47 protein-coding genes (1 of these 47 running past the window's edge) are annotated in these 57,671 nt (G+C 72.9%); 23 read left to right on the top strand and 24 right to left on the bottom strand.

What is annotated here, in order from left to right; translation table 11 throughout:
• Window positions 1-606, bottom strand: the 5' portion of a protein-coding gene (locus tag AB0M39_RS06040; RefSeq protein ID WP_365360633.1) for an SDR family NAD(P)-dependent oxidoreductase. The gene continues 186 nt to the left of window position 1, outside the view; only the first 606 of its 792 coding nucleotides appear in the window; its start codon is at window positions 604-606; the stop codon falls past the left edge of the window.
• A 58-nt stretch (window positions 607-664) separates the two neighbouring features.
• Here AB0M39_RS06040 and AB0M39_RS06035 point away from each other — a divergent pair, with 58 nt between their 5' ends.
• From AB0M39_RS06035 to AB0M39_RS06000, 8 genes are all read left to right on the top strand, one after another.
• Window positions 665-2,101: an amidase gene (locus tag AB0M39_RS06035; protein WP_365360631.1), complete on the top strand. Its 1,437-nt coding sequence runs from the start codon at window positions 665-667 to the stop codon at window positions 2,099-2,101.
• Between the two features lie 5 nt (window positions 2,102-2,106).
• Window positions 2,107-2,694: a TetR family transcriptional regulator gene (locus AB0M39_RS06030; protein ID WP_365360629.1), complete on the top strand. Its 588-nt coding sequence runs from the start codon at window positions 2,107-2,109 to the stop codon at window positions 2,692-2,694.
• Window positions 2,695-2,708: 14 nt separating this feature from the next.
• Window positions 2,709-3,365 (top strand): M15 family metallopeptidase, encoded by a 657-nt coding sequence (locus AB0M39_RS06025; protein ID WP_365360627.1) that lies wholly within the window; start codon window positions 2,709-2,711, stop codon window positions 3,363-3,365.
• A gap of 230 nt (window positions 3,366-3,595) precedes the next feature.
• Window positions 3,596-4,426, top strand: coding sequence for an inositol monophosphatase family protein (locus AB0M39_RS06020; protein WP_365360625.1), 831 nt, complete (start codon window positions 3,596-3,598; stop codon window positions 4,424-4,426).
• A 175-nt stretch (window positions 4,427-4,601) separates the two neighbouring features.
• Window positions 4,602-6,017, top strand: coding sequence for an NAD(P)/FAD-dependent oxidoreductase (locus AB0M39_RS06015; RefSeq protein WP_365360623.1), 1,416 nt, complete (start codon window positions 4,602-4,604; stop codon window positions 6,015-6,017).
• 66 nt (window positions 6,018-6,083) lie between these two features.
• Complete coding sequence (locus tag AB0M39_RS06010; RefSeq protein ID WP_365360621.1) at window positions 6,084-6,614, top strand: O-acetyl-ADP-ribose deacetylase; 531 nt, start codon at window positions 6,084-6,086, stop codon at window positions 6,612-6,614.
• A 49-nt stretch (window positions 6,615-6,663) separates the two neighbouring features.
• Window positions 6,664-8,139, top strand: coding sequence for an AlkA N-terminal domain-containing protein (locus AB0M39_RS06005; protein ID WP_365360619.1), 1,476 nt, complete (start codon window positions 6,664-6,666; stop codon window positions 8,137-8,139).
• Between the two features lie 12 nt (window positions 8,140-8,151).
• On the top strand, window positions 8,152-8,703 hold the full coding sequence (locus AB0M39_RS06000; RefSeq protein WP_365360617.1) for a methylated-DNA--[protein]-cysteine S-methyltransferase: 552 nt from the start codon (window positions 8,152-8,154) through the stop codon (window positions 8,701-8,703).
• Between the two features lie 99 nt (window positions 8,704-8,802).
• Here the strand turns inward: AB0M39_RS06000 and AB0M39_RS05995 are convergent, their stop codons facing one another.
• The 7 genes from AB0M39_RS05995 to AB0M39_RS05965 form a co-directional block, all read right to left on the bottom strand.
• Window positions 8,803-9,522 carry a Sir2 family NAD-dependent protein deacetylase gene (locus AB0M39_RS05995; RefSeq protein ID WP_365360615.1) on the bottom strand — a complete coding sequence of 240 codons (720 nt, stop codon included), beginning with the start codon at window positions 9,520-9,522 and terminating at the stop codon, window positions 8,803-8,805.
• Window positions 9,523-9,616: 94 nt separating this feature from the next.
• Window positions 9,617-10,816 carry a hypothetical protein gene (locus AB0M39_RS05990; protein ID WP_365360613.1) on the bottom strand — a complete coding sequence of 400 codons (1,200 nt, stop codon included), beginning with the start codon at window positions 10,814-10,816 and terminating at the stop codon, window positions 9,617-9,619.
• Window positions 10,817-11,055: 239 nt separating this feature from the next.
• Entirely contained in the window at window positions 11,056-11,547 is a 492-nt protein-coding gene (locus AB0M39_RS05985) for an NUDIX hydrolase (protein ID WP_365360611.1), read from the bottom strand.
• Window positions 11,548-11,557: 10 nt separating this feature from the next.
• Complete coding sequence (locus tag AB0M39_RS05980; protein ID WP_365360609.1) at window positions 11,558-15,412, bottom strand: SAV_2336 N-terminal domain-related protein; 3,855 nt, start codon at window positions 15,410-15,412, stop codon at window positions 11,558-11,560.
• Window positions 15,413-15,417: 5 nt separating this feature from the next.
• The gene (locus AB0M39_RS05975; protein ID WP_365360607.1) at window positions 15,418-16,404 is read right to left on the bottom strand and encodes an AAA family ATPase; all 987 of its coding nucleotides are present in this window, start codon (window positions 16,402-16,404) and stop codon (window positions 15,418-15,420) included.
• On the bottom strand, window positions 16,401-18,608 hold the full coding sequence (locus AB0M39_RS05970) for a trypsin-like peptidase domain-containing protein (protein WP_365360605.1): 2,208 nt from the start codon (window positions 18,606-18,608) through the stop codon (window positions 16,401-16,403). Before AB0M39_RS05970 ends, AB0M39_RS05975 begins: the two co-directional genes overlap by 4 nt.
• A complete protein-coding gene (locus AB0M39_RS05965) occupies window positions 18,608-19,012 on the bottom strand; it encodes a CU044_2847 family protein (RefSeq protein WP_365360603.1) in 405 nt (134 codons plus the stop codon). Before AB0M39_RS05965 ends, AB0M39_RS05970 begins: the two co-directional genes overlap by 1 nt.
• A 239-nt stretch (window positions 19,013-19,251) precedes the next feature.
• Here AB0M39_RS05965 and AB0M39_RS05960 point away from each other — a divergent pair, with 239 nt between their 5' ends.
• Window positions 19,252-20,385 carry a glycerate kinase gene (locus AB0M39_RS05960; RefSeq protein WP_365360601.1) on the top strand — a complete coding sequence of 378 codons (1,134 nt, stop codon included), beginning with the start codon at window positions 19,252-19,254 and terminating at the stop codon, window positions 20,383-20,385.
• Window positions 20,386-20,956: 571 nt separating this feature from the next.
• Here AB0M39_RS05960 and AB0M39_RS05955 read toward each other — a convergent pair.
• The 10 genes from AB0M39_RS05955 to AB0M39_RS05910 form a co-directional block, all read right to left on the bottom strand.
• Window positions 20,957-22,786: an AMP-binding protein gene (locus AB0M39_RS05955; protein WP_365360599.1), complete on the bottom strand. Its 1,830-nt coding sequence runs from the start codon at window positions 22,784-22,786 to the stop codon at window positions 20,957-20,959.
• A 118-nt stretch (window positions 22,787-22,904) separates the two neighbouring features.
• A complete protein-coding gene (gene pssA / locus AB0M39_RS05950) occupies window positions 22,905-23,768 on the bottom strand; it encodes a CDP-diacylglycerol--serine O-phosphatidyltransferase (protein WP_365360597.1) in 864 nt (287 codons plus the stop codon).
• Window positions 23,761-24,417, bottom strand: coding sequence for a phosphatidylserine decarboxylase (locus AB0M39_RS05945; RefSeq protein ID WP_365360595.1), 657 nt, complete (start codon window positions 24,415-24,417; stop codon window positions 23,761-23,763). The genes pssA and AB0M39_RS05945 overlap by 8 nt, the downstream gene beginning before the upstream one ends.
• 168 nt (window positions 24,418-24,585) lie before the next feature.
• Window positions 24,586-25,791: an acyl-CoA dehydrogenase family protein gene (locus tag AB0M39_RS05940; protein ID WP_365360593.1), complete on the bottom strand. Its 1,206-nt coding sequence runs from the start codon at window positions 25,789-25,791 to the stop codon at window positions 24,586-24,588.
• A 2-nt stretch (window positions 25,792-25,793) separates the two neighbouring features.
• Entirely contained in the window at window positions 25,794-26,306 is a 513-nt protein-coding gene (locus AB0M39_RS05935) for a MaoC family dehydratase (protein WP_365360591.1), read from the bottom strand.
• A gap of 3 nt (window positions 26,307-26,309) precedes the next feature.
• Window positions 26,310-27,275 carry a CoA ester lyase gene (locus tag AB0M39_RS05930; RefSeq protein WP_365360589.1) on the bottom strand — a complete coding sequence of 322 codons (966 nt, stop codon included), beginning with the start codon at window positions 27,273-27,275 and terminating at the stop codon, window positions 26,310-26,312.
• On the bottom strand, window positions 27,272-29,284 hold the full coding sequence (locus AB0M39_RS05925) for a protein meaA (RefSeq protein ID WP_365360587.1): 2,013 nt from the start codon (window positions 29,282-29,284) through the stop codon (window positions 27,272-27,274). Before AB0M39_RS05925 ends, AB0M39_RS05930 begins: the two co-directional genes overlap by 4 nt.
• A 10-nt stretch (window positions 29,285-29,294) precedes the next feature.
• Complete coding sequence (gene ccrA, locus AB0M39_RS05920) at window positions 29,295-30,632, bottom strand: crotonyl-CoA carboxylase/reductase (RefSeq protein ID WP_365360585.1); 1,338 nt, start codon at window positions 30,630-30,632, stop codon at window positions 29,295-29,297.
• Between the two features lie 469 nt (window positions 30,633-31,101).
• A complete protein-coding gene (locus AB0M39_RS05915; protein ID WP_365360583.1) occupies window positions 31,102-31,950 on the bottom strand; it encodes a TetR family transcriptional regulator in 849 nt (282 codons plus the stop codon).
• 91 nt (window positions 31,951-32,041) lie between these two features.
• Window positions 32,042-33,823 carry a 3-hydroxyacyl-CoA dehydrogenase family protein gene (locus AB0M39_RS05910; RefSeq protein ID WP_365360581.1) on the bottom strand — a complete coding sequence of 594 codons (1,782 nt, stop codon included), beginning with the start codon at window positions 33,821-33,823 and terminating at the stop codon, window positions 32,042-32,044.
• Window positions 33,824-34,168: 345 nt separating this feature from the next.
• Between AB0M39_RS05910 and AB0M39_RS05905 the strand changes: the two genes are divergently transcribed.
• On the top strand, window positions 34,169-34,738 hold the full coding sequence (locus AB0M39_RS05905) for an adenylosuccinate lyase (protein ID WP_365360579.1): 570 nt from the start codon (window positions 34,169-34,171) through the stop codon (window positions 34,736-34,738).
• A 16-nt stretch (window positions 34,739-34,754) separates the two neighbouring features.
• On the opposite strand, the gene AB0M39_RS05900 is transcribed toward AB0M39_RS05905, so the two are convergent.
• A complete protein-coding gene (locus tag AB0M39_RS05900; protein WP_365360577.1) occupies window positions 34,755-35,795 on the bottom strand; it encodes an Rv2578c family radical SAM protein in 1,041 nt (346 codons plus the stop codon).
• A 137-nt stretch (window positions 35,796-35,932) separates the two neighbouring features.
• Between AB0M39_RS05900 and AB0M39_RS05895 the strand changes: the two genes are divergently transcribed.
• The 8 genes from AB0M39_RS05895 to AB0M39_RS05860 all read left to right on the top strand — a co-directional run bounded on the left by AB0M39_RS05895 (window position 35,933) and on the right by AB0M39_RS05860 (window position 47,745).
• Window positions 35,933-36,379: an SRPBCC family protein gene (locus AB0M39_RS05895; protein WP_365360575.1), complete on the top strand. Its 447-nt coding sequence runs from the start codon at window positions 35,933-35,935 to the stop codon at window positions 36,377-36,379.
• Window positions 36,380-36,664: 285 nt separating this feature from the next.
• A complete protein-coding gene (locus tag AB0M39_RS05890) occupies window positions 36,665-39,091 on the top strand; it encodes an MFS transporter (protein WP_365360573.1) in 2,427 nt (808 codons plus the stop codon).
• Window positions 39,092-39,213: 122 nt separating this feature from the next.
• A complete protein-coding gene (locus tag AB0M39_RS05885; RefSeq protein WP_365360571.1) occupies window positions 39,214-41,613 on the top strand; it encodes a SpoIIE family protein phosphatase in 2,400 nt (799 codons plus the stop codon).
• A gap of 188 nt (window positions 41,614-41,801) precedes the next feature.
• Window positions 41,802-42,527, top strand: coding sequence for a class I SAM-dependent methyltransferase (locus tag AB0M39_RS05880; RefSeq protein ID WP_365360569.1), 726 nt, complete (start codon window positions 41,802-41,804; stop codon window positions 42,525-42,527).
• Between the two features lie 75 nt (window positions 42,528-42,602).
• Window positions 42,603-43,436 carry a M55 family metallopeptidase gene (locus AB0M39_RS05875; RefSeq protein ID WP_365360567.1) on the top strand — a complete coding sequence of 278 codons (834 nt, stop codon included), beginning with the start codon at window positions 42,603-42,605 and terminating at the stop codon, window positions 43,434-43,436.
• Window positions 43,429-44,763 carry a M20/M25/M40 family metallo-hydrolase gene (locus tag AB0M39_RS05870; protein ID WP_365360565.1) on the top strand — a complete coding sequence of 445 codons (1,335 nt, stop codon included), beginning with the start codon at window positions 43,429-43,431 and terminating at the stop codon, window positions 44,761-44,763. The genes AB0M39_RS05875 and AB0M39_RS05870 overlap by 8 nt, the downstream gene beginning before the upstream one ends.
• A 13-nt stretch (window positions 44,764-44,776) precedes the next feature.
• Window positions 44,777-46,804, top strand: a complete 2,028-nt coding sequence (locus AB0M39_RS05865; RefSeq protein WP_365360563.1) for a prolyl oligopeptidase family serine peptidase — start codon at window positions 44,777-44,779, stop codon at window positions 46,802-46,804.
• Window positions 46,801-47,745, top strand: coding sequence for an LD-carboxypeptidase (locus AB0M39_RS05860; RefSeq protein ID WP_365360561.1), 945 nt, complete (start codon window positions 46,801-46,803; stop codon window positions 47,743-47,745). The genes AB0M39_RS05865 and AB0M39_RS05860 overlap by 4 nt, the downstream gene beginning before the upstream one ends.
• A 319-nt stretch (window positions 47,746-48,064) precedes the next feature.
• On the opposite strand, the gene AB0M39_RS05855 is transcribed toward AB0M39_RS05860, so the two are convergent.
• Both AB0M39_RS05855 and AB0M39_RS05850 read right to left on the bottom strand, forming a co-directional pair.
• The gene (locus AB0M39_RS05855; RefSeq protein ID WP_365360559.1) at window positions 48,065-49,132 is read right to left on the bottom strand and encodes an adenosine deaminase; all 1,068 of its coding nucleotides are present in this window, start codon (window positions 49,130-49,132) and stop codon (window positions 48,065-48,067) included.
• 99 nt (window positions 49,133-49,231) lie between these two features.
• Window positions 49,232-49,978: a GntR family transcriptional regulator gene (locus AB0M39_RS05850; RefSeq protein WP_365360557.1), complete on the bottom strand. Its 747-nt coding sequence runs from the start codon at window positions 49,976-49,978 to the stop codon at window positions 49,232-49,234.
• Window positions 49,979-50,314: 336 nt separating this feature from the next.
• On the opposite strand from AB0M39_RS05850, the gene AB0M39_RS05845 reads away from it, so the two are divergent.
• From AB0M39_RS05845 to AB0M39_RS05835, 3 genes are all read left to right on the top strand, one after another.
• Entirely contained in the window at window positions 50,315-51,790 is a 1,476-nt protein-coding gene (locus AB0M39_RS05845) for an MFS transporter (protein ID WP_365360555.1), read from the top strand.
• 239 nt (window positions 51,791-52,029) lie between these two features.
• Window positions 52,030-52,287, top strand: a complete 258-nt coding sequence (locus AB0M39_RS05840) for a LapA family protein (protein WP_365360553.1) — start codon at window positions 52,030-52,032, stop codon at window positions 52,285-52,287.
• Between the two features lie 22 nt (window positions 52,288-52,309).
• Window positions 52,310-52,861, top strand: a complete 552-nt coding sequence (locus AB0M39_RS05835; protein WP_365360551.1) for a GNAT family protein — start codon at window positions 52,310-52,312, stop codon at window positions 52,859-52,861.
• Window positions 52,862-53,005: 144 nt separating this feature from the next.
• On the opposite strand, the gene AB0M39_RS05830 is transcribed toward AB0M39_RS05835, so the two are convergent.
• Window positions 53,006-53,344 carry a DUF6204 family protein gene (locus AB0M39_RS05830; protein WP_365360549.1) on the bottom strand — a complete coding sequence of 113 codons (339 nt, stop codon included), beginning with the start codon at window positions 53,342-53,344 and terminating at the stop codon, window positions 53,006-53,008.
• 178 nt (window positions 53,345-53,522) lie between these two features.
• Between AB0M39_RS05830 and AB0M39_RS05825 the strand changes: the two genes are divergently transcribed.
• Window positions 53,523-55,532: a DUF5107 domain-containing protein gene (locus AB0M39_RS05825; protein WP_365360547.1), complete on the top strand. Its 2,010-nt coding sequence runs from the start codon at window positions 53,523-53,525 to the stop codon at window positions 55,530-55,532.
• A 65-nt stretch (window positions 55,533-55,597) separates the two neighbouring features.
• Here the strand turns inward: AB0M39_RS05825 and AB0M39_RS05820 are convergent, their stop codons facing one another.
• Window positions 55,598-55,951 carry a VOC family protein gene (locus tag AB0M39_RS05820; RefSeq protein ID WP_365360545.1) on the bottom strand — a complete coding sequence of 118 codons (354 nt, stop codon included), beginning with the start codon at window positions 55,949-55,951 and terminating at the stop codon, window positions 55,598-55,600.
• A gap of 90 nt (window positions 55,952-56,041) precedes the next feature.
• On the opposite strand from AB0M39_RS05820, the gene AB0M39_RS05815 reads away from it, so the two are divergent.
• On the top strand, window positions 56,042-56,569 hold the full coding sequence (locus AB0M39_RS05815) for a GNAT family N-acetyltransferase (protein WP_365360543.1): 528 nt from the start codon (window positions 56,042-56,044) through the stop codon (window positions 56,567-56,569).
• A 91-nt stretch (window positions 56,570-56,660) separates the two neighbouring features.
• Here the strand turns inward: AB0M39_RS05815 and AB0M39_RS05810 are convergent, their stop codons facing one another.
• Complete coding sequence (locus AB0M39_RS05810; RefSeq protein ID WP_365360541.1) at window positions 56,661-57,470, bottom strand: methyltransferase domain-containing protein; 810 nt, start codon at window positions 57,468-57,470, stop codon at window positions 56,661-56,663.
• Between the last annotated feature and the right edge of the window lie 201 nt (window positions 57,471-57,671).

The raw sequence follows: 57,671 nt of genomic DNA, 5'->3' as shown, positions 1-57,671 counted from the left end.
CTGGCGCGGGGAGACCGTGCGCATCCCGGGCGGCAGCGCCGCGCCCGTCGCGGCGAACATGCCCACATCGCGTACGAAGCCGGGCTGGACGATGGAGACGCCGACGCCCGTGCCGTGCAGATCCTGGCGCAGGCCCAGCGCGAAGCCGCGCAGTCCGAACTTGGTCGCGGAGTAGAGCGAGGCGGACTTGGTGGCCGCCTTGCCCGAGATCGAGCCGACGAAGGCGAGATGGCCGCGGCCGGCGTCGACCATGGCGGGCGAGAGCAGGCGGGCCAGCATGGCGGGGGCGCGGAGGTTCACCGCGAGAGCGCGGTCGAGCTGGTCGGGGGTGTACTCCAGCAGGTCGCCGCTGGAGGGCAGCGCGGCGTTGGCGATCAGTATGTCCGTGTCGGCCGCCTCGTCGGCGAGGCGGCGTACGTCGTCCGGGTCCGCGAGGTCGGCGACGATCGTGCGCGCGCCATAGCGGTCGGCGAGCGGCTTGACCGCCTCGGCACGGCGGCCGGTCAGCACCAACTCGGCTCCTCGCGCCGACAGTTCGGCGGCGAGAGCGCCGCCGATGCCTCCGGTGACTCCGGTGAGCAGAACGGTTGCTCCGGTGATGCGCATCTGGTTACCCTCCAGTAGTTCTGTTCGTTCGAACGAACAATAGGGAGGCGGGGCGGTCGTGTCCACAGTGGAATTCGGCGGACTGGCAGAGCACACACGTCTGTTGACGGAGGGGCTGGCCACATCCGAGGCGCTCGTGACGGGCGCCGTGGAGCGCATCGAGGCGAGCCAGAGCTCGATCAACGCCTTCCGATGGGTCCGCGGCGAAGCGGCGATCGAGGAGGCCAGGGACGCGGACCGGAGGCTGGCCGCGGGGGAGCGGCTGCCGCTGCTGGGCGTGCCCATAGCCGTCAAGGACGACACGGACGTCGCCGGCCTGCCCACCCTCTTCGGCTGCCGGGGCGAGATGCCGCCGGCCGTCGCGGACGGCGAGGCGGTGCGCCGCCTCCGCGCTGCCGGGGCCGTGATCGTCGGCAAGACCAACTCCTGCGAGCTCGGCCAGTGGCCGTTCACCGAGGGCCCCGCCTTCGGCGCCACCCGCAACCCCTGGTCCACGGACCACACCCCGGGCGGCTCCTCCGGCGGATCGGCGGCCGCCGTCGCCGCCGGGCTGGTGCCCGCCGCCCTCGGCTCCGACGGGGCCGGCTCGATCCGCATCCCCGCCGCTTGGACCCATCTCGTCGGCATCAAGCCGCAGCGCGGCCGGGTCTCCGTGCACCCCTACGCCGACGCCTTCCAAGGCCTCACCGTCAACGGGCCGCTCGCCCGCACCGTCGGCGACGCCGCGCTCCTGCTCGACGTCGTACAGGGCCTGCACGCCCAGGACCTGCACCGGCCGAAGCCGATCGACGCGTCGGCCGCCGCCCGCCGCGACCCCGGCCGGCTGCGCATCGCGCTCGCCTGGCGGCCCCCGCTCACCCTCACCCGCAGCACGCCCCACCCCGAGGTGCGCCGCGCCGTCACCGCGCTCGCCGAGGCCCTCGCCCGCCTCGGCCACCAGGTGGAGGAGGCCCGCCCGCGCTACGGGCTGATCGGCCTCGCCTTCGTGCCCCGCGCCACCGCGGGCATCGCCCAGGTCGCCGCCCTGCACCCCGACCCGGCGCTGCTGGACCCGCGTACCCGCGGCGCCATGCGCCATGGGCGGCAGCTCGGCGGCCGGATCGTGCGGGCCGCCCGCGCCCGGGAGGCCCGCCAGCACCGGAGGATCGGCGCGATCTTCGACACCGCCGGGTTCGACGTGGTGCTCACGCCCACCACCGCGGCCCCGCCGACCCGCATCGGCGCGTTCGACGGGCTGAGCGCCTGGCGCACCGACACAGCTATGGCCGCCGCCTGCCCCTACGCCTGGCCCTGGAACGTCCTCGGCTGGCCCGGCGTCAACGTCCCCGCGGGCATCACGGCCGACGGACTTCCCGTGGGGGCCCAGCTGCTGGGCCCGCAGGGCGCCGAGGAGCGGCTGATCTCGCTGGCCGCCCAACTCGAAGCGGACCAGCGCTGGCACGACCGGCGTCCGCCCGCCCCTGTCAGCCGGGGGAGCGTGCCGGTGGAACAATGACCGGCATGTCCAGTCCCGCCCGCTCGGCCCCCACCAGACAGCGCATCATCGCAGCCGTGCTGCACATCATCGGCAAGGACGGCGTGGCGGCGGTCACCAACCGGCGGATCGCCAAGGAGGCGGGAGTCTCGCTCGGCTCGGTCACCTACCACTTCGAGACCCAGCACGAGCTGCTCCGCGAGAGCCTGCTGCACTTCGTGCGCGAGGAGACCCGCCGCTTCACCGAGCTCGCCGACGAGTGCCAGAGCGAGTGCGTCGACATCGAGGGCGCGGCGGCCCTCGCCGGGCAGGTGGCGGGCGGCGCCTCCTTCGACAGCGAGCACATCGCCCCCTTCGAGCTGTACGTCGAGGCGGGGCGCGACCCGCGCCTGCGGGAGGCGGCGGCGGAGGCGTTCGCGGCGTACGACCGCCTCGCCGCGCAGATCCTCGCCGGACTCGGCGTCCCGGACGCCGAACGGCTCGCGGCCACCACCGTCGCCCTGGTCATGGGCCTCCAGCTGCGCCGCATGGCGACGGGCGGCCCGGCCGAGGACCTCGTCGACGCGCTGCTGCTGCTCGCGCGGGGAGCGGTCGGGCAGGACGCCGCCCGGTAGAGCAGCATGGAAGGGTGGTCATCGCGCGCAGGGCCGCCGCGCCCCTCCTGGCCCTGGCCCTGGTCCTCGCCGCCGCGCCCGTCCAGGCCCACGGCGCGCCGCCGCAGCTCCATGCGCGGGTCGGCGAGGTGCCGCAGGCCAAGCTCGGCGCGAGCCACCGGCCCGGGTGCCCGGTGCCGCCCGAGCGGCTGCGGCTGATCGAGATGAACCACTGGGGGTTCGACGGACGCGTCCACCGCGGCGAGCTGATCGTCCATCAGGACGCCGTCCGCCCCCTGCTGCACGTCTTCGGCGAGGCCTTCGAGGACCGCTACCCGATCCGGCGCATGCACGTCATGGCCCGCTACGACGGAGACGACGAGGCGGCCATGGCGCACGACAACACCTCCGCCTTCAACTGCCGGACGGTCACGGGCGACCCCGGCAGGGTGTCCCGGCACTCCTATGGGGACGCGGTCGACGTCAACCCGCTCGAGAACCCGTACGTCGACGGCTCGGGGACCGTCCACCCGCCGGCCGGCGCGCGGCACCTGGACCGCGACGATTCGGCGGCCAAGGGCATGATCCGGCCCGGGGACGCTCTGACGACCGCTATGGACGACGTCGGCTGGGAGTGGGGCGGCCGGTGGCAGCGGCCGGACTACCACCACTTCTCGGCCGACGGGAGCTGACCTGCCCGGGTGACGGGATCCGACCCGTTTACGGCCGACGGCCGCCGACCCGGTCTCGGCCGGAGCTGACCTGCACAGGTGACCGTCTGCGCGCGGCCGGTCGCCGTCGGTGACCGAGGCCCGCAGATCGCCGCACCGGCCCTCGCCGCGAACTCCAGGCGAACGCACGGTGACGCGGTGCGGCGCTGGGCGTACGGCGCGATGTCAGCGGGCCGTGCTTAGCTGGACGCATGATCGATGAATTCCCGAACGTCGGCCCCGGCTCTCTCGCCGAGGTCGAGGAGGCGGTTCGCAAGGCGGCCGCCGCCGAGATCACGCCCCGCTTCCGGCAGCTCGCCGCGCACGAGATCGACCAGAAGAGCGGGCCGCACGACCTGGTGACGATCGCCGACCAGCGCGCCGAGGAGCACCTCGTCGCGTCCCTGACCGCACTGCTGCCCGGGTCCGTGGTGGTCGGCGAGGAGGCGGTGCACGCCGACCCGTCCGTGTACGAGGCGCTGCACGGCGACGCGCCCGTGTGGATCGTCGACCCGGTCGACGGCACCCGGCAGTTCGTCCACGGCGACCCCGGGTTCTGCACCCTGGTCGCCCTCGCCCACCACGGCGAGCTGCTCGCCTCCTGGACGTACGCGCCGGAGCTCGACGAGATGGCCGTCGCCGTGCGAGGCGGCGGCGCGCGGCTCAACGGCGAGCCGATCACGTCGGGTTCGCCCGCGCCCGGGGCGGACCTGCGGATCGCCCACTCCCACCCCGACTACACGACCCCCGACCAGAAGCATGCGCTGCTCGGCCTGGACGCGCCGGGCGTGCAGGCCAGGCCCTGCGGCTCGGCGGGCCTGGAGTATCTGGCGGTCGCGCGCGGCGCTTTGGACGCGACCGCCTTCTCCTGGGAGCTGGCCTGGGACCACGCGGCGGGCATCCTGCTCGTCACCGAGGCGGGCGGCGCGCACACCACGCTCGCGGGCGAGCCGTTCCGTATAACCGGCGGCAACGCCCTTCCGTTCACGGCGGCGAGGGACGCGGCGACGGCGGCACGGGTGCACGGGCTGCTCTCGCGCTGAACGGGCCGCTCTCGCGCTGAGCGGCACGGACACGGGCACGGCGCCCGGCGTCCACCGCGGACCTCGCCGCGGCCGACCGCCCCTTAGACCGCCGGGTGGGCGGCCCCGGTCCCCGCCGACGCCGCCCGGGAATATCCTGGGGCCCTTGGCCATCGGCTGACAAAGGAGTCCGAAGGTGCCGTCGATGCTCGATGCCGTCGTCGTGGGGGCGGGACCCAATGGACTGACGGCCGCCGCCGAACTGGCCCGCCGCGGCTTCTCGGTGGCGGTGTACGAGGCTTTGGAGACGGTCGGCGGGGGAGCGAGGACGGAGGAGCTGACGCTCCCCGGCTTCCGCCACGACCCGTGCTCGGCGGTGCATCCGCTGGGCGTCGGCTCGCCCGCGTTCGCCCGGATGCCGCTCGCGCGGCACGGCCTCGAATGGCTCCACCCCGAACTGCCGCTCGCCCATCCGTTCCCCGACGGCGGGGCCGCCGTGCTCAGCCGGTCGGTCGGCGAGAGCGCCATGTCGCTGGGCGCCGCCGACGCGGGCGCCTACCGCAGGCTCGTCGCCCCCTACCTCGGTCACTGGGACAGCCTCGCCGCGGACTTTCTGCGCACGCCCTGGGACGGGCTGCCCCGCGATCCGTACCGTATGGCCCGGTTCGGGCTGACCGCGCTCCAGCCGGTGACCTGGCTCGCCCGCCGCTTCCAGGACGAGCGGGCGCGCGCCCTGCTCACGGGCCTGGCCGCCCACGCCATAGCTCCCACCAACGGGATCGCGACCAGCGGCATCGCCCTGGTCTTCGCGCTCGCCGCCCATGAGCGGGGCTGGCCGCTGCCGCGCGGCGGCTCGCAGGCGATCTCCGACGCCCTCGCCTCGTATCTGCGCGAGCAGGGCGGGACGATCCACACCGGGGCCGAGGTCAAACGGCTGGACGAGCTGCCGCCGGCTCGGGCGTACGTCTTCGACACCTCGCCGACCGCGCTCGCCAGGATCGCAGGCCTGGGCCGGGCCTACCAGGGCTATCAGTACGGCGCGTCCGCCTTCAAGATCGACTACGCCCTGTCGGGCCCGGTCCCCTGGACCGCCAAGGAGGCGCGCACCGCGGGGACGGTGCACATCGGCCCCACGGCCGGGGAGATCGAGGCCGCCCTGCGCGCCGCCGTCACCGGCCAGGACCCCAGCGTGCCGTTCCTGATCACCGCCCAGCCCACCCTCGTCGACCCGTCCCGCGCCCCGGAGGGCAAGCACATCCTGTGGGCGTACGGCCATGTGCCGGCCGGCTGGGAGGGCGACGCCACCGAGGCCGTCGAGCGGCAGCTGGAGCGCTTCGCCCCCGGCTTCCGCGACCTGGTCCTGGCCCGCGCCGTCGCCGGCCCGCCCCAGCTCGCCGCGCGCAACGCGAACTACGTCGGCGGGGACATCGCCTGCGGGGCGTTCACTGGGATCCAGACGCTGATCCGGCCCCGGCTCGCCCGCGTTCCGTACGCGACCGCGCACCCGTCGGTGTTCATCTGCTCCTCCGCGACCCCGCCGGGCCCCGGCGTGCACGGCATGTCGGGCCACCACGCGGCGAAGGCGGTGTGGCGCAGGCTCCGTGCTCGCTGAGGCCGGCCGAGCGAGGACGGGCCCATGGACCTCGCTGAGGCCGGCCGGGCGAGGGAGGATGGGCCCATGGACCAGCAGCCGGCCATCACCCTCGTCCACGGCGACATCACCCAGCAGCACGCGGACGCCATCGTCAACGCCGCCAACTCCTCGCTCCTCGGCGGCGGAGGCGTCGACGGCGCCATCCACCGGCGCGGCGGCCCCGAGATCCTCCAGGAGTGCCGCGCGCTGCGCGCCTCGCACTACGGCAAGGGGCTGCCCACCGGGCAGGCCGTGGCCACCACCGCCGGCCGCCTCGACGCGCAGTATGTGATCCACACCGTCGGGCCCGTCTGGTCGCGGACCGAGGACCGCTCCGAGCAGCTGGCCTCCTGCTACCGGCAGTCGCTGCGCGTGGCGGCCGAGTTGGGGGCGCGGACCGTCGCGTTCCCCGCCATCTCGACCGGCGTCTACGGCTGGCCCATGGACGACGGCGCGCGCATCGCCGTCCGCACGGTCAGGGAGGCCGCCGCGGCGCCCGTCGCCGAGGTGCGGTTCGTGCTCTTTGGCGAAGACGCCTACAGCGAATTCGAGAGAGCGCTGGCCAAGCAGGGTTGATGTCGTTTTCTCGCCAGCCCTGACCGCCTCCGTGCCCGATGCTGGACGTATGCACACCGATACCGAGCGCTGCGTCCGGGCCGTCCAGTCCAAGGACGCCCGATTCGACGGCTGGTTCTTCACCGCCGTGCTGACCACCCGGATCTACTGCCGGCCAAGCTGCCCGGTCGTGCCGCCGAAGGTCGAGAACATGACCTTCTACCCGAGCGCCGCCGCCTGCCAGCAGGCCGGATTCCGGGCCTGCAAACGCTGTCGGCCCGACACCAGCCCCGGCTCGCCCGAGTGGAACGCCCGCGCCGACGCCGTCGCCCGCGCCATGCGCCTCATCCGGGACGGGGTGGTCGACCGCGAAGGCGTCCCGGGGCTCGCCGCCCGGCTCGGCTACTCCACCCGCCAGATCGAGCGCCAGCTCCTCGCTGAACTCGGCGCCGGCCCCCTCGCGCTCGCCCGGGCCCAGCGCGCCCAGACCGCGCGGCTGCTCATCGAGACCACCGGGCTGCCGATGGCCGAGGTCGCGTTCGCGTCCGGGTTCTCCTCCGTCCGCACCTTCAACGACACCGTCCGCGAGGTCTTCGCGCTCGCCCCCGGCGAACTGCGCGCCCGAGCCGCCCGGGGCGCCGCCGCGACGCCGCCCACACCCGGAGTGATCGCGCTCAGACTCCCGTACCGCGCGCCGCTCAACCCCACAAACCTCTTCGGGCACCTCGCCGCCACCGCCGTCCCCGGCGTCGAGGAGTGGCGCGACGGCGCGTACCGGCGCACCCTCGCCCTGCCGTACGGGCACGGCGTCGTCGCCCTGGCCCCGCAGCCCGGCCACGTCGCCTGCCGGCTCTCCCTCACCGACCTCCGCGACCTCACCATCGCGATCAGCCGCTGCCGCTGGATGCTCGACCTCGACGCCGACCCGGAGGCCGTCGACGACCAGCTGCGCACCGATCCGCTGCTCGCCCCGATCGTCGACAAGGCGCCGGGCCGGCGGGTGCCGCGGACCGTGGACGCGGCGGAGTTCGCCGTCCGCGCGGTGCTCGGGCAGCAGGTGTCGACGGCGGCGGCCCGTACGCACGCGGCCCGGCTGGTCGCCGCGCACGGCGTCCCGGTGGACGACCCCGAGGGCGGACTCACCCACCTCTTCCCCGCGTCCGAGGCGCTCGCCTCGCTGGACCCCGAGACGCTGGCGCTGCCCCGCAGCCGCCGCACCACCCTCACCACGCTCGTCGGGGCCCTGGCGGACGGCTCGCTCCGGCTCGATGCGGGCAGCGACTGGGACCGGGCGCGCGCCCAGCTGACCGAGCTGCCGGGCTTCGGCCCCTGGACGGTCGAGCTGATCGCGATGCGCGCCCTCGGCGACCCCGACGCCTTCCTCCCCTCGGACCTCGGCATGCGGCGCGCGGCGGCCGAGCTCGGCCTGCCCGCCACGCCGGCCGCGCTGACCGCGCGCGCCGCGGCCTGGCGGCCCTGGCGGGCGTACGCCGTCCAGTACCTCTGGGCCACCGGCGATCACCCCGTCAACCTCCTCCCCGCGTAAGGACGTTCCGCCATGAGCACCGGAAACAAGCACGGAAACAAGCACGGAAACAGGCACGGAGACAGGCACGGAGACAGGCAGCACACGGTCGTCGACAGCCCCTACGGTCCGCTGACCCTCGTGGCCACGGACGGGCTGCTCAGCGGCCTCTATATGAGCGAGCAGCGCCACCGGCCGCCCGAGGAGACCTTCGGCGACCGCGACCCCGCGCCCTTCGGCGAGGCGATCCGCCAGCTGGAGGCGTACTTCGCCCGCGACCTCGAGGAGTTCGACCTGCCGCTGCGGCTGGAGGGGACGGACTTCCAGCGCAGCGTGTGGGAGCAGCTGCTGAGGATTCCCTACGGCCAGACGCGGACGTACGGCGAGCTGGCCGAGGTGCTGGGGAGCAAGTCGGCGTCACGGGCCGTCGGCCTCGCCAACGGAAAGAACCCGATCGGGATCATCGTCCCCTGCCATCGGGTGATCGGCTCGACGGGGAGCCTCGTGGGGTACGGCGGCGGGCTGGACCGCAAGCAGCGGCTGCTGGCGCATGAGCGCGGCGCGGCCGACGAGGCGCTGTTCTAGCCGGTGCGCTGTTCCAGGCGGTGTGTCGCTCCAGCCGGTGCGCCGCCGCCCCGGACGCCCGCGCGGCGCTCCGGACGTCCACGCGGCCGCTCCGGACGGTTAGGCGAGCTCCTTCAGCAGCTCCGGGAGCGCCGAGCCGATCGGCTCGCGTACGACCTGCTCCGCCTGCTCGTCGTACGGCGTCGGCTCGGCGTTCACGACGATCAGCCGTGCCCCGTGGTCCGCCGCGATGCCCGCCAGCGAGGCCGCCGGCTGGACCTGGAGGGTCGTGCCGACCGCGATGAAGACCTCGCTGGCCTTCGCGATGGCCATGGCCTGGCCCAGCACCTCCGGGTCGAGCCGCTCCCCGAACATCACCGTCGCCGACTTCAGGATTCCGCCGCAGACCAGGCACGCCGGGTCCGCCTCGCCCGCCTCGACGCGCTCCAGCGCCTCCCGCATCGAGGAGCGGGCGTGGCAGCGGGTGCAGGTCACCGCGCGTGCCGTGCCGTGCAGTTCGAGCACCTTGCGCTCGGGCATGCCGCCCAGCTGGTGGAGTCCGTCGACGTTCTGAGTGATCACCCGAACGGCCATCCCGGGCCGGCGGTCCAGCTCGGCGACGGCGCGGTGTGCGGCGTTCGGCTCCGCGCTCCAGGTCGCGCTGGTGCGCCGCATCTGCCAGGAGCGCCTGCGGATCTCCGGATCGGCCATGTAGTAGTCGTACGTGACGAGCTTCTCGGCCTCCGGGTCCTTGCGCCACAGGCCGTTCGGCCCGCGGTAGTCGGGGATGCCGGAGTCCGTGGACACGCCGGCCCCGCTGAGGATGGCCACGAGAGTCATACGGCGAGCCTACGCAGCGAGGCGCGCAGGCGGCGAGCCGATTTCCCCGGGTCCGTCTGATACGCCCGGGCCCGGCTCGCCGCCGCGCGGGAGGTCAGCGGGACTTCGCGAACGGCGTCGGCGTCTTGCCCGTCCAGCGGTGCATGACCGCCTTGCCCGTCTGCCTGGCGCCGCTCCCGGAGCCGGTCGTGCCCGCCTCGCCGAGGTAGAAGCGGCCGTCGTCGAGCGCGATCAGACCGTACTGTCCGGCCGACTGCCAGCCGTAGGTCCCCGACGGCTTGTGGTGCAGGCCCTTGGCCAGCAGCTTCAGCAGCAGCCCGCGCTCCGGCTTCGCCTGGCCGCCGATCGTGCCCAGGGCCGGGGCCTTCCTGCCGTCGACGACGAAGAGGGAGTAGTTGGGGAAGGTCTTCTTCTTGCCCTTGTACACGGCCATCAGCCAGTTGCCGCTGTGGCCGTCGTACTCCAGGTTCTGCACGCCGTAGGTGGTGTTGCCGGTGCGGACGAAGTACTTGCCGTCGGCCTTGTCGGGACCGCTGCGGTGCGGCGCCGACTCCTTCAGCGGGCGCTCGTACTTCTTCCATCCGCGCACGTCGTACTGGAGCAGGACCTGGTGGTCGTTGTCCTTGCGGGAGGTGTTGGAGTAGAGCCCGTAGGCGACCGTCAGCTTCTGGGGGCCGACCCTTCGCCCGAAGGCCGGGCCGAAGGCGACTCCGTCGATTCCGCTGCATCCATAGCGGTGGTCGGGGGTGTTCGCCGTGTCGCCGTCGAAGACGCCGTCGCCGTTCATGTCGGCGGTGTAGTCCCGCACCACTTCCTTGAGATGGACGGTGGAGACGACGCCCGCGGTCTGCGCGTCCATGTTCATCCGGGTGATGCGGTCCGCGTCGAAGACGGCTATGTAGTACGCCTTGGTGGTGCTGTACTCGAGCGAGCCATAGACGCGTCCGTCGGCGGAGTTGAAGTCCACGTCGCCGAGGTGACCGGTGAATCCGGTGACCGAGCCGACCGGCTTGCCCCGCAGATCCGTCTTCACCAGCATGTTGGTGAAGGAGTAGTACATATAGCCCTTGCGGCGGTCCAGGGCCATGCCCTGGAGGTGCCCGGACTTCCAGGCGCCGCCGCTGATCGAGGCGGGCAGTGCGCGGTTGACGGCGACAGGCGCTGGACGATTGACGTTGGGGGGAAGGTCGCGCGCCGGAAATGTGGGGTTCTGGGCCGCGGGTGCGGCTCCGCCGATTGCCACGACGGCCAGTGTGACGACGGCCGTCAGCAAGCCACGCATGTGCGTGTACATGATCCCTCCGGGTAGTCCTGGGGATCGGGATGCTTCCCGGCGGGCGTGCACGGCCCGGGGCCGCCCGGCCAACGACGTATGAACGCGGGCGGGCGGCAAGCCAGTTGCCGGAGGATCGTCGGACGAGCCGGGTGGACGGGGCGCAGCCGCAGCTCAGACGGGTGGAGAAGAGCAGACGAAGAGACCGGCGAGCGGCTCAGACCGGCGGAGGGGAGCAGACGGAGGGACCGGCGAGCGGCTCAGACCGGCGGCAGCCCGTTCTCCAGCTCGACAGGACCGGTCCCCGCCGCCAGCGCGTCGAGCGCCGCCAGCACCCGGCCCGCCAGCCCTACCGGCAGGAAGTCGGCGACCTCCTCGCGGGCCGCCAGCCGCCAGGAGTCCAACTCCTCCTCCTGCAAGCAGATCGCCTGGAGCTGCTCGTCGCTCAGCACCCCGCCGTCGTACACATACGCGGCGATCGGCGGACGCCCCTCGCCCGGCACCCAGTCGACGGCGAGCAGCGCGCCCAGCTCCACCTCCAGGCCGATCTCCTCGAGCGTCTCGCGGCGGGCCGCCTGGCGCGGGGTCTCCCCGCGGTCCGACTCGATCGTCCCGCCCGGCAGGGCCCAGCCCTCGCGGTAGTTGGGCTCGACGAGCAGCACGCGCCCCTCGGCGTCGCGGCAGAGCGCGGCGGCGCCGGCGAGGATGCGGGGGAGGGAGGCGATGTACGCGGTGTAGTCAGAAGTCGTCACGCCGGGCAGCCTAGGGGGCCGCCGGACCTCCGCCTTCGGCTTCCGGCCGACGTCGCTGGGACGAGGTACCCGAGAGATGGGCGCGGGCCCGGGCGGCGCTCTCGCGTGCGGCCAGCGTGTCCGGGTGATCGGGGCCCAGGGTCTTCGCGCGTTCGTGGGCGACCGTCTCGTACAGCGCCAGCGCCTCCTCCCAGTCGCCCATCCTGACCCGGATGTGCCCCATCTCGTGCCGCGTCACCAAGGTGTCCGGGTGCTGCGCGCCCAGCACCGCGATGCGGGCGGTGAGCACCTGCCGGGCCAGTTCGTACGCCGCGCGGTGGCGGCCGAGCGCGCCCAGCGTGAAGGCCGCGTTGTGCTGGCAGCGCAGCGTGTCCGGGTGGCGGGCGCCCTGGACCTGCTTGCGGCTCGCCAATACCCCGCTGTAGAGCGCGTACGCCTCCTGGTGCCGGCCGAGCACCCCGAGCGTGAAGGCGTGCTGCTGGCGGGCGTCCAGGGTGTCGGGGTGATACGGGCCGAGGGCCGCGGTCCTGGCCGAGTCGACGTACTCGAACTCCGCCAGCGCCTCCCGGTGGCGCCCGAGCCCGAGCATGGCGAAGCCCCGTTCGTACCGGGACATCATCGTGCCCGGGTGGTCGCGGCCCAGCAGCGCCACCCGCGCCGAGACGACGCCGCTGAGCACGCCGTACGCCTGCGACCACCCGCCGGCTCGCAGCAGCTGCACGCCGCGGCTGTGCTCGGCGTCCAGCTCGGCGAGCTGCTCGTCGAAGGTCCGCGGCGCGGCGCGGAACGGCACGGGGCGGGACAGCCCGTCGTGGAGCAGCCCCTGGCCCAGGCGCGGGCCGGTGAGCTCGATGCGGCAGGTGATCGCTCCGAGGCGGGTGGTGAGCGTGTGCTGGCCGGCGGGGTCGTCGGCGATGAGCAGATGGACGCCCTGATTCCGTACGACCGCCAGCGACTCGACGATCCCCAGCTCGGCGCTGGAGTAGCGGATGCGCTCGTATTCGTCCAGGACGATGACGAGCCGGGGCACCGGCTGCGCCCCGCCCCGCCCGCGCAGCCCCTGGCGCACGAGGTCGCGCAGCTCCGTCGCCGCGTCCGGCCGGGCGGCGAGGTCCTGGGCCCACAGCACCTGGGGCAGCGCGGCGAGCGTGGACAGCGCCTCCGAGTGGCCGTGCCAGGCGCAGACGAACGTGACGGAGTCCCTGGGGTTCGCCTCCGCCAGGCCCCGGACGGTCGAGGCGAGGAACCGGTGCCGGTCGTGGATGTCCGGGCCGACGAGCAGGGCGTGCGGGCCGTCGCCGCCGTACTCCCGTTCGTTGAGGTCCAGCCGCACCGGACGGCGGTCCTCGCCCACGCCGATCCCGGTGGACCGCAGGGCGGGGATGGACTGGTCGTGGGAGCGGGCGGCGAACGCGCGCACCAGCGCGGCCGCGCTGGGCCGGTGCGCGGGATCGGGGGCGAGGCAGCGCACGAGCTCGGCGACGAGGGACCCGGGCTCGTGGCGCTGGACGGAGTCGGCGTGCAGCGGGTCCACGTCCCAGTCCCCGAGCGAAGCGCCCAGCAGGATCCTCCCGAGGGCGTACACGTCGGTGGCCTCGGTGGGCCCGGCGCCGGGCTGGACGAGCTCGGGCGCGCGGAACTCCGGGCGCGGGCGCAGCAATCCGCCGTGGGGCGCGCCCACACCGTCCAGGGAGGCGGCCATCCAGCCGGCGATCTGGACCTCCCGCCCTTCGACGAGGACCGAGTTGGGGAGCAGCCTGCCGTGGACGACGCCCTTGCGGTGGGCCCGCTCGATCCCGTTCGCGATCTGCCTCCCCAGGGACACGAACTCCATCCCCTGCAACGGGCCGCGGCGGTCCACCACGGTGCGCAGGTTCGGCGCCGGACCCTCGCCGCGCTCGTCCCGGGCGTACGACGTGGCGATCCAGCAGGGCTCGGCCGAGGCGTCGTGCCCGAGCAGCCGCGGCGCGTACACCCCGTCCATCCGCGCCAGCGCCTCCGCCTCGGTCCGCACCATCGTCGCGGCCTGCTCGTACTCCAGCTCCGGGACCCGGATCACGGCGGTCCACGGGTGCTGCGCGGAGAAGCCCAGATAGAGCGTCAACTGCGGCCAGCCGTGCAGATGCCGGGCGTACAGCCGGAACGGGCCGACCGTCCGCGGATCGTCCGAAGACATCGGCCGCCACTCCGAGGCAGGCAACCTGCCAATCGGCTGCAGCGGCTTGTCGGGCGGCTCGGCGGGCGGCGGCGCGGCGATCCGCGGAACCCCCAGCCGGCGCAGCAGCCGCTCGTCCATCCACCCGAAGGGCGCGGCGTCGGCCGGCAGCCGGTCCGGACCCGAGGGGCGGGGCAGCCAGGCGGGGAAGTCGACCGGGCTGTCGGCGAGTTCGGCGAGCCGTTCGGTCACCGCGCGGGTGGTGCGCACGAGGTCGTCCGCGGGCAGCGTGTTCAGCAGAATGCGCCGGGTGTCCTCCGCGAAGTCGAACCCCCGGTGCTGCGGCAGCAGATCCTCCCCGTCCGTACGGCGCATCAGCCCGCCCAGGAACACCTCCGCCAGATGGCCCGTGTCGACCTCCGGGCCCAGCGCGTCCTGCACCAGCCGCATGGCCGGCACGGAGACCGGGGCGACGGCCGCGAGATGGGCCGCGAGCCGGTACGCCTGAGGGGACGCGGCGCCCCGGAAGCGCAGCAGGCCGTCCCCGCCGGGCGCGCGCGTGGCCGCGTACGGGCGGGCGGCCCTGCGGGACGCGAGCAGCGGCAGCACCGCCGAGGCGCCCGGGGAGCCGACCAGCTGGGCCCAGGCGCCCAGCGACTCGGGCGTCGGCGCGAGCACCGGCACCGCGACCCGGTCGTACGGGGCGAGGCCGGGCGGCAGCACCGGGTCGGCGACCTGCCAGGTGCTGTTGGGCGCGCCGCGTCTGCGGGTGGTCACCTCCCACTCCTCGGCGCGGATGCCGGAGCCGGCCCACAGCCGCTCGGGCAGCGCGTGCAGCACCGCCGTCGGACCGACCCGCGCCGCCCGCTCCAGCGCCTTGCGCATCCGGCCGTCCCGCCAGGCCGCGCCGACGCCGTCGCTGAGGACGAGCAGCAGGGTGTGGCCCGCCGGGTCGGTGACGGCGGACGCGGGCAGCGGCGAGCTGTCCGGCTCGTACGGGCGACGGCCCAGCAGCGGCGCCTGGTCGGTGCGGCTGTCCAGCCCGTACACCCGTACGTCGCGGAAGGCGCCGCTGCGCTCCATCAGCAGCCGGGTCTCGGTCGCCAGGCGCTGCCAGAGCAGCATCGACACCCCGTCGTCGACGAGCAGCACGAGGTCGAGCCAGCGCGCCCGGCCGGGGCGCAGCACCGGGTCCGGCAGTCCCGTCTCGGCCATCGCCGTTACCGTGGCGGGCTCGTCCAGCTCCCACTCCCTGAGGTCCGGGCGCAGCTGCTTGAGCGGGCGCAGCGCCCGGCCGAGGCGCAGCTCGACGGAGCCGAGGGCCTTCGCCTCGGGGGCGCGCACGGGGGCGGCCGGGCGGTCGCCTTGGCGGGGCGCCCGACGGCCGGCACGAGGCGCGGCGTGCAGAGCGGCGCCGCCCGCCGCGACAGATCCGGCGCCCGTCGCGACCACATCGCGGCCCGCCGCGACAGGTCCGGGGCCCGTCGCGACCGGTCCCGGGCCAGCGGCGACAGGTCCGGGGCCCGCCGCGACCGCCTCGCCGGGCGCGGGCAGGTCCGACGGCTCCGGCGCCCCGGGGCCCGCCGCGCGGGCCAGCGCCGACGACGCCCCCGACGGCAGCCGGCGGGCCAGCCAGAGCGCGTCGAGCAGCTCCTCGGGGGACAGCTCGGCTCCGCCGGCCGCCAGGATCCGCCGCAGCTCGCTCAGCACCCGCGCTACACCGTCCCCCCGAGCCGGTGCAGCACGGCGTCGAGCAGTCCGTCGGCGTCCAGGTCGACCCCGCCGCGGCGCAGGAACACCGCGTTCAGCAGCTGGTCGGTGGCGAGCTCCCCGCGCGCCCGGCGCGCCAGGAACGCCCGCAGCAGGTCGTCGTGGTCCGCGAGGCCCTCCGCGCCCAGGTGGGCGTGGACGATGGCCAGCAGCCTGTCCTCGTCGGGCTCCGGCAGCGCGAGCCGTACGCAGCGGCGCAGGAACGCGGGCGGGAAGTCCCGCTCGCCGTTGCTGGTGATGATCACGACGGGGAACTCCCTGCACCGCACCCGGCCCCTGGCCACCCAGGTCCAGGTGTCCGGGTCGGCCGTCATCACCCGCACCGACGCCTGGTCCTCGGGGAGCCTGGCGAGCTCCGGGATCTCGAACTCGCCCTCCTCGAAGACGTTGAGCAGGTCGTTGGGAAGGTCGACGTCGCCCTTGTCGAGCTCGTCGACGAGCAGCACCCGCGGCCGCGAGCCCGGCACCAGCGCCGTGCCGAGCGGTCCGAGCCGTACATACGAGCCGATGCCCAGCTCTCCATCGCCCTCGCCCAGGTCGCGACGGAGGTTCGACTCGCGCAGGCGGCCGATCGCGTCGTAGCGGTAGAGCGCGTCCTGGAGCGCGGCCCGGCTGTTGACCGGCCATTCCAGCACCCGGCCCAGCCGCAGCTCGTGCGCGACGGCATGGGCGAGCGAGGACTTCCCGGTGCCCGGCTGGCCCGTCACCAGAAGGGGGCGGCGCAGATGCAGCGCCGCGTTGACGACGTCCGCCTCGGCGCGGCCGATCAGATACGGCGGCGGCGCGCTTCGGCCCGCGCCGGTCGGGCCGTCGAAGCGGCGCCACGGCGGGGCCGCGGGGAACTCCACCGCACGGGCCTGCCCGTCGCCGCGGAACAGCCGCCAGTCCTCAAGGCCCTGGCCCCTCGCGTCGGCGCCCGGTGCTCGGTTCATCGGATGTCCGCTCCTTCCGCGGGTTCCAGGAGCCCCTCCTCGGGGTCCCGGAGTTCGAGCCCGCCGGGCAGCGGCAGCTCGGTGTTCTCCCACACCAGCGACGGCCGGGCGGACGAGGGGGCGCCCGCGCGGTACTGCCGGGCGCGGAAGTGGTGGATCCGTTCCGGCAGCTGGTGCAGCGGCCCGGCCGGCGCGACGTCGTCGAGCCGGCCGGCGTGCTCGTGGCCTTCCGCGTCCCGGTCCCACAGCACCACCGGGACGCCCATGGCGAGGCAGAGCTGGAGCAGCTGCTCGCGCGGCGAGCGCGGGCCGTGCAGCACGACCTGGGCGGTGTCCCGGTGGCTGGTCTCCAGCAGGGCGTACAGCTGCTCCTGCGACGCGCAGCTCTCGTCGACGACCAGCGGGCCGGCGCCCCGGCCCTCCCAGCGGCGGCGCAGCTCGGCCTCGCGGCGCGGGACGCGGGCGCTCACCTCGGGGCAGCGCAGCGCGATGCGGAACTTCACCCCCAGCGGGACCCGGGGCAGGAACTCCACCGAGCTGGCCGCCTCCCACTCGTCGAAGGGCAGCTCGATCCCGTCCCGCCCCACCACGATGTCCACGTGCGCGACGCCCTGTCCGCCGTCGTCCCGCGAGGTCTCCGCCGCCGCCCGGATCAGCTTGGCGATGTCGGCGGCCGTGCGGGGCCGGTCCGGGGAGACGAGCAGGGCGGCCTCGCCGTCCTGGCGCACCTCCCACAGCGTGCAGTCGAACGCGTCGGGCCGACCGGAGATCTCGGCGACCAGCCGTACGACGGGGGAGGGGCGGTACCGCGCCCAGGCCGCGGCGTCCGCGCGCCGCTGCTGGAGCGCGGCCGGATGGCTGCCAAGGCGTGCGGCGACCCGCCCCGACCAGGACTGGAGGGCCTCGCGCACCGGCGGGGCGGAGACGGCCGCCGCGTACTCGACCAGCGTGAGCAGCGCGGGAACGGGCGGGACGCCGTCGGGGAGGTCCGCCGGATCGCGGTGCGCCTCCAGCTCCGTGACCGCCGTCTCCACGTCGCCCGGGGCCAGCCGCGGGCCGCTGAGCGAGCGCGGCGGGGCGAGATAGCGCAGCGCCTCGCGCGCGACCCGCGGCAGCAGCGCGGGGTCGGCGGCCGCGACCGGAGTCAGCTCCCGTACGAGGAACCGGTGTTCGTCGAGCGAGAGCAGGCGCGCCGTGCCGGTCAGCCGGCCCAGCGACAGCAGCCGGTCGAGGCCCGCGCGGCCGTGGGCGTCCGTCAGGGCGGGGGCCAGCGACTCGGCGAGGGTGGCGAGCGCCCGCTCCTCCGAGGCGAGCAGCTGCGCCAACTCCTCGACGGACGGGGCGGATTCCCCCGAGGGCGGCTCGTACCCGAGACGGGCGGCGAGCGTACGGGCGTGCTGGGCGCGCCGGACCGGGTCGCCGAGCAGCGACCACAGCTCGGCGGAGTACCCGGCGGCCGGGGCCACGTCGCCCTGGGCGGCCGAAGGGTACGCGTAGGCGCTCGGACAGGCGGCCTCGTGCACGGCGCACTGGGCGACCACGTCGGCCGCGCCCGCGCGGTCCAGCTCGTCCCGGATCGCCTGCCAGGGCACCGCCCAGCTGCGCCGTACGGTCGTCTGGGAGGTCATCGGCCCGTCCCCGGGCATCACATGCGCCACCACCAGGCCCACGACCGTGGCGTCCTCCGTCGACCAGAGCGGGCCGCCGCTGAAGCCGGGGCCGATCGCGGCCCCGGACAGCTCTCCGTCGAGGTAGCCGAACTGACCGTCCTGGAGCTTGACCCTCGTGTCGGCGAAGGCGATGGGCGCCCCGCCGCCGTGCCAGGCGCGCAGCGACTGGCCCTCGGCCATGTCCCGCCAGACGACGGGCCGCAGCCACGCGGGCGCGGGCTCGTCGAGCCTGAGCACGGCGAGGTCGCCGTGCCAGACCATGGCGGGTCCGCGCTGCGGCGGCACCCACACGGAGAGCCGGGCGGTGAGGCTCTGGCGCGCGTCGGCGGCGCCGTGGAAGGCGAGGTGCAGGGCGCAGTCGGCGGGCTTGGCGGGGTCGTACAGACTCCTGCCCAGCGCGTCGTTGACGACGTGCGCGCAGGTCATGACGGTGCGCGGGGACAGGAGCGCGGCGCTGCCCGCGGCGGTCGGCGCGCCCTGGTGCAGTACCGAGACGCGGGGCGCGGCCGCGGCCGGCCTTCTGAACCAGCTCATCAGGGCCCAGGCGGGGCGGAGGGCGTCCGCGCGGTCTGCCAGGTGGCCGAAATGCTCATGGTGGCCTTGCCGTTGGCCCCGACGATGCCCAGCTTCAGGTCCTGCCCGATCTCCACGCCGAACGCGACCGTGATCTCCTGCGGCGGGTTCTGGGACGCCGACACCGCGCCGTGCACCTCGTCGAGCAGCGGACCGAGCGGGCGCAGGGCGCTGCGCAGCGCGTCGGCGGCGAGCGTCGCGGCCCGCCCGGAGCCGCTCGCGACGGGCGCGGCCGAGCCGAAGCCCTCCGGCATATCGGGCGCGCCGTCCGGCTGCGGCGGCACGACGAGCGGCTCTCCGGCGCCGGACAGCTCCAGCCGCACCTGCGAACCGTCGGACAACGCGAGCTCCATGTACGAGGGCATCTGGCCATTGTGCCGATCAAGGGCGGGCGCCGGCAGCGCTTTGCGCTCACTGCGTGTGGAGCGGGGGTCGACTCTCAGCCAGTCGAAAGGGGTGCGCCCGGGGTCGTCATGATCGATTCAGGGGTGAGTCTGTCCGCCGATGATGCGGAATGTCGGGGCATCGTGGGGTGGCACGCCCTCTGAGGGGGCGGATAGGGTCGGGGCGGCGCGACTGCCTGTTCGAAAGCAAGGGATAGCAAGTGACGGACGGAGCAGTGAATCAGCCCGCGCGCGTGCTCGTCGCGGCTGACAAGTTCAAGGGCTCGCTCACGGCCGTACAGGTCGCGGAGCGGGTGAGTGCCGGGCTCCGGCGGGTCGTGCCGGATCTGGCGGTCGAGACGCTGCCGGTCGCGGACGGCGGCGACGGCACGGTGGCCGCCGCGGTGGCGGCCGGCTTCGAACGCCGCGAGGTCCGGGTGACCGGTCCGCTCGGCGAGCCCGTGACCGCGGCGTACGCCCTGCGCGAGGGCGCCGCGGTGGTGGAGATGGCGGAGGCCTCGGGCCTTCAGCACCTCCCCGAGGGCGTCTTCGCGCCGCTCGCCGCGACGACGTACGGATCCGGCGAGCTGCTGCGCGCCGCTCTGGACGCGGGCGCGCGGACCATCGTGTTCGGCGTCGGCGGCAGCGCGACCACGGACGGCGGGGCGGGCATGCTCGCCGCGCTCGGCGCGCGCTTCCTGGACGCCGGCGGAGAGCCCGTGGGCCCGGGCGGCGGCGGCCTGCGCGATCTCGCGACGGCCGACCTCTCCGGCGTCGACCCCCGCTTCAAGGACGTCGAGCTGGTCCTGGCGAGCGACGTGGACAATCCGCTGACCGGGCCGAAGGGCGCGGCAGCGGTGTACGGCCCGCAGAAGGGCGCGACCCCCGAGGACGTGGAGACCCTGGACGCGGCGCTCGCGCACTACGCGTCCGTCCTCGGCCCCGAGCAGGCGGAGCAGCCCGGCGCGGGCGCGGCCGGCGGCATCGGCTACGGCGCGCTGGTCGCCCTCGGGGCGAGCTTCCGCCCGGGTATCGAGGTCATGCTCGACGTGCTGGGCTTCGCCTCCGCGCTGGAGCGGGCGACCTTGGTGATCACGGGCGAGGGCTCCCTGGACGAGCAGACGCTGCACGGCAAGGCCCCGGCGGGCGTCGCGGCGGCGGCCCGCGCGGCGGACATCGAGGTGGTCGCGGTCTGCGGCCGTCTGTCCCTGCCTCCGCAGGCGCTGGGCCGGGCGGGCATCCGTCGGGCGTACGCCTTGACGGAGCTCGAGCCGGACCCGGCGAAGTGCATGGCCGAGGCGGGACCGCTCCTGGAGCGGGCGGCGGAGGCGATCGCGAGGGACTTCCTGCGCTGAGCCGAGCGGGGACGGGGAGCGCTTCGCCTCCACTCCTCGGCGCGGGTGCGAGCGGCGCTGGCGGGCCCTGGCCTCGCCGCGCCCTGTGGGGCGCTGGGCCGGGCGGGCATCCGTCGGGCGTACGCCTTGACGGAGCTCGAGCCGGACCCGGCAAGGTGCATGGCCGAGGCCGGGCCGCTCTTGGAGCGGGCGGCGGAGGCGATCGCGAGGGACTTCCTGCGCTGAGCTGAGCGGGGGCGGGGAGCGCTTCGCCCCCACTCCTCGGCGCGGGCGCGAGCGGCGCTGGCCTTCCGGGCGCGGCGCGGGTGCCGGGCCCGGGCTGTGCCTCCGCATGCGACTCCTCGGCGCAGGCGCAGGCCTCCCCGCGCCCTGTTGGGCCCAGGCGCCGGGCGGGACCGTGCCTCCGCGAGCGCCGACGAACGGGTGGTCAGGGCGCCGGCGCAGGTCCGCACGCCCTGCTCCCCGCCCGGGCGACGGCCGCGCCCCTCTCCCTCCGCGCGCTCGTCGCGCCCGGTGGGCGATGCGGGCGGACGGCCGGCGTACCGCGGGCACCCGGGCGCGTCCGCCCGGCTCACTCCGTCCGGGACCCGCTGCGCGCCGCCCAGAGCGCGACGACGCCCGCCGCGACCATCAGCGTGACGTTGAACGCGGAGCCGAGCGCCGCCTGCCGCGGCCAGTCCTGCTGGGCCGCCAGCCGGTAGAGGTTGTCCCGCGGCCACCACGAGACGAGCAGCCAGACAAGGGACAGATGCGCCGCCGCGGCCAGCCCCCGGGGCCCGCCGCCCCGCCGCGCCATCAGCCGCCGTCCGCCGAACAGGAACCCCGCGCCCGCGGCGAAGGCCAGCGACTCGCAGAGGTACAGCCCGCGGAAGAACCACGTCCACGGGTCGGGCACGAGCGAGAGGTCCGTCGACCCCGGCCAGATGACGTCGGTGAGGAAGAACGACATGATCGCCGCCGGAACGCTCACCACCAGAGCGGTCACCGCCCCCTCCTCGGCCGGCGCGAGCGCGCCGCCCCTCCCGCCGCCCGCCGGGCGCCTCGCCGTGCGCGCGGGCGGCCGTACCAGCGCCGTGCGGTCCACCTTCCCCGCGCTGTTGCGCGGCAGCGCCCCGACCGCCACCACCGTGCGCGGAATGTCCGCGTCCGGCACGGTCCCGGCGAGATGGCTCCGTACGGTCTCCGCCCCCGGCGCGTCGCCCGCCGCCGGCACCACATAGGCGATCAGCCGCCCGCCGCCCTCGCCGACGACGGACTCGCGGACCTTGGGGTGGGCGGCCAGCGCCGCCTCCACCGGGTAGGTGTCCACGGTCCGGCCGTCCACCGTGACCCGGTGCGCGATCCGGCCCCGGAACTCCAGCGGCCCCTCCCCGTCCCGCCGCCCGAGGTCCCCGGTGGGCACGGCGTCCCCGCCGCCGGGCGGGGTCAGCCAGATCTGGCCCTCGTGTATCTGGGCGGCGCAGCCGGGAAACGGCTGTCCGAGGTACGCGTGCCGCTCCGCGTCCTCGACCGGCGCCGCCAGCTGGCCCGTCTCGAACCAGGTCCCGCAGCCCGCGACCTCGGCGGGGCCGTACACATTGATCAGCCGCGCCCCGGGGGCCAGCAGCCGCTCCAGCCGCAGCTGCTCGTCCAGCGTCAGCCGCTCCCCGCCGACCGCCAGGAGCCGCAGGCCGGGCAGCTCGCCGCGGCCGTCCAGCAGCTCCGCCGCGGTCAGCGGGTCGGTGTCGGCCACGGTGAACGTCTCGCGCCGGGTCAGCACCAGCGTCGCGCCCGCGCCCAGCGTCCGGATCCAGCCCGCCGTGAACTCCACGCTGTCCGGCGAGGCGGTCAGCAGCACCCGGTCCTCGGGCACGAGCCGGTAGACCTCGGCCCAGGCGTCGTACGCGGCGGTCAGCCGGTGGTGCGGGGTGCTCACGGCCCGGCGGGCGCCCGTCGTCCCCGCGGTGAACAGCACGGCGGCCCGCGCGCTCGCGCGGGCCCCGGGTGCGGGCAGCGGGTCGGCGGAGCGGGCGCGGACGGCCTCGGCGTCGGTGTCCAGGACGATGAAGGGCTGGCTCCTGCCGTCGTCGACGAGCGCCAGATGCGTCTGGTGGGTGAGGACGGCGCGGGCGTCGCCGAGGGCGTGCGGTGTGGGCTGCCCGGGCGCGACGACGGCGTACGCCCCGCCCGCCTTCAGGGCCGCCAGCGCGGCGATCAGCACATCGGGCGTCCGCAGGGTGCGTACGGCGACCAGGGCGCCGGACGGCAGCCGGACGGTCTCGGTCAGGTGCCGGGCCAGCCGGTTGGCCCGGGCGTCCAGCTGGGCGTAGCTCAGCCGGTCGCGGTCGGTGATCACGGCGGTGCGGTCCGGCGACAGCCGCACCCGGTCCTCGAACAGGCGGTGGAGCGTTCCCCCTGACATGGCCGTCGATCATTCCAGAAGAGCGCACCCATGACGAGAGGGCCCAGATGCGCAACGCACCCGGGCCCTCACTCGCTGTATTCGATTGTCCGGCCGTCCGGTCGTCCTCGGCCGGCGCCTACGGATGTTGCGCGGCACGCGCCTCGCGGTTCTCGCGGCGGTTGTCCCGGAAGGTGTTCACCCGGCGAGCCGTGGCGAACAGCGGGATCGTCGCCGCCATCACGATCTGCAGTGCGCAGCCGGTCTGGAGCAGCAGCTGCCCGCCCGGCGCGTCGAACGCCCAGGCCGCCAGCATGCCCATCGCGCCCACGATCCAGCTGAGCATCGCCACCGCGAGGATGCCCCGCGGCTTGGGGTACTCGACCCGGCTCACCATCAGCCAGGCGACGCCGATGATCGCGAGCAGCGTCGGGATGAACGGCAGCTCGAGCAGCACGACGGAGACCACCGTCAGCGCGCCGAAGGGGCTCGGCATGCCCTGGAACATGCCGTCCTTCAGCGTCACGCAGGAGAATCTCGCCAGCCGCAGCACCACCGCCAGCAGCACCACGATCGCGGCCACCGCCGAGACCTTCTGCTGCGCGCCGGGCGTGACCATGCCGTACACCAGTACGAAGTAGGCCGGGGCCAGACCGAAGCTGATCAGGTCCGAGAGGTTGTCGAGCTCGGCGCCCATCGGGGAGGAGCGCAGCTTGCGCGCCACGATGCCGTCGAACAGGTCGAAGATCGCCGCGGCCAGCATCAGGATCACGGCGGTGGCGGCGCTGTTGCGCGCCATGCCGGTCTCGGTGCTGCCCGTGAGGTGCGGGATGAGGATTCCGGTGGTGGTGAAGTACACCGCCATGAATCCGCACGTGGCGTTGCCGAGCGTGAGGGTGTCCGCTATCGACAGCCTCAGTGACAGCGGCATGTCCTCCGCGTCGTCGTCCTGGGCCTCGTCTTCCGCGGCCCAGCCGGCCGCCTGAGTATCAGGATCAATCACGGTCAATGCGAGTCACCCCCGCAGTCGTGGTCTGACCGACCTCGACCGCGACTTCGACACCCTCCGGAAGGTAGATGTCGACACGCGATCCGAAGCGGATCAGACCGATGCGCTCGCCCTGCTCGACCTTGGTGCCCTGCGGGATGTACGGCACGATGCGTCGCGCCACGGCGCCCGCGATCTGCACCATCTCGATGTCGCCGAGCTCGGTGTCGAAGTGCCAGACAACGCGCTCGTTGTTCTCGCTCTCCTTGTTGAACGCAGGAACGAAGCCGCCGGGCACGTGCTCGACCGAGGTCACCGTGCCGGCCAGCGGCGCGCGGTTGACGTGGACGTTCAACGGGCTCATGAAGATCGCGACGCGGGTGCGTCCGTCCTTCCACGGCATGATGCTCTGCACCACTCCGTCGGCGGGCGAGATGACCCGGCCCTGTGCGATCTCACGCTCGGGGTCGCGGAAGAACCACAGCATGCCCGCCGCGAGCGCGGTGGTGGGCACGGCGATGGCCGCGGCGCGCCGGGAGCGGCGCGAACGGGCCAGGCTGATCGCTGCGGTGGCGACGGTCGGCAGAAGCCACGGCGATGCTCCGCGAGCAAGGCGTCCCTTGGGGAAGCCGTCGCGTGGTGCAGAGGTTTGGCTGTGGGGCATGGATGACCTTCGTAGCGGATGATGCCGCGCGGGCAACGGGGACGGCGGCTTTCAAGCGATGTTATCGGTTGCCGGGCGCAACTGGGAAAGCAAGCAGCCGAGTCGGAGGCCGGAAGACGATGACAGGGTGTGATCTTCTTCGCGGCCTTACCGGCCCAAAAGCGACAATCATCCCTGGAATCGGTACTCCTCGAGCAGCCGACGACCAATGATCATTTTCTGGATCTCGGCGGTACCTTCACCGATCAGCAGCATCGGAGCCTCGCGGTAGAGGCGCTCGATCTCGTACTCCTTGGAGAAGCCGTAACCGCCGTGGATACGGAAGGCGTCCTCGACGACTTCCTTGCAGTATTCGGAGGCGAGGTACTTCGCCATCCCTGCCTCCAGGTCGTTTCGTTCCCCGGAGTCCTTTTTGCGTGCTGCGTTCACCATCATCGCATGCGCGGCCTCGACCTTGGTAGCCATCTCGGCCAGCTTGAACTGAATCGCCTGGTGCTGGGCGATGGCCTTGCCGAAAGTGTGCCGCTGCTGGGCATAGGAGACGCCCAGCTCGAAGGCACGCTGCGCGACTCCGCAGCCACGGGCCGCCACATTGACGCGGCCGACCTCGACGCCGTCCATCATTTGGTAAAACCCTCGGCCGGTGACCCCGCCGAGTACCCGATTGGCCGGAATGCGCAGTCCGTCCATGATGAGTTCGGTCGTGTCGACGCCCTTGTAGCCCATCTTGTCGATCTTCCCCGGAATGGTGAGACCCGGGCGGACCTCCCCGAAGCCGGGCTCCTTCTCGACGAGGAAGGTCGTCATCGACTTGTGCGGGGCCGTGCCCTCAGGGTGTCCTTCGTCACTTCGGCACAGAACGGCGACCAGATTGGACGTTCCGCCGTTCGTCAGCCACATCTTCTGGCCGTTGAGGACGTACTCGTCGCCGTCCTTGACGCCCTTGGACGTGATGGCCGACACATCCGAGCCGAGCGCCGGCTCGGACATCGAGAACGCGCCGCGCACCTCGCCCAGCGCCATCCGGGGCAGGAAAGTGTCCTTCTGCTCCTGCGTGCCGTGCTGCTTGAGCATGTACGCCACGATGAAGTGCGTGTTGATGATGCCCGAGACGGACATCCAGCCACGCGCGATCTCCTCGACGCACAGCGCGTAGGTGAGCAGCGACTCGCCCAGACCGCCGTACTCCTCGGGAATCATCAGGCCGAACAGGCCGAGTTCCTTCAGACCTTCGACGATCTGCGTCGGGTACTCGTCGCGGTGCTCCAGCTCGGTCGCGACAGGAATGATCTCTTTGTCGACGAATTCCCTGACCGTGGCCAGGATTTCCTGCTGGACGTCGGTCAGACCATGGGTCTGGGCGAGTCGGCTCATGGCTACTTCTCCTGCGTCTTCGGCTCCGGGCGGCCGGGCTGCTCGCCGCCGCGCTCCTTGATGTACGTCTCGGTCGGGACCATCACCTTGCGCCGGAACACGCAGACGACGGTGCCGTCCTGCTTGTAGCCCTTGGTCTCGACATAGACGATCCCGCGGTCGCTCTTCGACTTCGAGGGGGTCTTGTCCAGAACCGTCGTCTCGCCGTAGATGGTGTCGCCGTGGAAGGTCGGCGCCACGTGCTTGAGCGACTCGACCTCCAGATTGGCGATGGCCTTGCCGGACACGTCCGGGACGGACATGCCGAGGAGCAGCGAGTAGACGTAGTTGCCCACGACGACGTTCTTCCCGAAATCCGTCGTCTTCTCCGCATAGTTCGTGTCCATGTGGAGGGGGTGGTGATTCATCGTGAGCAGACAGAAGAGGTGGTCGTCGTACTCCGTGACCGTCTTTCCGGGCCAGTGCTTGTAGACGTCCCCGACGGTGAACTCTTCGTAGGTGCGGCCGAACTGCATGGTCTACGCCTCCGGGGCTTCGAACGTGGAGGTACGGGCCATCCCGGCGGCCCGTCCCTTGCCCGAGATGACCAGCGCCATCTTGCGGCTGGCCTCGTCGATCATCTCGTCGCCGAGCATCGCCGAGCCCTTCTTGCCGCCGGCCTCGGACGTGTAGTAGTCGTACGCGTCCAGGATCAGCTCGGCGTGGTCGAAGTCCTCCTGGGACGGCGAGAAGATCTCGTTGGACGCCTCGACCTGGCCCGGGTGGAGCACCCACTTGCCGTCGAAGCCGAGGGCCGCGGCGCGCTGCGCGACCGCCTTGTAGCCGTCGATGTTGCGGATCTGCAGGTAGGGGCCGTCGATCGCCTGGAGGTTGTTGGCGCGGGCCGCCATCAGGATCTTCATCAGGATGTAGTGGTACGCGTCGGCCGGGTAGCCGGGCGGCTGCTCGCCCACGACGAGGGACTTCATGTTGATGGAGGCCATGAAGTCGGCCGGGCCGAAGATGATGGTCTCCACCCGCGGGGAGGCCTGCGCGATCTCGTTGACGTTGTTGAGACCCTGCGCGTTCTCGATCTGCGCCTCGATGCCGATCTTGCCGACCTCGAAGCCCATCGTCTTCTCGATCTGGGTGAGCAGCAGATCGAGCGCGACGACCTGCTGCGCGTTCTGCACCTTGGGCAGCATGATGCAGTCGAGGTTGGGGCCGGCGCCCTCGACGACCGTGACGACGTCGCGGTAGGTCCACTCCGTGGTCCAGTCGTTGACCCGCACGACCCGCGTCTTGCCGGTCCAGTCGCCCTCGTTGAGGAACTTCACGATGGTGTGCCGGGCCTCGGGCTTGGCGAGCGGCGCGCAGGCGTCCTCCAGGTCGAGGAAGACCTGGTCGGCGGGGAGGCCCTGAGCCTTCTCCAGGAACCGCGGGTTGCTGCCGGGGACCGCGAGACAGGAGCGGCGCGGACGCAGACGGTTGACGGGGGTTGTCATGCGGGGACCTCCAGAGGGTCGAGCTTGTTCGCTTTCCGGATCTCGTCGACGATACGGCCGATGATCTCCGTGATGCCGAAGTCCTTCGGGGTGAATACCGCGGCCACGCCGGCCGCGCGCAGCGCCTCGCCGTCGGCGTTCGGGATGATCCCGCCGACGATCACCGGTATGTCGGCCGCGCCGGCCTCGCGCAGCCTCTCCAGCACATCGGGCACCAGCTCGGCGTGCGAGCCGGACAGGATCGACAGGCCCACGCAGTGCACGTCCTCCGCCAGCGCGGCGGACACGATCTGCTCGGGCGTGAGCCTGATGCCCTGGTAGACCACCTCGAAGCCGGCGTCCCGGGCGCGCACGGCGATCTGCTCCGCGCCGTTGGAGTGGCCGTCCAGGCCGGGCTTGCCGACCAGCAGGCGCAGTCGGCCCGCGCCCAGCTCGTCCGCGGTGCGGGACACCTTCTCCCGTACGGCGGCGAGCGGAGTGCCCGCCTCGGCGGTCACGGCGACGGGAGCGCTGGAGACGCCCGTCGGCGCGCGGAACTCGCCGAACACGTCCCGCAGGGCCCAGGACCACTCGCCGGTGGTGACGCCCGCACGGGCGCACTCGACGGTGGCGGCCATCATGTTCGAGGTCCCGGCCGCGGCCTTCTTCAGCGCGGAGAGGGCCTCGGTCGCCCGGGCCTCGTCGCGGTTGTCGCGCCACTCGTGGAGCTTTGCGACCACCCGCGCCTCGTTCGCCGGGTCGACTGTCATGATCGCCGTGTCGAGGTCCGCGGTGAGCGGGTTGGGCTCGGTGGTCTCGAAGATGTTGACGCCGATGATCTTCTCGTCGCCCGCCTCGATCCTGGCCCGCCGCTCGGCGTGCGAGGAGACCAGCTGGGACTTGAGATAGCCGGACTCGACGGCCGCCATCGCGCCGCCCATCTCCTGGATCCGGGCGATCTCGGCGAGGCACTCGGCGACCAGGGACTCCACCTTGGCCTCGATGACGTGCGAGCCGGCGAAGATGTCCTCGTACTCCAGCAGGTCCGACTCGTGCGCCAGCACCTGCTGGATGCGCAGCGACCACTGCTGGTCCCAGGGCCGGGGCAGCCCCAGCGCCTCGTTCCAGGCGGGCAGCTGCACGGCGCGCGCGCGGGCGTCCTTGGAGAGCGTGACGGCCAGCATCTCCAGGACGATCCGCTGGACGTTGTTCTCCGGCTGCGCCTCGGTCAGGCCGAGCGAGTTGACCTGGACGCCGTAGCGGAAGCGGCGCTGCTTGTCGTTCTCGATGCCGTACCGCTCACGTGTGACCTGGTCCCAGATGCGGCCGAAGGCGCGCATCTTGCACATCTCCTCGATGAAGCGCACGCCCGCGTTCACGAAGAAGGAGATCCGGGCGACGACGTCGCCGAACTTCTCCGGCGGCACCTGGCCCGAGTCCCGGACCGCGTCGAGCACGGCGATCGCCGTGGACATCGCGTACGAGATCTCCTGGACCGGCGTGGCGCCCGCCTCCTGCAGGTGGTAGCTGCAGATGTTGATCGGGTTCCACTTGGGGATGTTGGCCACCGTGTAGGTGATCATGTCGGTGGTCAGGCGCAGGGAGGGACCCGGCGGGAAGACGTGCGTCCCGCGCGACAGGTACTCCTTCACGATGTCGTTCTGCGTCGTGCCCTGGAGTTTGGCGGGGTCCGCGCCCTGCTCCTCCGCGACCACCTGATAGAGCGCCAGCAGCCACATCGCGGTGGCGTTGATGGTCATCGAGGTGTTCATCTGCTCCAGGGGGATGTCCTGGAACAGCCGGCGCATGTCGCCGAGGTGCGAGACCGGGACCCCGACCCGGCCCACCTCGCCGCGGGCGAGGATGTGGTCGGGGTCGTAGCCGGTCTGCGTCGGCAGGTCGAACGCGACCGACAGGCCGGTCTGGCCCTTGGCGAGATTGCGCCGGTACAGCTCGTTGGACGCCTCGGCGGTGGAGTGCCCGGCGTACGTCCGCATCAGCCACGGACGATCCTTCTGACGCTCTGTCATCTAACGGACCTCAGACGTTCCGGAAGCGGTTGATGGCGTCGAGGTGCTTGGCGCGCATCTCCTCGTCGCGCACGCCCAGTCCCTCGCTCGGGGCGAGGGCGAGGACGCCGACCTTGCCCTGGTGGAGGTTGCGGTGCACGTCGTACGCGGCCTGGCCGGTCTCGTCGAGCGAGTAGACCTTCGACAGGGTGGGGTGGATCTTGCCCTTGGCGATCAGACGGTTGGCCTCCCACGCCTCGCGGTAGTTCGCGAAGTGCGAGCCGATGATCCGCTTCAGCGACATCCACAGGTAGCGGTTGTCGTACTCGTGCATGTAGCCCGAGGTGGAGGCGCAGGTGGTGATGGTGCCGCCCTTGCGGGTGACGTAGACGCTGGCGCCGAAGGTCTCGCGGCCGGGGTGCTCGAAGACGATGTCGATGTCCTCGCCGCCGGTGAACTCGCGGATGCGCTTGCCGAAGCGCTTCCACTCCTTCGGGTCCTGGGTCCGCTCGTCCTTCCAGAACTTGTAGCCCTCGGCGCTGCGGTCGATGATCGCCTCGGCGCCCATCGCACGGCAGATGTCCGCCTTCTGCTCGCTGGAGACGACGCAGATCGGGTTGGCGCCGCCGGCCAGCGCGAACTGGGTGGCGTACGAGCCGAGCCCGCCGCTCGCGCCCCAGATCAGCACGTTGTCGCCCTGCTTCATGCCGGCGCCGTTGCGGGAGACCAGCTGGCGGTAGGCGGTGGAGTTGACCAGTCCGGGGGCCGCGGCCTCCTCCCAGCTGAGGTGCTTCGGCTTCGGCATCAGCTGGTTGGACTTGACGAGCGCGATCTCGGCGAGCCCGCCGAAGTTGGTCTCGAAGCCCCAGATGCGCTGCTCGGGGTCGAGCATCGTGTCGTTGTGGCCGTCGGAGGACTCCAGCTCGACCGAGAGGCAGTGCGCGACGACCTCGTCGCCGGGCGTCCAGGCGTTGACGCCGGGGCCGGTGCGCAGGACGACGCCCGCCAGGTCGGAGCCGATGACGTGGTACGGCAGGTCGTGGCGCTTGCTGAGCTCCGAGAGGCGTCCGTAGCGCTCCAGGAAGCTGAAGGTGGACACCGGCTCGAAGATCGAGGTCCAGACGGAGTTGTAGTTCACCGAGCTGGCCATGACGGCGACCAGGGCCTCGCCCGGGCCGAGCTCGGGGACCGGCACGTCCTCGACGTGGATGGACTTGCGCGGGTCCTTCTCGCGGGTCTCGAGGCCCGCGAACATGTCCACCTCGTCCTTGTGCACGGTGACCGCGCGGTAGGACTCGGGGATGGTCAGTGCGGCGAAGTCGGCGGGGGTGCTTTCCGTCGACTGAATCGCGTCCAGGATTTCCTTCACGGGGTGCCTCCGGCCAAGCGCGTTGGGAACGCTGAGGGGATAGTCGGGGGTTGCTGCTGCTGTGGAGGTGTGCCGTCGGTTCGGCGGGGTGGTGCTCGGCAGCGCTGGTAGCGCGAGAGGTTGCCTGTGACGCAGGCGCCCGGGCGCACAAACCGATGGTTTGCGGGGACAGCCGGCGTACGAATGGTCTCTGCACGCCGGCCGCCCGGACACCTTCAACGTATGGCACCCCGTGCCAGGCCGCAAGACACTGCGTGCCAACAATTTCTCTCAGTTGTCATCTGGCGGGCACGCATGAGCAACAACGGCCGCCTCGGGAGAGGCGGCCGTTGCCGAGGGTGTTCGGTTGTGTGCGGGAGGTGTTCTGTGCGCGGGGTGCTGGGCGCCCGTGTCGTGGGATGCGCGGGCGCCGGGGGCGTCGAGGCGCGCCCCGGCCGGCTGAGCCCTGGGCCTCCGGGCCGGCTGGGCCCTACGCCTCCTTCAGCGCCTGCTCGATCGTCCGCATGACCTCGCTGAGCGGCGCGTCCGTGCGCGCCACCGCGACCAGCACCTCGCCGTGCGTCCTCACCGAGGCGACGGCCTCGTCGTCGGACTCCGAGGCCGAAGAGGCCGTCGTCGTCACGGACTTGGAGCGCCCCGCGCCGATGCCCGAGCCGAAGGTGTCCCGCACGATCGCGAACGCGTGGTCCAGCTGCGTCTCCACGTCGCCCTGGCCGCCCGCCCTCAGCCAGCGGCGCAGCACGTGGTTGTGCGCGGTGACGACCGCGGACGCCGCGACCTCCGCCAGCAGCGGGTCGTCGTTGCCGTCGTGGTGGTCGCGCTCGTCGAAGTGGCCCAGCAGATAGCGCGTGAACAGCCGCTCGTAACGGGCCACCGAGGCGATCTCGCGCTCCCGCAGCGTCGGCACCTCGCGGGTGAGGCGGTAGCGCTCGACGGAGACGGCCGGGGAGGCCGCGTACATCCGCATGACCTCCTTGATGCCCCGGCACACGGTGTCCAGCGGGTGCTCGTGCGCGGGAGCGGCGTTGAGCACCGCCTCCGCCCGTACGAGCGTGTCGTCGTGGTCCGGGAAGATCGCCTCTTCCTTGGAGCGGAAGTGGCGGAAGAAGGTCCGCCGGGCGACCCCGGCCGCCGCCGCGATCTCGTCGACGGTCGTCGCCTCGTACCCCTTGGTCGCGAACAGCTCCATGGCCGCGGCCGCCAGCTCGCGGCGCATCTTGAGACGCTGCGCGGCCGCGCGGCTGCCCGCGGCGCTCTCCGGAGCGTCCGGAGCGGGCTTGGTACGGGAAGGACGACTGGGATCAGAGGGCTGGGGCATGAGCTGAACGTACTGCATTCGTGCAGGAGAGTGCGCCTGCGGGGCCGGGCTGCCCGAAGGTCCGAGCAGCCCGCCCCAGCCGGCGTCGCGATCAGCGCCGGGCATATTCGCGGAAGCCACGCCCCGTCTTGCGGCCGAGGCAGCCCGCGGCCACCAGGTGCTCGAGCAGCGGCGCGGGCGCCAGGCCCGGGTCGCGGAACTCGCGGTGGAGGACCTTCTCGATGGCGAGCGAGACGTCGAGCCCGACCACGTCGAGGAGTTCGAAGGGCCCCATGGGGTAGCCGCCGCCGAGCTTCATCGCCGCGTCGATGTCGTCGAGGGAGGCGTAGTGCTCCTCGACCATCTTGATCGCGTTGTTGAGGTACGGGAAGAGCAGCGCGTTCACGATGAAGCCGGCGCGGTCGCCGCAGTCCACCGGGTGCTTCTTGATCTTCTTGGTGACCTCGCGGACGGTGGCGTGGACGTCGTCGGAGGTGAGGACCGTGCGGACGACCTCGACCAGCTTCATCGCCGGCGCCGGGTTGAAGAAGTGCATCCCGATGACGTCCTGCGGGCGCGAGGTGGCGCGGGCGCAGGCCACGACCGGCAGCGAGGAGGTCGTGGTGGCGAGCACCGCGCCCTGCTTGCAGATCTTGTCGAGCGTGGCGAAGAGCTGCTGCTTGATCTCCAGGTCCTCGGCGACCGCCTCGACGGCGAGGTCGACCTCGGCGAAGGAGTCGAGCGTGCCGGCCGGGGCGACCCTGGCCAGCGTCTCGTCCCTGGCCTCGGCCGTCATCCGGCCCTTGTCGACGGAGCGGGCGAGGGACTTGGCGATGCGGGCCTTGGCCGTCTCGGCCTTCTCCAGGCTGCGGGCGGCGAGCACGACGTCGTAGCCGGCCTTGGCGAAGACCTCGGCGATGCCGCTCGCCATGGTGCCGGAGCCCGCCACGCCGACCGAGCGGACCTCGCGGCCGGCGGCCTGCTCGGCCGCCTGCTGCGGCGTCAGCGCGTCGGCGACCGTCTCCGCGGTGCCGGCGGCGGCGTACGAGTAGAAGCCGCGACCCGTCTTGCGGCCGGTCAGGCCCGCCTCGCTGAGCTGCTTGAGGATGGGGGCGGGCGCGTGCAGACGGTCGTGGGAGGCGGAGTACATCGCGTCCAGGACGGTCCGGGCGGTGTCGATGCCGATCAGGTCGAGCAGCTCGAGCGGGCCCATCGGCAGCCCGCAGCCGAGCTTCATCGCGGCGTCGATGTCCTCGCGGGAGGCGTACTTCGCCTCGTACATCGCGGCGGCCTGGTTCAGGTAGCCGAAGAGCAGCCCGTCGGCGACGAAGCCGGGGCGGTCGCCGACCCTGACGGGCTCCTTGCCCAGCTCGCGGGCGAGCGCGGTGACGGTCTCGACGGCCAGCGGCGAGGTGAGCACCGAGGAGACGACCTCCACGAGCTTCATCGCCGGCGCCGGGTTGAAGAAGTGCAGGCCGAGCACGCGCTCGGGGTGCTGGGACTCGGCGGCCAGCCGGGTCACCGACAGGGCGTTGGTGCCGGTGGCCAGGATCGCGTCGTGGCGCACGACGGCGTCCAGCTCGCGGAAGACCTGCTGCTTGATCTCGTACGTCTCCGGAACGACCTCGATCACCAGGTCGGCGTCGGCGGCGGCCTGGAGATCGGAGAAGGTGCGGAAGCGGGCGAGGGTGTTCCGGCGCTCCTCCTCGGTGATCCGCTCGCGCTCCACGGCGCGGGCGGTGGAGGCCTCGAGGGCGGCGACGGCCTGGCGAGCGGCCGCGTCGCTGACGTCGATGCCGATGACCTCGCGGCCGGCGCGGGCGAGGACCTCGGCGATGCCGGTGCCCATCGTGCCGAGGCCGACGACGGCAATGGTGTGGAGAGGGGTGTCCATCGGGGGACTCCAGGGATGAGTGACGACTGATGAGGAGCGCGCGCGAAGAGGGGAACGCCGCTGAGGGCCGACGAGGGCCGAGAAAGGCCCAGGAAGGCCAAAGGGCGTGAGGCGCACGGCGTTTGCGTGTCGTGGTGCTGAGCCGACCGACTCTGTCCCGGAGCCGTGTCGTACGTCGTGCAGAAGTGCCGAACCGACAAGCACTCGCGGCGGCTGCGTCACCAGGCCACCGTGAGCTGTGCGGGGGTTACCCGCTCACTTGAGATTAACTCGCGAGTAACGAGCGCGCCAGACCCCGGCCGATGTGATCTGGATCGCCGGGCCGTCACGGATACGCTGGTACCCATGGACGAAGAGTTACGAGCCCTCGCGCGGCGGCTGAGGGGCGAGTCGGGCGGGTCGGCCGCGTACGAGCGGCTGCTGGTCACCCAGGACCAGGAGGAGCTCGCCGGCGTCCTCACCGAGCACGAACGGCCTCTGTGGGCGAGAGAGATGGCGGCCTTCCGGCTCGGCTGCGCCGGCGACCGGCGGGCCTTCGAGGCGCTCGTGCTGCTCCTGAACCACCGCGACCCTGACCGCTGCGTCTCCGCGGCGCACGCTCTGGCGCTGCTGGACGACCCCCGCACCCCGCGCGCGGCGGCGGCGCTGGCCACCAACGAGCTGCGGGTCGCCTATGCGCTGACGCCTGTACGGCTGCTCACCCGCCTGCGCGCGCCCGAGTCCGTGCCGGCCCTGATCACGCTCCTGCGCCGCCGGCTGACCGCGCCCGGGGACCCGTACTGGCGGGTGGCCCTGGCCTGCGTCGAGGGGCTGGGCGCCCTGGGCGACGAGCGGGCGGCCGACGTCCTGCGCGGGGCGAGCGCCCACCCCCGCCTCACGGCGGCGGCCGAGGCGGCACTGGCCAGACTGGGGTGAGCGGCGGCCGACGCCGTCAGAGCAGGGTGAGCTGCGTCGGCTCGGGCTCGGGCGCGTGCTCTGTCGGCCGCGCGATCCGTCGAGGCATGCCGTCCCCCGTCGGCCCTATCCCGAACTCCGTGGCCAGCTCGTGGACATGGCGGGTGATCCGCCGCTGGTACCACGTGGGCGCGTACGCCCCCTGCGCGTACAGCCGCTCGTAGCGCCGCACCAGATGCGGATGGCGCTGCGCCAGCCAGGCCATGAACCACTCGCGCGCCCCCGGCCGCAGATGGAGCACGAGCGGCGTCACCGAGGTCGCCCCGGACGCCGCGACGGCCCGGACCGTGGCGCGCAGCTGCTCCGGCCGGTCGCCGAGGAACGGGATCACCGGGGCCATCAGCACGCCGCAGCCGATGCCCCTCTCGCTCAGGGCGCGCACGACGTCCAGACGGCGCTCGGGCGAGGGCGTGCCGGGCTCGACCGTGCGCCACAGCTCGCGGTCGGTGAAGCCGACGGAGACGGAGATCCCGACCTCGGTCGCCTCCGCCGCCTGCCGCAGCAGATCCAGATCGCGCAGGATCAGCGTGCCCTTGGTGAGGATGGAGAAGGGGTTCGCGCGGTCGCGCAGGGCCGCGATGATCCCCGGCATCAGCTGGTAGCGCCCCTCCGCACGCTGGTAGCAGTCGACGTTCGTGCCCATCGCGATATGCGCGCCCTGCCACTGGCGGGAGGCGAGCTGCCGCCGCAGCAGCTCCGGTGCGTTGATCTTCACCACGATCTGGGAGTCGAATCCGAGCCCGGTGTCGAGGTCGAGATAGCTATGGGTCTTGCGGGCGAAGCAGTAGACGCACGCGTGCGTGCAGCCCCGGTAGGGATTGACCGTCCACTCGAACGGCATCCGCGAGGCGCCCGGCACCCGGTTCAGGATCGAGCGCGCCCGCACCTCGTGGAAGGTGATGCCGCGGAACTCGGGGGTGTCGAAGGTCCTGGTGGTCACGGCGGACATGCCGAAGAGCGCGGCGTCCCCGGCCGTCCCGGCCGTTGTCGGGGCGTCGACCAGATTGTCCCAGCGCATGAGCGGCCTCCTCGGTAGCACTGGCCACAGAATAGAACAGATGTTCCCTTGATCGCTGCGGCCCCGATTTTGGCGGCCGGGGCCGAGGTGGTTGGCTAGCGCCGACCCCCGAAGAAGCGACTGCTGGAGGAACGCGAATGGCGCAGGTCGAGGCCACCACGGAACGGATCATCTCGGCGGACCCGGCGACGGTGTTCGACGCCCTGGCCGACTACGAGAACGTCCGCTCGAAGATCCTGCCCGTGCACTTCAGCGAGTACGAGGTCCGTGAGGGCGGCGACGGCGAGGGCACCCTCGTGCACTGGAAGCTCCAGGCGACCAGCAAGCGGATCCGCGACTGCCTCCTCGAGGTGACCGAGCCGAGCGACGGCCGACTGGTCGAGAAGGACCGCAACTCCTCCATGGTCACCACGTGGACCGTCACCCCGGCCGGCGACGGCGCCTCGAGGGCCGTCGTCTCCACCGTCTGGAACGGCGCGGGCGGCATCGGCGGCTTCTTCGAGAGGACCTTCGCCCCCAAGGGCCTCGGGCGCATCTACGACGCCGTGCTCGCCAACCTCGCCGCCGAGGTGGAGAAGAAGTAGCCCACGCGGGCGCCGCGAGGGCGCTCACGGGCATTTCTCCCCGCCGGCTCAACTCCCGGTCACGCTCACCGTTTCGAGTGGATTTCCCCGCGGCGCCGTGATGCGCCCAGCGCGCCACGGGTCGCGGGAAATCCCTGATGAGCGCCCGACGCGCGCCCCCGAAAGGCCAGTTGGCGCTCTTGCGCGCCGCTGTTCCGGCCCACGTCCGGCTTGCTCCCCCTTGGCGCGTAATGCGAAGAATTACCCCGCGCAGGCGTGATGAGGGGTGACGAGGGGAGCAGTGACGTGGGCGGCATCACTCTGGTGAAGAACGCGCAGTCCGCACCGGCCGCGGACGGCGAGCCGCCCGACCCCTCGGCCACCGCGCACCTCGTACAGCTCAGCCCGCGCCGCGTACGCCTCGTCTTCGCCGCCCTGACGCTCGCGCTGCTGCTCGCCGTGCTGGCGCAGACGGCCGTCGCGACCGTGCTGCCCGCGATCGCGGGCGACCTGCCAGGCGCCGGCCGCACGCCGTGGGCGGTCACCGCCTATCTGCTCGCCGTCGCCGTCGGACTGCCCCTGTACGGCAAGCTCGGCGATCTCCTCGGCCGCAAGGGCGTCTTCCAGTTCGCGCTCGCCGTCTTCGTCGTCGGCTCGGCCCTGGCCGGCTGGTCGCGCACCATGGAGCAGCTCATCGCCTTCCGCGCCGCCCAGGGCGCCGGGGCGGGCGGACTGCTCGTCGGCGCCCAGGCGATCGTCGCCGACCTCGTCCCGGCCCGGCGGCGCGCCCGCTTCATGGGGCTTCTCGGCGCGGCCCTCGGCCTCGCCTGCGTCGCCGGACCGCAGCTCGGCGCACTCCTCGCCGACCGCGCCTCCTGGCGCTGGTGCTTCCACCTCGCCGCGGCCCTCGGCCTGTTGGCCCTGGTCGTGGTCGGCGCGGCGCTGAAGCTGCCCAGGCCCGCCGCCCGCGCCAGGATCGACGTCCTGGGCGCGCTCCTGCTCGCCGCGGCCTCTGCCTGCCTGGTGCTGCTGACCAGTTGGGGCGGCACAGAGCACGCCTGGAACTCGCGCGTCGTCCTGGGGCTGGCCGCCGGCGCGGCCGGAACCCTCCTGCTCTTCCTGGTCGTCGAGAGCCTCGCCCCCCAACCGATCGTCCCGCTGCGGCTGCTGCGCGACCGGAACTTCACCGTCACCGCTCTCCTCGGCGTCGTGACCGGCGTCGCCCTCTTCGCCGCGGCCGCCCCGCTGCCGGCCTTCCTGCAGACGGCCGCCGGCGCCGACGCCGCGGAGACCGGGCTGCTGACGCTCCCGCTGACGGGCTCGATCGCCGTCGCCTCCGTCCTCTGCGGCTGCCTGATCAGCCGCACCGGCCGCTACACGGTCTATCCCATCCTCGGCTGCGCCCTCTGCGCGGCGGGCATGGTGCTGCTCTCCCGGCTGGACGCCGACACGCCCCGGCTGGAGCACAGCATCGGCCAGGCCGTGCTCGGCGTCGGCATCGGGCTGCTCCTGCCCGTGCTGACCACCGCCGTGCGGATTGCCGCCCCCGCCGCCGACCTCGGCGTCGCCGCCGGCGCGGACGCCTGCGTCCGCCTGCTCGGCGCCGGCGTCGGCGCCGCCGTCTTCGGCACGGTCCTCGCCGACCGGCTCGGCAGCGCGCTCGCCGACCGCCTCCCGGCCGGCGCGGACCTGCCCGGCCCGGGAACCCTCACGCCGCTCACCGTGCACACGCTGCCGCCCGCGCTGCGCGACGGCCACGTCCAGGCGTACGCGGACGCGATGCCGCGGATCTTCCTCTGTCTCGTGCCGGTGCTCGCGCTCGGCCTCCTCGTCGCCTTCTTCCTCAAGGAGAATCCGCTGGTGTCCCAGAACGCCCCCGCAGCCGAGCCCGCCGCACCCCGCATCCCCGCGCCGTCGCCCCCTCCCGCGCCGAGCATGCGGGGCGCCTCCCAGCCGACCCACATGTCGCACATCGGCGGCGTCCCCGTCTGCGGCTCGGTCCAGCACTCCGACGGCAGCACCGTCCCGCGGGCCGCCCTGACCCTCATCGACGTACACGGGCAGCAGGTCGGACGCGGCGCGAGCGGACAGGACGGGCGGTACGCGCTGAGCGTGCCCAGCCCCGGCGCGTACGTCATGATCGCGGCGGCCGCCGGGCACCAGCCGCAGGCCGTCACGGTCACCGTCGGCGAGTGGCCCGTCGACCTCGACGTGGTGCTCGGCGGCGCGGGCCGGCTCGCCGGCGCCGTGGTCACCGCCGACGGCTCGCCCGTACGCGACGCGGCGGTCACCCTCACCGACGTGCGCGGCGACGTCGTCGCCACCGCCCGCAGCGGGCGCGAAGGCGGCTATGTGCTCACCGACCTGGTGGCGGGGGAGTACACACTCGCCGCGAGCGCCCCCGCCTTCCGCCCCGCCGCGCTCCCCGTCACCGTGCAGGCGTCCCGCGAGACCCGCCAGGACATCGAACTGGCAGGCGGCGCGATGCTGCGCGGCACGGTGAGGGCCGGCGCGGGGCGCCCGGTCGAGGACGCGCGCGTGACACTCCTCGACGCGGCCGGCAATGTGGTGGACACGCTCACCACGGGCCCCGACGGCGCCTTCCGATTCGTCGACCTCTCCTCGGGGGAGTACACGGTGATCGCGGCCGGCTATCCGCCGGTGGCGACAGTCCTGCAGGTCGCGGGCGGGGGCCGGAGCGAACGCGATCTTCTGCTGGGGCACGAGGACTGACTATTCGTCAGTTTCGCGCGGGCGCACGACCTATTCCGCCGTTGCTCCCCGCACGGCCCGCGCAGAGTCGTACCGTGGTGCCAAGGCCGCATATTCAGCGGCGGGGAAGGAGCCCCCCACTCATGGACAGTGGCGTTCCGCCGACACGGCCACAGCAGTACCCCGTGGCCGGCCGAATTCCGCTCGCCGTGGTCGTCGTGGACGGCGACGGCCTGGTCTCGCACTGGTCGACCGGGGCGCGACGGCTGTTCGGCCCCACCAGGGACGAGGCGGTGGGCCAGCCCGCCGTCGAGCTGCTCCCCGTCTCCGGCGCGCTCGCCGAGGAGGGCGAGTACGAGGCGTACGACGGCTATGGCGGCCTCGGACCCGGACTCGACGCCTCGCTCAACGGTCTGACCTCCTACCCCGCGGCGGGCCGGGCCCGTCTGTCCGAGGCGGGTCGCGAGCGCGTCGACGTGCTCTGGTGGGCCTACCCCATGGTCGGCCCCGGCCGCGAGCGGCTGCTCGTACTGGCCGCGGACGCCGGGCAGTTCGGATCCGAGGACGAGAGCGTCCAGCGCATAGCGCCTGGATTCGCCCTGCACACGGAGTTCCCGGGCTTCGACGAGCTGGCGCGCCGGCTCCCCGAGATCCTGCCGAGCATGAGCGTCCACGAGTCGACGCGAATCGTCTCCCAGGTCCTCGAACTCGGCTATCCGGTGCTCGAGTTCAGCCACCACGACCGGGTGCCCGTCACCCCCGACTGGGGCGTGCCCCGGCGCGCGGAGCGGCTGGCGCGGCAACGGGCCGCACAGGCCGCGGCCGCCGCCGGCGAGAGTGTCGACGAGGCCGATCTGGAGCAGGACCTCGAGTACGCGGCGGTGCGCGAGCGGCTGGAGTTCCTCAACGAGGTCAGCGGACGCATCGGCTCCTCCCTCGACCTCGCCCGGACGATCCAGGAGGTCAGCGCGGCCGTCGTGCCGCGCTTCACCGACGTCGCCGGCACCTATCTGCGCGAGCAGGTCATCGCCGGCGAGGGCTTCCCGGACGGTCCGCCCGACGCCACCACCCTGTGGCACCGCGTCGCCGTCGAGCACGTCGACGAGCCCGGCCGCTGGGACGACGTGGTGCCGGTCGGCGAGTCCATGCCGTTCCCCGTGCACACCCCGTTCTTCCAGTGCATGACCACCGGCGACCCGGTGCTCGTGCCGCGCATCAGCGAGCAGATGGGCACGGCCATCGCCTCGCAGTTCGACAAGCGCGACATCCGCCCGCTCATCAGCGGCCGCTCCATGCTGGTCGTGCCGCTGAAGGCGCGCAACGTGGTGCTCGGCTTCATGATCCTGCTGCGCCACGCCGAGCGGGCCCTGTTCAACGACATGGACCGGGTCACCGGAGCGGAGCTGGCCGCCCGCGCCGGCCTGGTGCTCGACAACGCCCGGATGTACACCTACCAGGAGAACGTCGCCGAGACCCTCCAGGACTCGATGCTCCCTCAGGTCACCCCGCGCATGGCCGGCTGCGACACCGCCACCCGCTATCTGCCGGGAACCCTGCTCGGACGCGTCGGCGGCGACTGGTTCGACTCCGTCAAACTCCCCGGCTCGCGCATCGCGCTCGTGGTCGGCGACGTGATGGGGCACGGCCTCAACTCCGCGGCGATGATGGGCCAGCTGCGCACGGCCGTGCAGACTATGGCCGCCCTGGACCTGCCGCCCGAGCAGCTGCTGCGCAATCTCGACGACCTCGCCCAGCGTCTGGGCGAGCACTACCTCGCGACCTGTCTGTACGCCGTCTACGACCCGATCCGCAATGAGCTGCGCATGGCGAACGCCGGCCATGTGCCTCCGGTGATCGTCCGTGCCGCCGACGGACGCAGCGAACTGCTGGACCTGCCCACCGGAGCGCCGATCGGCGTCGGCGGAGTGCCCTTCGAGAGCGTCAAGGTGCCGGTCTTCCCCGGCGACCGCCTCGTGATGTGCACGGACGGGCTCGTGGAGGTGCGCGGCGAGGACATCGGCGTGGGCCTCGCGACGCTCTGCGAGTCCGCCGCGCATCCCGCGGCCTCTATGGACGACGCCTGCGACACGATCATCCGTGCGCTCAACACCCGCGGCGGACGCAAGGACGACGTCGCCCTGCTGATGGCCCGGCTCAACGGGATCGACGCCGAGTCGGTGGCCGCCTGGGAGCTGTCGCTGGAGCCGAGGGAGGCGGCGAGAGCGCGGCGGCTGGTCCGCGGACAGCTGCGCTCCTGGGGGCTGGCCGAGCTGTCCGCCACCCTGGAGCTGCTCGTCAGCGAAGTGGTCACCAACGCCGTACGGCATGCCCATGGCCGCCGGGCCGAGCTGCGGCTGGTACGGGCGGGATCGCTGCTGTGCGAGGTGGCGGACGAGGACCACACCCTGCCCACGCTTCTGGAGGCGCGCCCCGGGGACGAGCTCGGCCGGGGGCTGCGGGTGGTCAGCAGCCTGGCGCGGGAGTGGGGCACCAGCCGGACGTCCGAGGGCAAGACGGTCTGGTTCGAACTGCCGCTGCCGTAGCGACGGCTCCGGCGTGTCCGTCGAAGGCCGCCGTCGAGGGCCGGGCTGGTCGTTGCGCCCGGACGCGCCCTGGCTCGAACGCGCGCCGGCTCGAACGGCAGGTGAAGGATTGCGTCGAGTCCTTGTCGGTACAACTCAAGAGCGATAGACCGATCTTGACGGTCTGTCACTTCTTGGGGAGTTGGGTCATGAGCGTGACGAGTCGGTACAGAAGAGCCTGGGAAGGCTTCTGGAGCGAGGCCTCCGACGAGCCCGGGGAGGTCTTCTGGGACGCGGAGCCCGCCCTCACCGCGGGAGTCCATCTCGCCTTCTACGAACCCCTGGTGAACGATCCCGCCCTGCCGCTGGTGGACGTGGGCTGCGGCAACGGCACACAGACCCTCTTCATCGCCGACCGCTTCCCGCATGTGCTCGGAGTCGACCTGTCGGCCGCCGCGATCGAGCTCGCCCGCCGCAAGGCCACGCGGGGCGAGGCGACGTTCCGGGAGATCGACGCGGTGGACGGCGAGGCGATGGGGCGGCTGCACGCCGAGCTCGGCGACGCCAACGTCTATATGCGCGGAGTGCTCCACCAGTGCGACGAGCAGGACCGGCAGGCGCTGGCCGACTCGATCGCCCTGCTGGTGGGGGAGCGGGGGAGGGCGTTCGTGGTGGAGCTCGCGGAGGCGGCCGGGCAGCAGCTGGCGGGGCTCGCGAGCGCGCCGTCGGGCCCGCCGCCCAAGCTCCAGCCGGTGTTCCGGCACGGCATCGTGCCCGGGGCGGTGGCGGACGCGGACGTGGCGGGATTCTTCCGTACGGCAGGGCTCGCCGTCCTCGCCGGCGGCGAGCTGCCGCTGACGACCACCGAGTACACGGGGGACGGCTCCCGCCTCGAACTGCCATCGAAGTGGCTGGTCATAGGCCGGAACGGGTGATGTAAGAGGTCCGGCTCGCGGGCCGTCGTCCACAGGGCTGGCAGGCCCGCCGGGCTGCGCGTACGGTTTCCAGGCATGAAGATCCTCATCAGCGCCGACATGGAAGGCGCCACGGGAGTGACCTGGCCTGCCGACGTGCTGCCCGGCACGCCCCAGTGGGAGCGGTGCCGTCCGATGTTCACCTCCGACGTGGACGCGGCGGTGCTCGGCTTCTTCGACGGCGGCGCCGACGAGGTCCTCATCAACGAAGCGCACTGGTCCATGCGCAATCTGCTGCTGGAGCGTCTGGACGAGCGGGCCCAGCTGCTCACTGGCAAGCACAAGACGCTCTCCATGGTGGAGGGCGTGCAGGAGAGCGATGTGGACGGCATCGCCTTCGTCGGCTACCACACGGGCGCGGGCACCGAGGGCGTCCTCGCGCACACCTACCTCCCCAACTCGATCACCGGTGTCTGGCTGAACGGCGAGCGGGCGAGCGAGGGCCTGCTCAACGCCCATGTGGTCGCGGAGTACGGCGTCCCGGTGATCCTGATCACCGGCGACGACCTGACCTGCGAAGACGCCCTGGGGTATGCGCCTGAGGCGCGCAAGGTCGCGGTGAAGGACTACGTCTCGCGCTATGCCGCCGTATGCCGGACCCCGGCCCGCACCGCCTCCGAGATCCGCGCCGCGGCGAAGGAGGCGGCGGCGCTGGCCGTGCGTCACGAGCCCGTGAGAGGCGGGCCGTTCAGCATGGTGCTGGAGTTCGACGCGGAGCATCTCGCCGCAGCCCCCACCGTCGTCCCAGGAGTCTCCCTCACCGGTGAACGGCGCATCGCGTACACCAGCGAGACGATGTATGAGTGCATTCGTACCTTTAAAGCGGTCACGACGATCGTGTCTGCGGCGGTGGAGGAGCAGTATGGCTGACGTGACGACTCCCATCGACGACAAGGCGCTCGACGAGGCGGTGACCTTCACCTCCGAGCTCATCCGCATCGACACGACCAACCGAGGCGGCGGCGACTGCCAGGAGAGGCCCGCCGCCGAGTACGTCGCCGAGCGGCTGGCCGAGGCCGGACTCGAGCCGGTCCTGCTGGAGCGCACCCCCGGGCGCACCAACGTGGTCGCCAGGATCGAGGGTTCGGACCCCGGGGCCGAGGCCCTGCTCGTGCACGGCCATCTGGACGTGGTGCCCGCCGAGCCCGACGACTGGTCCGTGCACCCCTTCTCCGGAGAGATCCGCGACGGGGTGGTGTGGGGCCGGGGCGCGGTCGACATGAAGAACATGGACGCGATGGTCCTCGCGCTCGTACGCGCCTGGGCGCGGGCCGGCGTCAGGCCGCGGCGCGACATCGTGATCGCGTACACCGCCGACGAGGAGGACAGCGCGGTCGACGGCTCCGGCTTCCTCGTCGACCAGCACGCCGAGCTCTTCGAGGGGTGCACGGAGGGGATCAGCGAGTCCGGCGCCTTCACCTTCCACGCCGGGCCCCGGATGGCGCTCTACCCGATCGGCGCGGGCGAGCGCGGCACCGGCTGGCTCAAGCTCACCGCGCACGGGCGAGCGGGCCACGGCTCCAAGGTCAACCGGGCCAACGCGGTGAGCCGGCTGTCCGCCGCCGTCTCCCGGATCGGCGAGCACCAGTGGCCGGTGCGGCTCACCCCGACGGTCCGCGCCGCGCTGACGGAGCTCGCCGCGCTGCACGGCATCGACGTGGACCTCGACGCCCATGACGTCGACGTCGACACGCTGCTGGCCAAGCTCGGCCCGGCCGCCGCCCTGGTCGAGCCGACGGTGCGCAACAGCTCCAACCCGACCATGCTCGAGGCCGGTTACAAGGTCAACGTGATCCCGGGGCACGCCGTCGCCTATGTCGACGGGCGGATGGTGCCCGGCGGGGAGGACGAGTTCCGCCAGACCATGGACCAGTTGACGGGGCCGGACGTCGAGTGGGAGTTCCACCACCGGGAGGTGCCCCTCCAAGCGCCCGTCGACTCGCCGACGTTCGCCAAGATGCGGGCCGCGGTGGAGCGCTTCGACCCGGCGGGGCGGGTCGTGCCGTACTGCATGGCGGGCGGCACCGACGCCAAGCAGTTCTCCCGTCTCGGCATCACCGGCTACGGCTTCTCGCCGCTGAAGCTGCCCGTCGGCTTCGACTACGCGGCGCTGTTCCACGGGGTCGACGAGCGCGTCCCCATCGAGGCGCTGCACTTCGGCGTCAGGGTTCTCGACTGTTATCTGCAGTCCGCATAGGGGGGAGTCACGCATGGTACCCACGGGGGCCTACGGAACATGGCCGTCGCCGATCGACGCGACCCTCGCCGCCTCGCACGACGGACACCCTGATTCCGTCGGCGTCGTCGGCGACGAAGTGTGGTGGACCGAGCCACGCCCCACCGAGGGCGGCCGGCGGGCGCTGGTGCGCAGACGGGTCGACGGAGGCGAGGAGTCCGTCCTCCCGCCGCCGTGGAACGTGCGCAGCAGAGTCATCGAGTACGGCGGACAGCCCTGGGCCGGCGCGGTGCGCGCGGACGGCGCCCCGCTGATCGTCTTCGTCCACTTCCCCGACCAGCGGCTCTACGCCTACGAGCCGGACGCTCCCGAGACCGCGCCCCGGCCGCTCACTCCGGTCTCGGCCGTCGGCGGCGGGCTGCGCTGGGTCGACCCGCAGATCCGTCTGGACCGCGACGGGGCAGATCCCCGCGGCGGCGGCGAAGTGTGGTGCGTGCTCGAGGAGTTCACCGGACCGGCCCCGACCGATGTGCGCCGGGTGATCGCCGCCGTGCCGCTGGACGGCTCGGCAGCCGAGGACCGCTCGGCCGTGCGGGAGCTCTGCGACGACCGGCACCGCTTCGTCACCGGGCCGCGCCTCTCGCCGGACGGGCGCCACGCCGCCTGGATCGCCTGGGACCACCCGCAGATGCCCTGGGACGGCACGGTGGTCATGCTCGGCGAGGTGACGGCGGACGGGCCGTTCGGCGCGGTCCGGCCCGTCGTCGGCGACACGGACGAGTCCGTCGCGCAGGTCGACTGGGCCCCCGACGGCTCGCTGCTCTTCCTCTCCGACCTCGGCAACTGGTGGGAGCTGCAGCGCGTCCGGCTGGACGCTCTCGCGCCCGGAGCCGTGCCCAGCACCAGTCTGTGCCCCGGCCGCGGGGAGGAGTTCGGCGGGCCGCTGTGGAAGATCGGCCTGCGGTGGTTCCACCCCCTGGAGAACGGTCTGATCGCCGTGATCCACGGCAAGGGCGCCACCGCGCTGGGCATACTCGACCCGGAGACCGGCGAGCTCGTGGACGCGGCGGGGCCGTGGACCGAGTGGGCCTCCACCCTGGCAGTGCTCGGCGACCGGGTGATCGGCGTCGCCGCCAGCCCGCGCAGCGCGGCCGAGGTCGTCGAGCTCGACACATGCACCGGGCGGACCCGGGTGATCGGCTCGCCGCACGACGACCCGGTGGACCCCGCGTACTACCCGGAGCCGCAGATCCGCACCTTCACCGGCCCCGACAACCGCGAGATCCACGCCCATATCTACCCGCCCCACAACCCCGACCGGATCGCGCCCGACGACGAGCTGCCGCCGTTCGTGGTGTGGGCCCACGGCGGTCCCACCGGCCGCGCCCCTCTCGTACTCGACCTGGAGATCGCCTACTTCACCTCGCGCGGCATCGGCGTCGCCGAGGTCAACTACGGCGGCTCCACCGGCTACGGCCGTGAGTACCGCGACAGACTCCGCGAGCAGTGGGGCGTCGTCGACGTAGAGGACTGCGCGGCCGTCGCCGAGGCCCTGGCCGCCGAGGGCACGGCGGACCCGGCGCGCCTCGCCATCCGAGGCGGCAGCGCGGGAGGCTGGACGGCGGCGGCGTCTTTGACCACCACCGACGTCTACGCCTGCGGGACGATCATCTACCCCGTCCTCGACCTGCTGGGCTGGGCCGCGGACGAGACCCACGACTTCGAGTCGCAGTACCTGGAGTCGCTCATCGGCCCGATCGCGGACGTCCCAGGGCGCTACCGCGAGCGCTCGCCCCTCCACCACGTCGACCAGATCGACACGCCGTTCCTGCTGCTCCAGGGGCTCGACGACGTGATCTGCCCACCCGTGCAGTGCGAGCGGTTCCTGGCCCAGACGGCGGGGCACGGCATCCCGCACGCGTACATCGCCTTCGAGGGCGAGGGCCACGGCTTCCGCAGAGCCGACACCATGGTCCGCGCGCTGGAGGCCGAACTGTCCCTGTACGCACAGACCTTCGGCATCGCCCGGCACGACGTTCCGCTGCTGGAGCTCAAGAAGTGACGTCCTCGGCCACCGTCCCGCCCCTGGCCCGGCCGCCTCGGCTGCGGCCGGGGGACAGGGTCGCCGTCGTCGCGCCCAGCGGCCCGGCGCCCGAGGAACGGCTCGAAGAGGGACTGGCCGTCCTGCGCGGCTGGGGACTGGACCCGGTGGTGATGCCGCACGTCCGGGAGCGGCATCCGCGGCTGCCGTATCTGGCCGCGACCGACGAGGCACGCGCCCGGGAGCTGACCGAGGCATGGTGCGACCCCTCCGTCTCCGCGGTGATCTGCGCCCGGGGCGGCTATGGCGCACAGCGGATGACGGACCTGGTCGACTGGTCCGCGATCCGCGCGGCGGGGCCCAAGGTGTTCGTCGGCTACAGCGACATCACGGCGCTCCATGAGATGTTCGCCCGGCGCGTGGGGCTGGTCACGCTGCACGGGCCGATGGTCGGCGCGCTGACGTTCCTCAAGGACGAGCGGACCCAGGAGTCGCTGCGGGCGACGCTCTTCGAGCCGGAGTCGGTGCGGACGCTGGGGCTGGAGACGGCCCGCACGATGGTCCCGGGGCGGGCGCGCGGCGTCACGCTCGGCGGCTGCGTCAGCCTGCTCGCCGCGGAGCTGGGCACGGAGCACGCCCGGCCGTCCGCGCGCGGCGGCCTGCTGCTCATCGAGGACGTGGGGGAGGAGGACTACCGCCTCGACCGGGTCCTGACCCAGTTGCTGCGCTCCGGGTGGCTGGAGGGCGTGGCGGGGGTGGCGCTCGGGTCGTGGGCGCAGTGCGGTCCGTACGACGACGTCCGGGCGGTGCTGCTGGACCGGCTGGGCGGGCTGGGGGCGCCCGTGGTGGAGGAGCTGGGATTCGGGCACGGCCCGACGGCGCTGACGATGCCGCTCGGAGTGCCGGCGGTGCTGGACGCGGAGACCGGCACGCTGACGCTTGACGAGCCCGCGTTGCTCTGAGGGGGCGCGGGGCGCGGCGAGTGCGGCGAGGGGCGGTGGCAGCGGCGCGACGGCGTGGGGGGCGGCGTCAGACGCGGGCCGGCGGCTGACCCTCGCGAGGAGGATCAGCCGCCGGTGAGCCGGGTCATGCGGTTGGGCCGCGTGGCTGGGCTGTGCGGTTGGGCTGTTGAGCCGAGCGGTGAACTGGGCTGCGCAGCAGGGCCGTTGGGCCGAGCCGTCGAGCCGGGCTGGCCTCGGCGTCGGACCGTGGCGCGTGGCCACGGGCCCGTGCCGTGGGCTGGGCTGTCCGCCACCCCCGCCGGGGATCAGACGCAGGGCGTCAGCGGCCGAGCGCCGCGTACCCCGGCCGGATCACCTCGGCGATCAGCCGCTGACGCTCCGGCAGCGGCAGGAACGCCGACTCCACCGCCGCGACCGTGAGATCCTCGAAGTCCTCGGGGCCGTAGCCGAAGGCGTCCGCCATGTGCTGGAACTCCTGGCTCATGGTCGTGCCGGAGACCAGTCGGTTGTCCGTGTTGAGCGTGACCCGGAAGCCCAGGCCGCGCAGCAGGTCGATCGGGTGCGTCGCGTAGTCCTTCGCCGCGCCCGTCTGGAGGTTGGAGGTCGGGCAGACCTCCAGGGCGATGCGGTTGTCCCGTATGTACGAGGCCAGATGACCCAGGGTCGCCGTGCCGTCGTCGTGGACCGTGATGTCGTCGGTGATCCGCACGCCGTGGCCCACGCGCTCGGCGCCGCAGACCTGCACGGCCTCGTGGATCGACTCCGCGCCGACGGCCTCGCCCGCGTGGATGGTGAAGTGGCAGTTGTGCCGCTTCAGATGCTGGAAGGCCGGCAGATGGCGGGCCGGCGGGTTGCCGATCTCGCCGCCCGCGATGTCGAAGCCGGCGACGCCGCGGTCGCGGTGGGCGACCGTCAGCTCCGCGATCTCCAGGGAGCGCGCGGTGTGCCGCATGCCCGTGAGCAGCGCGCGGACCGTGATCTTGCCGTCGGTGCGCCGCTCGCCCTCGCGGAAGCCGGCGTTGACCGCGTCGACGACCTCGTCGAGGGTCAGCCCGCGCTCCAGATGCTGCTCGGGGGCGTACCGGACCTCGGCGTAGACGACGCCGTCCGCCGCCAGGTCCTCGGCGCACTCCGCCGCTATGCGCTCCAGCGCCTCACGCGTCTGCATCACCGCGCAGGTGTGGGCGAAGGTCTCCAGGTACCGCTCCAGCGATCCGGAGTCCGCCGCCTCGCGGAACCAGACGGCGAGCGCGGCCGGGTCCTCGGTCGGCAGTTCGCCGTAGCCGCACTCGCGGGCCAGCTCGATGATGGTGGCGGGGCGCAGGCCGCCGTCCAGGTGGTCGTGGAGGACCGCCTTGGGTGCGCGGAGGATGTCAGACAAGTGCATCCCGGGAGTGTACGGCGCCCGGGCGTGTCGCGCGTGGTGACGCCTGTCTCGTCCGGCCCTCGCCGGCCCGCCCCGGTCGGTCCGACTGGAGTACGGCGGTCAGTTCGACTGGAGCACGGGCATGGCCGGCGAGCCCGTCGGCAGCATGTGCTTCGCCGCCAGGATCGGCGTCTGACCGACCCGTACGACCTGGGTGACCAGCACGGCAGGCGTGTCGGCGGGCCGGCCCAGCTGCTCGCCCCTGCGCTGCCCGAGCAGGGTCGCGGTCACTCCGCTGTGCCCGGTGAGCGGCACCCCGCGCGAGGCCGCCGTCAGCACGGCGAGCATCGACGACGTGGGGGCGGGGGCGGCCCGCAGCGCCTCGGCGAAGGCGGGGTGAGCCCGGTCCAGTACCTCCTCCGCCGCCGCCCACTCCTGGCTGAGCGCCGCCGCCGTGCCCTCGCCGGCCAGCAGCGACTCCCAGAACAGCAGCTCCGCCCTGGCCGGAGCGAGCAGGTGCTGGGTGGTGAAGTCGGTGGGCTCCTCGACCGCGCGCAGCAGCGGGCGCACCCGCAGCGCGGAGCCGGTGGACAGGAGTTCCTCGAGCGGCTGGATGTGCTCGTAGCCGCGGCGCGGCGGGCGGTCGTTGACGGTCCGGCCGACCCCGCGGCGCACGGACAGCAGTCCGTCCTCCTGGAGCAGCAGCAGCGCCTCGCGGAGCGCGGGCCTGCTGACGCCCAGCTCAGTCGCGAGCCGGGGCTCCGACGGCAGGGTCGAGCCGGGCGGATAGACGCCCTCGTGGATGGCGTCCGCGATCCGCTCGTACAGAACGACGACCGGCCTGCGCTGCTGTCCGCTGACTGCCACTGCCGCTCCTAGGCTTACTTGTCGCTCGCATGTCGACCCGACTTGTCAGCAAGTTATGCGAGCCCGGCATGGCGGGGCAACGCTCGTCGCATCTCGGATGAGCGGCGATTTCGGCCGATGACCGCAGATGAGAGGCGGAAGACGGCCGCGCCGCAGACGGCCGGGACGGTACCCGCACGGAATTCACAGCAGGCAGCGCTTGACGTTCTACGCCCGTAGATTCCACTCTGTCTGGGCGCAACTTGTCAGACAAGGTCAGTCCGGCAGGTGTTTTTGCGCTGTTCATATCGAGGCATGACCTCCACGGCACATGACATCCAAGGCAAAGGGGCCGACATGTCACCCACGCTCGGCCGGACGCGTTCCGGAGCCGAATCCGACCTTGCGGGCCGCGGCGGCATGCTGCTGGCCATGGTGCTGGCCGTCCTCGGCTACCAGATCAACGCCACCATGCTCAGCCCCGCACTGCCCGACGTCATCGAGCGCCTCGGCACCACCACCGCGGCCGCCGGCCTCTCCCAGACGCTGTTCTTCCTGATGGCGGCCATCGGCCAGGTCACCCTCGCCCGCCTCAGCGACCAGCGCGGCCGCAAGCCGATGATGGTGCTCTGCGCCTTCGTCCTGATCGCGGGCAACCTGCTCTGCGTCTTCGCGCCGAACATCGAGGTCTTCATCGCGGGCCGCATCCTCCAGGGCATGTCCGCGGCGATGTTCACGCTCGCCTTCCTCACCTTGAACCAGCTGCTGACCCCGGCCGGCTTCGGCAAGGCGGCCGGCATCGTCACCGCCGTCAACGGCGGCCTCGCCGGAGTCGACGCGATCGCCGGCGGCCAGATCGCCGACACGATCGGGTTCCGCGGCATCTTCGTCTGCTCCACGCTGATCGCCGTCGCCGGCCTGATCGGCGTGCGGAAGTACGTCCCCGACGTCCCGCCGACCACCTCCCCCGACGCCCGCTTCGACTCGCGCGGCATCGCCGCCCTGTCGATCGGCCTCACCGGAGTGCTCGTCGGCCTCGCCCAGGGCGCGAGCTGGGGCTGGACCTCCGCGCTCACCATCGGCTTCCTGCTCGGCGGCGTCGCGGCCCTCGTACTGTTCGTCGTCTCGCAGAAGAGCGCCGCCAACCCGGTCATCGACATCGAGGTGCTCGCCTCCCGTCGTGCCTGGCCGCTGCTGATCACGACGGTCTGCACCCTGGGCGGCGCGTTCGGCGCGATCGCGCTGACCATCCCGCTGTTCTCCCAGGACGCCCGGGTCGGCCTCGGCCTCTCCGCGGTCGCCGCCGCGTTCCTCTTCCTCACCCCGATCCAGCTCATCGGCGTGGTCTCCGCGCCGCTGACCGGACGGCTCGGCCCGAAGATCGGCTGGCGCACGGTCGTGGTCACCGGCGCGATCGCCAACTTCGCGATCTTCGTCTTCGCCACGTTCTTCCTGCACAACGAGTGGATCCTGGTGGCCTCGCTCGCCGCGCTCGGCGTCACGTACGGCGGTTTCATGCTCACCGGTCTCAACGGTCTCGCCGTCACCACCGCGCCCAAGGACAAGCCCGGCTCGCTCTCCGGCCTCAACGGCGCGTGCTTCGGGATCGGGGCCTCGCTGGGCATCGCCCTGGCCTCCGCGATGATCACGGCGGGCAGCGACGCGAAGGGGCCGACGGAGGCGGGCTATCAGCACGCCATGTACGCGGCGCTCGCGCTGCTGGCGATCGGCGTCGTGGCCTCGCTGCTGATTCAGCGGCCGGACGAGGACGGGGACGGGCAGGGGGTCGGGGCGGACGGCGAGGAGCGGAAGCTGGTGCTGGCGCACCACTGAGGGGGGGGTGGGGCGCGGGGGTGCGGGTTGCTTACGGGGCGCGGGGGTGCGGGTTGCTTGCGGGGCGCTGGGGTGCGGGTTGCTTGCGGGGCGCTGCCCCGGGCCCCGCGCCTCAATCTCCCCCAGACTTCGTCCGGGGGGACCCCCACGGGGCTGAGGGCGCCACGGCGGGGCTGGTCTCTCACCCGGACGGACCGTTCCATCGGACGCGGCGGGGCGGATCCGGTCATCCTTGGCGTATGAGCCACAAGGACGCGTCGAGCACGACGAGGAGCGGTCGCCGGAAGGGGCGCTTCAGGGAGTGGCTTACGCCTGGCAGGACGGCCGTCCTCGTGGTCGTCGCGCTGTCGCTCGTCTTCATCTTCCAGAACACCGACAAGGTGACGATCCGCATCCTGATCCCGGAAGTCGTCATGCCGCTGTATCTGGCGCTGCTCGCGATGTTCCTCATCGGCGCGGTGTGCGGGGGCTACTTCTTCCGCAGGCGCACCCGGTAGCGCGCCGCAAATCGCTGGCGCGATGTCTGGGATCGGATCCTCCGGGTACGTCGCCGCGGGATCGCGGGTCGGCATACGTCCCTTCGCCTTCGACGACGGCGACGAGTTCACCGCGCTCGCGGCCGAGAGCATCGCCCACCACCGGCCCTGGCTCTTCCCGCCCCTGACCGCCGAGACGTACGCCGACTACGCGGCCCGGGTCATCGAGGAGCCGAACAAGGCCGGCTTCCTCGTCTGCGAGCGGGCGTCCGGCCGGATCGCCGGCTTCGTCACCGTCAACGACATGGTCGCGGGCGCCTTCCAGAGCGGTGCGATCGCCTATGGCGCGTTCGCGCACGCCGTCGGACGGGGCCTGATGGGCGAGGGGCTCGGCCTGGTGATGCGGCAGGCGTTCGGACCGCTCGGGCTGCACCGACTGGAGGCCAACATCCAGCCGCGCAACGCGGCTTCCATAGCGCTCGTGCGCCGCGCCGGCTTCCGGCTCGAGGGCTTCTCGCCCGACATGCTCTTCATCGACGGCGCCTGGCGCGACCACGAACGCTGGGCGATCACCGCGGACATGGCGACGCGGTGACGCGACGGACGCGGCCGCCGAGGAGGCCCCGGTCCCGGCCCCCGACCTGGCCCCCGGGAGACCGCGCCCCGGCCATGACCCGGCCGTGCCCCGGCTATCCCGCACCCATGGCCGCTCACGTGCTGCGCGAAGAGCCGCCGATCCTCAGCGGCGGCCCTTGCGGTTGATCTTCATCGTGTCCATGTCCGTCGCCGACGAGCGCAGATCCCGGTAGCCGTGCCCCAGCGCCTTCAGCGCGCTCTCCGCCCGGTCCTCGGCTATCGCCGCGGCCATCTCCTCGCCGTCCGCCGCGTCCGAGACGACGACGTAGCGGTACGAGAAATGCTTGAGCGCGGCGTCATAGGTGAGCGAGCCCTCCTCGGTGAACTGCATCCCCGCCAGTCCGTGCGCGTCCACATCGGCGAGCAGCGCGGCCCGTGACGCCTCCGTCAGACCGTCCCAGGTCCCGCGCACGATCACCCGGTACGTATGCTGCGTGCTCATCTCTCCAGCCGCCTTCCTTGACGCATTCGAAGATCCAAACACTACGGCGGCGGCTATAGAGCGCACAGGGAATATCGAGGCGGAACGTCGAGGCGGCCCTCGCCCCCTCCCCGCGGCGCAGCCTTTACAGAAGCCTGACCACCAGCGCCCCTGGTCAGTGGGGCAACCTCCGTGTTCCATGGTCGACATGACGACCGTGCGACGCGCCGTACTGACTCTGCCAGCCGCTCCCGTCGGCCCGCAGAACCCGCTGCCCGCCCTGCGCCCGCTGGACGAGACGCACACCCTCGACGAGCGCGCGAAGCGCGATCTGCCGCGCGAGATGGCACGGCAGATCGGGTACGAGCCGCTGCGCACGCTCCTGCCGGTGCGCGTCCTCGACGGCTATGGCCGCGAGCGCGCCGAGACCGCCGTCGACGCGATCGTGATCGAGAACGAACGGCTGCGGGCCACCGTCCTGCCGGGCCTCGGCGGCCGGGTCCACTCGCTGCACCACAAGCCGACCGGCCGCGAACTGCTCTACTCCAACCCGGTCTTCCAGCCCGCCGACTTCGCGCTCAACGGTGCGTGGTTCTCCGGCGGCATCGAGTGGAACATCGGCGCGACCGGCCACACCACGCTCTCCTGCGCACCCCTGCACGCCGCCCTCGTCCCCGCGCCCGACGGCGGCACGATGGTCAGGCTCTGGGAGTGGGAGCGGCTGCGCGACCTGCCCTTCCAGGTCGACCTCTGGCTGCCGGCCGACTCCGACTTCCTCCATGTCGGCGTACGGATACGCAATCCGCACGAGCGGCCCGCCCCGGTCTACTGGTGGTCCAACATCGCCGTAAAGGAGCATGAGACGACCCGTGTGCTGGCGCCGGCCGAAGAGGCCTGGCTTGTCCACGGCTCTGCGGGCGCGGGAGGCGCCCCCGTCGGCCACGAGCGCAGCCTGCGCCGCGTCCCCGTGCCCGAGTTCCAGGGCGCGGACCGCACGTACCCGCTGCGCAGCGAGTACCCCGCCGACTACTTCTACGAGGTACCCGACGGCGCCCGCCGGTGGATCGCCTCCCTGGACGCGGACGGCCACGGCCTGGTGCAGACGTCGACCGACGTCCTGCGCGGCCGCAAGCTCTTCCTGTGGGGCTCGGGCCGGGGCGGCAGGCGCTGGCAGCGCTGGCTGACCGAGCCGGGCACGACCGGCTACGCGGAGATCCAGGCCGGGCTCGCCCGCACCCAGCTGGAGCACGTACGCCTGGACGGCGGCGGGGAGTTCAGCTGGCTGGAGTCGTACGGGCCGCTCGCCGCCGACCCCGCCGCGGTCCACGGCCGGGACTGGGCCGCGGCGCGCGCCGAGGTCGAGGCGCGGCTGTCCCAGGCGCTGCCCCGGGCGGACGTGGACGCCGCGTACGAGGCGTGGCGGCCGTACGCCGACGAGGAGCCGGTCGAGTCGCTGGCCGTCGGCTCCGGATGGGGCGCCCTCGAAGCGCTGCGGTCCGGCCAGAGGCTGCCCGGCACGCCCTTCGACCCCTCGACCCTCGGCGAAGAGCAGGCGCCCTGGCAGGAGTTGCTGAGGACGGGCGTCTTCCCGCAGCCCCGCAAGGTCGCCCCGCCCGGGCCCTCGCTGGTCGCCCAGCACTGGCGCGACATGCTGGAGACCGCGCCCGCCGAGCCGCTGACCGAGTACCACCTGGGGGTCGCCCAGTGGCACGCGGGCGACCTCGCCCAGGCGGTGCGCAGTTGGGAGCGCGGCCTCGCACTGGCGCCCTCCCGCTGGCCGCTGCTGCGCTGCCTGGCCGTCGCCGACCAGGAGGGCGGGCACGCGGTGCGGGCCGCCGAACGGTACGCCGAGGCCTTCGACGACCTGTGCCAGGAGCGCCGCGACGACGGCGAGAGCTGGACGGCGGCGACCGCGGCCCTCGGCCGCGAGGCCGTCGACGCCCTGCTCGCCGTGGGCCGCACCGCCGAGGCGCGCTCGGTCTGGGACCGGCTGCGCCCGGCCGTTCAGCAGCGCGGCCGCTTCCGGCTGATCGACGCGCGGCTGCTCGTCGCCGAAGGCCGACTGGCCGAGGCGCGAGCCGTGTTCGACGCCGGCTTCGAGGTGGCGGATCTGCGCGAGGGGGCGGAGATCCTGGGCGAGGTGTGGGCAACAGTCACGGACGATCCGCTGCCGGACGCGTACGACTACCGGATGCGGCCGCAGAGCTGAACCGCGCGGGCCGCCGACTGCCCGCGCGGTTCGCCGGCCGCTGCCTAACGCTCAGGCGGCGGTTCTCAGGCGGCGGCTTTCTGGTCGACGTACTCGAAGACCGAGCCGTCGGGGTGGACGGCGATCAGATTGCGCCCCACCGGCGTCGCCACCGGGCCCACGACGATCCGGGCGCCCAGCTCGGCGAGCGTGGTGTGCGCGTCGTCCACGTCCTTCACGGCGATCGTCGCCGACACCTTGCGCAACACCTCCAGCTCCGACTCCGGGCCGCTCATCAGCAGGAAGCAGCCGATCGCGGCGACCGAGACACCGCCGCGCTCGAAGCGCAACGCTGTGGCGCCGGTGAGGCGTTCGTAGAAGGCGGCCGACGTTTCCAGGTCGTCGACGCAGATGCGGAGGGTGGTTCCGATGATCTCCATACGGGTGAGCGTAGTCAGCGGCGCCGGGGGCGTGGTGGAAGGGGGCGAAAATCGGTTGCCCCTGGTTGGACGGAATGCGAGGGTCCGGGCATGAGCGACCGCTCCGACCAGCCGCATACGGCCCCGCACCCCGCCGTGTCCGCCTCTGCTTCCGTCTCCGTACGGCCGTACCGCGACGACGACTGGGCGGGGATCTCCCGCGTCCACGACGCCGCCCGGCTGCACGAGCTGCGCGCCTCAGTCGGCGAGGACGCGTTCCTCACCTTGGCGCAGACCTATGCAGGGGAGGGCCTCTTCGACGGCGCGGTGTGGGTCGCCGAGGCGGACGACGGCGCGGTGGCCGGGTTCGCCGCGCTCGCGGACTCCGAGCTGACCTGGCTGTACGTCGATCCGGCGCACTATAGGCGCGGCGTCGGGCGCGCTCTGCTGCGCCACGCGCTCGCTGCGGACGACGGCGAGTGCGTGGAGTGCACGGTGCTCGACGGGAACGACGCGGCCCGCGCGCTCTATGAGAGCGAGGGGTTCGCGGTGGTCGAGACGAAGACGGGCAGGCTCGCGGGCAACGAGGCGTTCCAGGCGACCGGCCACATCATGGTGTGGCGGCGGCCTCTGCCGTAGCCGGCCGGCGTGACCGTCCGGCGGCGCGTCGCCGCGATGCCCGGGCGGGCGAGGGCGCCCGGTCCCGGCCCACCCCCTCGCGTCCCGGCGCTCACGCGCGGCAGAGCACTTCGCCGTGCGGAACCATGAAGCAGGCGTCGTCCGCGGCGCCCCAGGCGTGCCACGCCCCGGCTATAGCGGACAGCTGCTCCGCCGTGGCGTGGCCCCCGTCGACCGCGAGCCGCGCGTACACCGACGCGGTCGTACGGTCCGCCCACAGGCTGCTCCACCACGCACGCTCCTCGGGCGCGGCGAAGCACCAGACGGCGGCCGAGGCGGTGACGTCGGCGAAGCCCGCGGCCCGCGCCCAGGAGACCAGCCGGCGTCCGGCGTCCGGCTCGCCGCCGTTGGCGCGGGCCACCGTGCGGTACAGCTCCAGCCACCCCTCCAGCGCGGGGATCTCGGGGAACCAGGTGAACGCGCCGTAGTCGCTGTCGCGCGCGGCCACGGTCCCGCCCGGCCGGCACACCCGCCGCATCTCGCGCAGCGCCTGCACCGGATCGCCGACGTGCTGCAGTACTTGATGCGCGTGCACGACGTCGAAGGAGTCGTCGGGGAAGTCCAGTCGGTGGACGTCGGCGACCGCGAAGCGGACGTTGTCCAGGCCGCGTTCGGCTGCCACCGCGGCGGCCTGCTCCAGTACGCCCTCCGCCGAGTCGACGGCGCTCACCCGTCCCGGCGCGACCAGCTCGGCGAAGTCGGCGGTGATGGTGCCCGGGCCGCATCCGACGTCCAACACGTCCATGCCGGGCCGGAGTTCGCCGACCAGGTACGCCGCCGAGTTGGCGGCGGTCCGCCAGCGGTGCGAGCGCAGCACCGACTCGTGGTGCCCATGGGTGTAGACGGCGGTCTCCTGCGACATGGCCGGACTCCATTCCTGCGGAAGCGGATACGGCAACGGTACGCCGATGATTCGCATCCTGAGATAGCCGTCTTGGAATGTGGACCGCGATTGGGGCGGGCAGAGGCGGGGCGAGTCGGCCGGGGGGCGGGTGGGGCCCCCCCGACACCGCCGTTAAGGACGTCAGGTTGAGCCCCCCGCCGGGTTGGCCCCCCCGCCCCC

This window comes from Streptomyces sp. NPDC051907 (genome assembly GCF_040681075.1).
Taxonomy (GTDB): Bacteria; Actinomycetota; Actinomycetes; order Streptomycetales; family Streptomycetaceae; genus Streptomyces.
The sequence above is the reverse complement of the archived record's forward strand: the minus strand, read 5'-3'. Positions and strand labels throughout refer to the sequence as shown.

Coding starts and splice junctions, on each gene's coding strand:
- AB0M39_RS05970 (WP_365360605.1), bottom strand. CDS start 18,608: ATGAGCTGGTTCAGAAGGCCGGCCGCGGCCGCGCCCCGCGTCTCGGTA.
- AB0M39_RS05885 (WP_365360571.1), top strand. CDS start 39,214: ATGGACAGTGGCGTTCCGCCGACACGGCCACAGCAGTACCCCGTGGCC.
- AB0M39_RS06020 (WP_365360625.1), top strand. CDS start 3,596: ATGATCGATGAATTCCCGAACGTCGGCCCCGGCTCTCTCGCCGAGGTC.
- AB0M39_RS05935 (WP_365360591.1), bottom strand. CDS start 26,306: ATGCAGTTCGGCCGCACCTACGAAGAGTTCACCGTCGGGGACGTCTAC.
- AB0M39_RS05940 (WP_365360593.1), bottom strand. CDS start 25,791: ATGAGCCGACTCGCCCAGACCCATGGTCTGACCGACGTCCAGCAGGAA.
- AB0M39_RS05975 (WP_365360607.1), bottom strand. CDS start 16,404: ATGAACCGAGCACCGGGCGCCGACGCGAGGGGCCAGGGCCTTGAGGAC.
- AB0M39_RS06005 (WP_365360619.1), top strand. CDS start 6,664: ATGCACACCGATACCGAGCGCTGCGTCCGGGCCGTCCAGTCCAAGGAC.
- AB0M39_RS05855 (WP_365360559.1), bottom strand. CDS start 49,132: ATGCACTTGTCTGACATCCTCCGCGCACCCAAGGCGGTCCTCCACGAC.
- AB0M39_RS05815 (WP_365360543.1), top strand. CDS start 56,042: ATGAGCGACCGCTCCGACCAGCCGCATACGGCCCCGCACCCCGCCGTG.
- AB0M39_RS05870 (WP_365360565.1), top strand. CDS start 43,429: ATGGCTGACGTGACGACTCCCATCGACGACAAGGCGCTCGACGAGGCG.
- AB0M39_RS06000 (WP_365360617.1), top strand. CDS start 8,152: ATGAGCACCGGAAACAAGCACGGAAACAAGCACGGAAACAGGCACGGA.
- AB0M39_RS05995 (WP_365360615.1), bottom strand. CDS start 9,522: ATGACTCTCGTGGCCATCCTCAGCGGGGCCGGCGTGTCCACGGACTCC.
- AB0M39_RS06010 (WP_365360621.1), top strand. CDS start 6,084: ATGGACCAGCAGCCGGCCATCACCCTCGTCCACGGCGACATCACCCAG.
- AB0M39_RS05955 (WP_365360599.1), bottom strand. CDS start 22,786: ATGTCAGGGGGAACGCTCCACCGCCTGTTCGAGGACCGGGTGCGGCTG.
- AB0M39_RS05910 (WP_365360581.1), bottom strand. CDS start 33,823: ATGGACACCCCTCTCCACACCATTGCCGTCGTCGGCCTCGGCACGATG.
- AB0M39_RS05865 (WP_365360563.1), top strand. CDS start 44,777: ATGGTACCCACGGGGGCCTACGGAACATGGCCGTCGCCGATCGACGCG.
- AB0M39_RS05900 (WP_365360577.1), bottom strand. CDS start 35,795: ATGCGCTGGGACAATCTGGTCGACGCCCCGACAACGGCCGGGACGGCC.
- AB0M39_RS05825 (WP_365360547.1), top strand. CDS start 53,523: ATGGTCGACATGACGACCGTGCGACGCGCCGTACTGACTCTGCCAGCC.
- AB0M39_RS05895 (WP_365360575.1), top strand. CDS start 35,933: ATGGCGCAGGTCGAGGCCACCACGGAACGGATCATCTCGGCGGACCCG.
- AB0M39_RS05930 (WP_365360589.1), bottom strand. CDS start 27,275: ATGACAACCCCCGTCAACCGTCTGCGTCCGCGCCGCTCCTGTCTCGCG.
- AB0M39_RS05845 (WP_365360555.1), top strand. CDS start 50,315: ATGTCACCCACGCTCGGCCGGACGCGTTCCGGAGCCGAATCCGACCTT.
- AB0M39_RS05830 (WP_365360549.1), bottom strand. CDS start 53,344: ATGAGCACGCAGCATACGTACCGGGTGATCGTGCGCGGGACCTGGGAC.
- AB0M39_RS05820 (WP_365360545.1), bottom strand. CDS start 55,951: ATGGAGATCATCGGAACCACCCTCCGCATCTGCGTCGACGACCTGGAA.
- AB0M39_RS05925 (WP_365360587.1), bottom strand. CDS start 29,284: ATGACAGAGCGTCAGAAGGATCGTCCGTGGCTGATGCGGACGTACGCC.
- AB0M39_RS05875 (WP_365360567.1), top strand. CDS start 42,603: ATGAAGATCCTCATCAGCGCCGACATGGAAGGCGCCACGGGAGTGACC.
- AB0M39_RS05880 (WP_365360569.1), top strand. CDS start 41,802: ATGAGCGTGACGAGTCGGTACAGAAGAGCCTGGGAAGGCTTCTGGAGC.
- AB0M39_RS05945 (WP_365360595.1), bottom strand. CDS start 24,417: ATGCCCCACAGCCAAACCTCTGCACCACGCGACGGCTTCCCCAAGGGA.
- AB0M39_RS06030 (WP_365360629.1), top strand. CDS start 2,107: ATGTCCAGTCCCGCCCGCTCGGCCCCCACCAGACAGCGCATCATCGCA.
- AB0M39_RS05915 (WP_365360583.1), bottom strand. CDS start 31,950: ATGCCCCAGCCCTCTGATCCCAGTCGTCCTTCCCGTACCAAGCCCGCT.
- AB0M39_RS05810 (WP_365360541.1), bottom strand. CDS start 57,470: ATGTCGCAGGAGACCGCCGTCTACACCCATGGGCACCACGAGTCGGTG.
- AB0M39_RS05840 (WP_365360553.1), top strand. CDS start 52,030: ATGAGCCACAAGGACGCGTCGAGCACGACGAGGAGCGGTCGCCGGAAG.
- AB0M39_RS05905 (WP_365360579.1), top strand. CDS start 34,169: ATGGACGAAGAGTTACGAGCCCTCGCGCGGCGGCTGAGGGGCGAGTCG.
- AB0M39_RS05965 (WP_365360603.1), bottom strand. CDS start 19,012: ATGCCCTCGTACATGGAGCTCGCGTTGTCCGACGGTTCGCAGGTGCGG.
- AB0M39_RS05990 (WP_365360613.1), bottom strand. CDS start 10,816: ATGTACACGCACATGCGTGGCTTGCTGACGGCCGTCGTCACACTGGCC.
- AB0M39_RS05835 (WP_365360551.1), top strand. CDS start 52,310: ATGTCTGGGATCGGATCCTCCGGGTACGTCGCCGCGGGATCGCGGGTC.